General features: G+C 72.3%; 49 protein-coding genes (1 of these 49 only partly in view). 21 read left to right on the forward strand and 28 right to left on the reverse strand.

The window, feature by feature from the left end:
• Positions 1-1,192 carry the 3' portion of a Gfo/Idh/MocA family protein gene (locus AC07DF_RS09315; RefSeq protein WP_478968560.1) on the forward strand. The gene continues 146 nt to the left of window position 1, outside the view, so only the last 1,192 of its 1,338 coding nucleotides appear in the window; the start codon falls outside the window, past its left edge; its stop codon occupies positions 1,190-1,192.
• Between the two features lie 19 nt (positions 1,193-1,211).
• On the opposite strand, the gene AC07DF_RS09320 is transcribed toward AC07DF_RS09315, so the two are convergent.
• Together AC07DF_RS09320 and AC07DF_RS09325 are read right to left on the reverse strand one after the other, a co-directional pair.
• On the reverse strand, positions 1,212-1,625 hold the full coding sequence (locus AC07DF_RS09320; protein WP_478968562.1) for a Zn-ribbon domain-containing OB-fold protein: 414 nt from the start codon (positions 1,623-1,625) through the stop codon (positions 1,212-1,214).
• 137 nt (positions 1,626-1,762) lie between these two features.
• On the reverse strand, positions 1,763-2,488 hold the full coding sequence (locus AC07DF_RS09325) for a TetR family transcriptional regulator (RefSeq protein WP_478968564.1): 726 nt from the start codon (positions 2,486-2,488) through the stop codon (positions 1,763-1,765).
• A 159-nt stretch (positions 2,489-2,647) separates the two neighbouring features.
• Between AC07DF_RS09325 and AC07DF_RS09330 the strand changes: the two genes are divergently transcribed.
• Both AC07DF_RS09330 and AC07DF_RS09335 read left to right on the forward strand, forming a co-directional pair.
• Positions 2,648-3,349 (forward strand): peptidoglycan-binding domain-containing protein, encoded by a 702-nt coding sequence (locus AC07DF_RS09330; protein ID WP_478968566.1) that lies wholly within the window; start codon positions 2,648-2,650, stop codon positions 3,347-3,349.
• Positions 3,350-3,909: 560 nt separating this feature from the next.
• Positions 3,910-4,389, forward strand: a complete 480-nt coding sequence (locus tag AC07DF_RS09335; protein ID WP_478968568.1) for a flavin reductase family protein — start codon at positions 3,910-3,912, stop codon at positions 4,387-4,389.
• Between the two features lie 250 nt (positions 4,390-4,639).
• On the opposite strand, the gene AC07DF_RS09340 is transcribed toward AC07DF_RS09335, so the two are convergent.
• The 4 genes from AC07DF_RS09340 to AC07DF_RS09355 form a co-directional block, all read right to left on the reverse strand.
• Positions 4,640-7,030 (reverse strand): SpoIIE family protein phosphatase, encoded by a 2,391-nt coding sequence (locus AC07DF_RS09340; protein ID WP_478968570.1) that lies wholly within the window; start codon positions 7,028-7,030, stop codon positions 4,640-4,642.
• 105 nt (positions 7,031-7,135) lie between these two features.
• Positions 7,136-7,702 carry an antibiotic biosynthesis monooxygenase gene (locus tag AC07DF_RS09345; RefSeq protein WP_478968572.1) on the reverse strand — a complete coding sequence of 189 codons (567 nt, stop codon included), beginning with the start codon at positions 7,700-7,702 and terminating at the stop codon, positions 7,136-7,138.
• Between the two features lie 52 nt (positions 7,703-7,754).
• Positions 7,755-8,135 carry a hypothetical protein gene (locus AC07DF_RS09350; RefSeq protein ID WP_030847522.1) on the reverse strand — a complete coding sequence of 127 codons (381 nt, stop codon included), beginning with the start codon at positions 8,133-8,135 and terminating at the stop codon, positions 7,755-7,757.
• 283 nt (positions 8,136-8,418) lie between these two features.
• Entirely contained in the window at positions 8,419-9,336 is a 918-nt protein-coding gene (locus AC07DF_RS09355; protein ID WP_478968575.1) for a MurR/RpiR family transcriptional regulator, read from the reverse strand.
• Between the two features lie 157 nt (positions 9,337-9,493).
• On the opposite strand from AC07DF_RS09355, the gene AC07DF_RS09360 reads away from it, so the two are divergent.
• Together AC07DF_RS09360 and AC07DF_RS09365 are read left to right on the forward strand one after the other, a co-directional pair.
• Positions 9,494-9,655, forward strand: coding sequence for a hypothetical protein (locus AC07DF_RS09360; RefSeq protein WP_478968577.1), 162 nt, complete (start codon positions 9,494-9,496; stop codon positions 9,653-9,655).
• A gap of 59 nt (positions 9,656-9,714) precedes the next feature.
• The gene (locus AC07DF_RS09365; protein ID WP_478968579.1) at positions 9,715-10,116 is read left to right on the forward strand and encodes a DUF3662 domain-containing protein; all 402 of its coding nucleotides are present in this window, start codon (positions 9,715-9,717) and stop codon (positions 10,114-10,116) included.
• Between the two features lie 7 nt (positions 10,117-10,123).
• Here the strand turns inward: AC07DF_RS09365 and AC07DF_RS09370 are convergent, their stop codons facing one another.
• The 3 genes from AC07DF_RS09370 to AC07DF_RS09380 form a co-directional block, all read right to left on the reverse strand.
• Positions 10,124-11,689, reverse strand: a complete 1,566-nt coding sequence (locus tag AC07DF_RS09370) for an ArnT family glycosyltransferase (protein WP_478969474.1) — start codon at positions 11,687-11,689, stop codon at positions 10,124-10,126.
• A gap of 147 nt (positions 11,690-11,836) precedes the next feature.
• Positions 11,837-13,756, reverse strand: a complete 1,920-nt coding sequence (locus AC07DF_RS09375) for a phosphatase PAP2 family protein (protein WP_478968581.1) — start codon at positions 13,754-13,756, stop codon at positions 11,837-11,839.
• Between the two features lie 202 nt (positions 13,757-13,958).
• Positions 13,959-14,858, reverse strand: a complete 900-nt coding sequence (locus AC07DF_RS09380) for a BadF/BadG/BcrA/BcrD ATPase family protein (RefSeq protein ID WP_478968584.1) — start codon at positions 14,856-14,858, stop codon at positions 13,959-13,961.
• 265 nt (positions 14,859-15,123) lie between these two features.
• Between AC07DF_RS09380 and AC07DF_RS09385 the strand changes: the two genes are divergently transcribed.
• The 5 genes from AC07DF_RS09385 (at position 15,124) to AC07DF_RS09405 (ending at position 21,573) form a co-directional block, all read left to right on the forward strand.
• Entirely contained in the window at positions 15,124-16,245 is a 1,122-nt protein-coding gene (locus AC07DF_RS09385; RefSeq protein ID WP_478968585.1) for an ROK family protein, read from the forward strand.
• A 274-nt stretch (positions 16,246-16,519) separates the two neighbouring features.
• Positions 16,520-17,842, forward strand: coding sequence for an extracellular solute-binding protein (locus tag AC07DF_RS09390; RefSeq protein ID WP_478968586.1), 1,323 nt, complete (start codon positions 16,520-16,522; stop codon positions 17,840-17,842).
• A gap of 202 nt (positions 17,843-18,044) precedes the next feature.
• Positions 18,045-18,956, forward strand: a complete 912-nt coding sequence (locus tag AC07DF_RS09395) for a carbohydrate ABC transporter permease (RefSeq protein ID WP_478968588.1) — start codon at positions 18,045-18,047, stop codon at positions 18,954-18,956.
• Positions 18,953-19,852: a carbohydrate ABC transporter permease gene (locus AC07DF_RS09400; protein ID WP_478968591.1), complete on the forward strand. Its 900-nt coding sequence runs from the start codon at positions 18,953-18,955 to the stop codon at positions 19,850-19,852. The genes AC07DF_RS09395 and AC07DF_RS09400 overlap by 4 nt, the downstream gene beginning before the upstream one ends.
• 2 nt (positions 19,853-19,854) lie before the next feature.
• Positions 19,855-21,573: a hypothetical protein gene (locus AC07DF_RS09405; protein WP_478968594.1), complete on the forward strand. Its 1,719-nt coding sequence runs from the start codon at positions 19,855-19,857 to the stop codon at positions 21,571-21,573.
• Positions 21,574-21,597: 24 nt separating this feature from the next.
• Here the strand turns inward: AC07DF_RS09405 and AC07DF_RS09410 are convergent, their stop codons facing one another.
• Both AC07DF_RS09410 and AC07DF_RS09415 read right to left on the reverse strand, forming a co-directional pair.
• Entirely contained in the window at positions 21,598-22,203 is a 606-nt protein-coding gene (locus AC07DF_RS09410) for a hypothetical protein (RefSeq protein WP_478968596.1), read from the reverse strand.
• A 2-nt stretch (positions 22,204-22,205) separates the two neighbouring features.
• Positions 22,206-22,862, reverse strand: coding sequence for a nucleoside/nucleotide kinase family protein (locus AC07DF_RS09415; RefSeq protein WP_478968599.1), 657 nt, complete (start codon positions 22,860-22,862; stop codon positions 22,206-22,208).
• 95 nt (positions 22,863-22,957) lie between these two features.
• Here AC07DF_RS09415 and AC07DF_RS09420 point away from each other — a divergent pair, with 95 nt between their 5' ends.
• The 4 genes from AC07DF_RS09420 to AC07DF_RS09435 all read left to right on the forward strand — a co-directional run bounded on the left by AC07DF_RS09420 (position 22,958) and on the right by AC07DF_RS09435 (position 28,309).
• Positions 22,958-23,698 carry an HAD family hydrolase gene (locus tag AC07DF_RS09420; protein WP_478968601.1) on the forward strand — a complete coding sequence of 247 codons (741 nt, stop codon included), beginning with the start codon at positions 22,958-22,960 and terminating at the stop codon, positions 23,696-23,698.
• Positions 23,695-26,058 carry a glycoside hydrolase family 65 protein gene (locus tag AC07DF_RS09425; RefSeq protein ID WP_478968603.1) on the forward strand — a complete coding sequence of 788 codons (2,364 nt, stop codon included), beginning with the start codon at positions 23,695-23,697 and terminating at the stop codon, positions 26,056-26,058. The genes AC07DF_RS09420 and AC07DF_RS09425 overlap by 4 nt, the downstream gene beginning before the upstream one ends.
• Before the next feature lie 111 nt (positions 26,059-26,169).
• Positions 26,170-27,663 (forward strand): hypothetical protein, encoded by a 1,494-nt coding sequence (locus tag AC07DF_RS09430; RefSeq protein WP_478968607.1) that lies wholly within the window; start codon positions 26,170-26,172, stop codon positions 27,661-27,663.
• Positions 27,664-27,817: 154 nt separating this feature from the next.
• Positions 27,818-28,309 (forward strand): DUF5709 domain-containing protein, encoded by a 492-nt coding sequence (locus AC07DF_RS09435; RefSeq protein ID WP_478969476.1) that lies wholly within the window; start codon positions 27,818-27,820, stop codon positions 28,307-28,309.
• A 54-nt stretch (positions 28,310-28,363) separates the two neighbouring features.
• Here AC07DF_RS09435 and AC07DF_RS09440 read toward each other — a convergent pair whose 3' ends face one another.
• Positions 28,364-28,570: a hypothetical protein gene (locus tag AC07DF_RS09440; RefSeq protein ID WP_189727596.1), complete on the reverse strand. Its 207-nt coding sequence runs from the start codon at positions 28,568-28,570 to the stop codon at positions 28,364-28,366.
• Between the two features lie 218 nt (positions 28,571-28,788).
• Here AC07DF_RS09440 and AC07DF_RS09445 point away from each other — a divergent pair, with 218 nt between their 5' ends.
• Positions 28,789-29,025 (forward strand): chaplin, encoded by a 237-nt coding sequence (locus AC07DF_RS09445; RefSeq protein WP_382484577.1) that lies wholly within the window; start codon positions 28,789-28,791, stop codon positions 29,023-29,025.
• A gap of 63 nt (positions 29,026-29,088) precedes the next feature.
• On the opposite strand, the gene AC07DF_RS09450 is transcribed toward AC07DF_RS09445, so the two are convergent.
• Positions 29,089-30,192, reverse strand: a complete 1,104-nt coding sequence (locus AC07DF_RS09450; RefSeq protein WP_478968613.1) for a PP2C family protein-serine/threonine phosphatase — start codon at positions 30,190-30,192, stop codon at positions 29,089-29,091.
• Between the two features lie 314 nt (positions 30,193-30,506).
• On the opposite strand from AC07DF_RS09450, the gene AC07DF_RS09455 reads away from it, so the two are divergent.
• Entirely contained in the window at positions 30,507-31,394 is an 888-nt protein-coding gene (locus tag AC07DF_RS09455; protein WP_478968616.1) for a GNAT family N-acetyltransferase, read from the forward strand.
• 24 nt (positions 31,395-31,418) lie between these two features.
• Here AC07DF_RS09455 and AC07DF_RS09460 read toward each other — a convergent pair whose 3' ends face one another.
• Positions 31,419-32,303, reverse strand: coding sequence for a Gfo/Idh/MocA family protein (locus AC07DF_RS09460; protein ID WP_478968618.1), 885 nt, complete (start codon positions 32,301-32,303; stop codon positions 31,419-31,421).
• A 217-nt stretch (positions 32,304-32,520) separates the two neighbouring features.
• Here AC07DF_RS09460 and helR point away from each other — a divergent pair, with 217 nt between their 5' ends.
• Positions 32,521-34,707 carry an RNA polymerase recycling motor ATPase HelR gene (gene helR / locus AC07DF_RS09465; RefSeq protein ID WP_478968620.1) on the forward strand — a complete coding sequence of 729 codons (2,187 nt, stop codon included), beginning with the start codon at positions 32,521-32,523 and terminating at the stop codon, positions 34,705-34,707.
• Here helR and AC07DF_RS09470 read toward each other — a convergent pair.
• The 4 genes from AC07DF_RS09470 to AC07DF_RS09485 are packed head-to-tail and all read right to left on the reverse strand — an operon-like array spanning position 34,667 to position 38,976.
• Complete coding sequence (locus AC07DF_RS09470) at positions 34,667-35,536, reverse strand: sugar phosphate isomerase/epimerase family protein (RefSeq protein WP_478968622.1); 870 nt, start codon at positions 35,534-35,536, stop codon at positions 34,667-34,669. The genes helR and AC07DF_RS09470 overlap by 41 nt on opposite strands.
• Complete coding sequence (locus AC07DF_RS09475) at positions 35,533-36,555, reverse strand: Gfo/Idh/MocA family protein (RefSeq protein WP_478968625.1); 1,023 nt, start codon at positions 36,553-36,555, stop codon at positions 35,533-35,535. Before AC07DF_RS09475 ends, AC07DF_RS09470 begins: the two co-directional genes overlap by 4 nt.
• A gap of 21 nt (positions 36,556-36,576) precedes the next feature.
• A complete protein-coding gene (locus tag AC07DF_RS09480) occupies positions 36,577-38,016 on the reverse strand; it encodes a sugar porter family MFS transporter (RefSeq protein WP_478968627.1) in 1,440 nt (479 codons plus the stop codon).
• Between the two features lie 9 nt (positions 38,017-38,025).
• Positions 38,026-38,976 (reverse strand): TIM barrel protein, encoded by a 951-nt coding sequence (locus AC07DF_RS09485; RefSeq protein WP_478968631.1) that lies wholly within the window; start codon positions 38,974-38,976, stop codon positions 38,026-38,028.
• A gap of 227 nt (positions 38,977-39,203) precedes the next feature.
• Here AC07DF_RS09485 and AC07DF_RS09490 point away from each other — a divergent pair, with 227 nt between their 5' ends.
• Positions 39,204-40,199, forward strand: coding sequence for a LacI family DNA-binding transcriptional regulator (locus AC07DF_RS09490; protein ID WP_478969478.1), 996 nt, complete (start codon positions 39,204-39,206; stop codon positions 40,197-40,199).
• Positions 40,200-40,244: 45 nt separating this feature from the next.
• On the opposite strand, the gene AC07DF_RS09495 is transcribed toward AC07DF_RS09490, so the two are convergent.
• Complete coding sequence (locus tag AC07DF_RS09495; RefSeq protein ID WP_478968633.1) at positions 40,245-41,249, reverse strand: substrate-binding domain-containing protein; 1,005 nt, start codon at positions 41,247-41,249, stop codon at positions 40,245-40,247.
• 358 nt (positions 41,250-41,607) lie between these two features.
• Complete coding sequence (locus AC07DF_RS09500; protein ID WP_478968636.1) at positions 41,608-42,021, reverse strand: VOC family protein; 414 nt, start codon at positions 42,019-42,021, stop codon at positions 41,608-41,610.
• Positions 42,022-42,207: 186 nt separating this feature from the next.
• Between AC07DF_RS09500 and AC07DF_RS09505 the strand changes: the two genes are divergently transcribed.
• Positions 42,208-43,071, forward strand: coding sequence for an aldo/keto reductase (locus tag AC07DF_RS09505; protein ID WP_478968640.1), 864 nt, complete (start codon positions 42,208-42,210; stop codon positions 43,069-43,071).
• 6 nt (positions 43,072-43,077) lie between these two features.
• Here AC07DF_RS09505 and AC07DF_RS09510 read toward each other — a convergent pair whose 3' ends face one another.
• The gene (locus tag AC07DF_RS09510; RefSeq protein WP_358609388.1) at positions 43,078-43,308 is read right to left on the reverse strand and encodes a hypothetical protein; all 231 of its coding nucleotides are present in this window, start codon (positions 43,306-43,308) and stop codon (positions 43,078-43,080) included.
• A gap of 186 nt (positions 43,309-43,494) precedes the next feature.
• Here AC07DF_RS09510 and AC07DF_RS09515 point away from each other — a divergent pair, with 186 nt between their 5' ends.
• A complete protein-coding gene (locus AC07DF_RS09515) occupies positions 43,495-45,219 on the forward strand; it encodes a hypothetical protein (protein WP_478969480.1) in 1,725 nt (574 codons plus the stop codon).
• Positions 45,220-45,277: 58 nt separating this feature from the next.
• Here the strand turns inward: AC07DF_RS09515 and AC07DF_RS09520 are convergent, their stop codons facing one another.
• From AC07DF_RS09520 to AC07DF_RS09545, 6 genes are all read right to left on the reverse strand, one after another.
• On the reverse strand, positions 45,278-45,919 hold the full coding sequence (locus tag AC07DF_RS09520) for a cutinase family protein (protein ID WP_478968643.1): 642 nt from the start codon (positions 45,917-45,919) through the stop codon (positions 45,278-45,280).
• A 149-nt stretch (positions 45,920-46,068) separates the two neighbouring features.
• A complete protein-coding gene (locus AC07DF_RS09525) occupies positions 46,069-47,286 on the reverse strand; it encodes a PucR family transcriptional regulator (protein ID WP_478968645.1) in 1,218 nt (405 codons plus the stop codon).
• Positions 47,287-47,408: 122 nt separating this feature from the next.
• Positions 47,409-48,365 carry an alpha/beta hydrolase gene (locus AC07DF_RS09530; protein ID WP_478968648.1) on the reverse strand — a complete coding sequence of 319 codons (957 nt, stop codon included), beginning with the start codon at positions 48,363-48,365 and terminating at the stop codon, positions 47,409-47,411.
• Between the two features lie 21 nt (positions 48,366-48,386).
• A complete protein-coding gene (locus tag AC07DF_RS09535; RefSeq protein ID WP_478968650.1) occupies positions 48,387-52,358 on the reverse strand; it encodes an acyltransferase domain-containing protein in 3,972 nt (1,323 codons plus the stop codon).
• Positions 52,355-54,121 carry a fatty acyl-AMP ligase gene (locus AC07DF_RS09540; protein ID WP_478968652.1) on the reverse strand — a complete coding sequence of 589 codons (1,767 nt, stop codon included), beginning with the start codon at positions 54,119-54,121 and terminating at the stop codon, positions 52,355-52,357. The genes AC07DF_RS09535 and AC07DF_RS09540 overlap by 4 nt, the downstream gene beginning before the upstream one ends.
• A 51-nt stretch (positions 54,122-54,172) precedes the next feature.
• Complete coding sequence (locus AC07DF_RS09545; protein WP_478968654.1) at positions 54,173-55,711, reverse strand: acyl-CoA carboxylase subunit beta; 1,539 nt, start codon at positions 55,709-55,711, stop codon at positions 54,173-54,175.
• Positions 55,712-55,931: 220 nt separating this feature from the next.
• On the opposite strand from AC07DF_RS09545, the gene AC07DF_RS09550 reads away from it, so the two are divergent.
• Complete coding sequence (locus tag AC07DF_RS09550) at positions 55,932-56,183, forward strand: DUF5133 domain-containing protein (RefSeq protein ID WP_478968656.1); 252 nt, start codon at positions 55,932-55,934, stop codon at positions 56,181-56,183.
• 44 nt (positions 56,184-56,227) lie between these two features.
• On the opposite strand, the gene AC07DF_RS09555 is transcribed toward AC07DF_RS09550, so the two are convergent.
• On the reverse strand, positions 56,228-57,199 hold the full coding sequence (locus AC07DF_RS09555) for a GlxA family transcriptional regulator (RefSeq protein ID WP_478968658.1): 972 nt from the start codon (positions 57,197-57,199) through the stop codon (positions 56,228-56,230).
• Positions 57,200-57,212: the final 13 nt, after the last annotated feature.

Genomic DNA, 57,212 nt, shown 5'->3' on the forward strand with positions numbered 1-57,212 from the left:
CCTGCTGACCGAGGCCGGCGCACCCGCCGCCACCCTGTGGGAGCCCGACCGCTTCACCGCCCTGCTCGCCGAGGAGGACATCGACGAGGTCGTCGTCACCACCGTCGACGCCGCACACGACCACTACATCGTCCCGGCCCTGAAGGCGGGCTGCCGGGTCGTCACCGAGAAGCCGATGACCGTCGACGCCGAACGCTGCGCCCGCATCCTCGACGCCGTCCGCGCAACCGGCAACTCCCTGACCGTCGCGTTCAACTACCGCTTCAACCCGGTGCACGAGAAGGTGCGCGCACTGCTCGCCGAGGGCGCGATCGGCGAGGTGCTGTCGGTCCACTTCGAGTGGCTGCTCGACGTACGGCACGGCGCCGACTACTTCCGCCGCTGGCACCGCGAGAAACACCACAGCGGCGGCCTGATGGTGCACAAGTCCTCACACCACTTCGACCTGGTGAACTGGTGGCTCGCCGACGAGCCCCGGGAGGCCTTCGGCTACGGGCGGCTCGGCTTCTACGGCCGTACGGCGGGGGAGCGGCACGGGCTGCGCCGGGAGTACGACCGCGCCCACGGCGCCGAGCGGGCCGCCGACGACCCCTTCGCCCTGGACCTCGCCGCCAACGACACCCTGCGCGCCCTCTACCTGGACGCCGAGCGGGACGACGGATACCTGCGCGACCGGAACGTCTTCGACGGGCCGATCACCATCGAGGACGACATGTCCGTCCTCGTGCGCTACTCGCGCGGCGCGACGATGACGTACCACCTGACCGCCTACTCCCCGTGGGAGGGCTACCGGGTGATGTTCAACGGCAGCGCGGGCCGACTGGAACTGGAGGTCGAGGAGAGCCGCTGGCAGCCGGCCCTCACCCGGGTCACCTCGGCCGCCGGCGCCCTGCACGGGGACACGGCAGCCGAGCACGCGGGCGGTGCCCGCCTCACGCTGCGCCCGCTGTGGCAGCCCCCGGTGGACGTGCCGCTCGCGGTCGCCCGCGAGGCCCACGGCGGTGGCGATCCGCGCATGCTCGACGCGCTGTTCGGACCCGCCGACCCCACCCGCCCCGCGGACACCGCGGTGGCGGACCATCCCACGGCCACCGAACGCGACGGAGCGCTGGCGCTGGCGGTCGGTCTGGCGGCCAACCGGAGCTTCGAGACGGGACGGCCGGTGCGCACCGGCGAACTGTTCGCGGGCTGACGGGCCGCCTGAGAGGGAGTCAGCTCCAGGCCCGGTACGGTTCGTCCAGCAGCTGGAAGACCGGCTCGCCCCGTACCGGGTCCTTGGCGGTGGACAGCCGCACCCGGTCCCCGCTGTGGATGCCGATCGGCGGGCCCATCACCCGGCCGCGCACGACGAACCCCTCGGCCATCTCGATCATGGACACATTGCGCGCCGCGGGCGTGTTGCGGTGCACCACCGTGGAGTGGCGCACCGTGCCCGCGCCCTCACTGCGCTCCGTCCGCAGGTCGCTGCCCCGGCAGACCGGACACAGCAGCCGGTGGAACATGGCGGTGCCGCACCAGGTGCAGCGCTGGAAGAGGATGGCGTCCGTGTCCTGGCCCCTCGGATCGAGGAGGCCCGTCGAGGAGCCGGCTGTCTGCTGAGTCACGCTTCCTGAGTGGTGGTACACGCTGGTCAACTCCCTGCACTCGGGCGGAATCCCGGGTGCGCGGTCACCCGCGCACAGGTGTGCCCGGTTCACCGTGCCACCGTGCACGCAGCACAGCGTATGGCACTCAGTGCCACTCGTAAAGGCACTCCGTACCCTCAAATGTGTGGGCCTTCAGGCCGCCCCAGCGTCGACTCGATCTCCTGCACCACCCGCCACAGAGGTGCTCCGCGTCGCGAGACGACCACCACCACGTCCTCCGGCTGCGGTTCCGCGACCGGCGCCGGCGCGCCGCCGAACGCCAACTGCACGTACGCCAGCGCGTGGTCCACCGTGGCGCTCGCCTCGTCCTGTCCGTCCGAACGCAGCCAGGAGCGCAGGGCGTTGTTGTGTGCCGCGACCACCGCCGCGGCGATGACGTCGGCGTGCAGGGTCCCGTCCCGGCGGGCCGCGAAACGGCGGCGCAGGTACTCGGCGAGGGCGCGCTCGTAGCGCCACACCACCGACAGCTCGTAGGCGCGCAGCCCGGGGACCTGCTTGGTCAGGCGGTAGCGCTGCACGGAGAACGTCGGGTTCTCGGCGTACATCCGCAGCACGAGCCGGGCCGCGTCGCAGACCCGCCGCACGGGCTCCTCGTCGTCGGAGCCGTCCGCCAGGAAGGCCGTCATGTCGGCCAGGCACCGCTCGTGGTCCGGGAAGACCACGTCCTCCTTGGAGGGGAAATAGCGGAAGAACGAGCGCCGTCCGACGCCGGCGAGCGCCACGATGTCGTCGACGGTGGTCTGCTCATAACCCCGCTCGAGGAACAGCTGGAAGGCGGCCGCCACCAGGGCGTCCCGCATGGGCGGCTTTCCGTTCCCGAGGTCGGCTTTCTCGGAGCTCATGGGCTGGAACGTAGCACCCGAAAGGCCACGGATGGCACTCAGTGCAGTCGCGGGGAGGAACTGAGTGCTCTCTGAACTCCTGGCGCGGCAGCCGCGTATCTAGCGGCGGAACGATCCTCGAAGACGGGCGCCTCCGAGCCCGGACGGAAGGAGAGCAACGTGTCGACACCGTCCGAGCCCCGGCAGCCGTACGACGGCCCGGCCCTCGAACCCATCCGCGTCCTGCGGCCCCGCCGCACCGACGCGCTGGCGGAACTGATGCGGGAGTACCGAGAACAGACCGCCGCCGCCTCCGGCTCCGCACCGGGCGGTCCTGAGTCCGGCGGCTATGAATCCGTCGCTCTGCCGGGCCCGCCGCCAGGCTCCGAGGCCCTGACGCAGGAAATACCGCCGGTCGCTCGCGCCCGCCGTGACCGCCATGCCGTACGCTCCGGATCCGGACTGCGCCGCGCCGCCGTCGCGGTGGCGGTCGTCGCGGCGGCGGTGATCGGTTTCGGCGGTGCGCTGCTGCTCCGCGGCGGCGAGAAGACCGAGGACAGCGCGGCCCCCGCCCCCCGCCCGACCGCGTCCGCCCCCACACCGACACCCACCCCACCGGCCGCGGCTCCGGCCGACCCCGACGGCCCCGGCACCCTCCGCGAGGGAGCCACCGGCCCCGAGGTGACCGAACTCCAGGAACGCCTCCTGCTCATCCCGGACGTCTACCGCGACGGCTCCACCAGCGGCAGCTACGACCCCACCCTGACCGCGGCGGTCGCCCGCTTCCAACTCTGGTACGGCATCCGCGGCGACGAAACGGGCGTCTACGGCAACGACACCCGCACGGCACTGGAATCCCGCACAGCCCCGAACACGAGCTGACGGGCGTCGCCTCGCGGTTGGGCCGTGTGCTGGACGGGGCTGGGGGCCGGTCGGCCGCTTGCCTCGGCCGGGTGATCTGGCGACCCGTCGGTGCGCAGCCTGGCACCACTGGTTCATCGGGCCGCTCGCCGCTCGGTCGTGTGGCCAGGGTGCTGCCCGTGAGATGGTCCGCCGACGGCCGCTCGCCGGCCGGCGGCTTTCGCGTCGTCGTCCGCCCAGTGGCTCACCGGAGGGTTGGCCAGGTGCTGGATGGTGCCGCCGTTCGATGGTCCGCCTGGCGGTGGGGGCGCTCGCCGGTCTCCAGCGGCCCCGAGTGGCTGTGCTCACCGGACGGCACCTGCCCACCCGGTCGGCAGCATCGCCCGGCTGCCCCACAGCCGGCGGTGCGCCGGCCTCGCGGCGTCGGTCCGGAGGGCGTGGCCCGTCCGGCCGCGTCGGCCGTCAGATGGCATCGGTCCCTACGGCGGCACCGTGTCGCGAGATGGCACCCCCATCCCCGGCATGGTGAGGTGATGCCGAGGGGCGTCGGACGTGGTGGTGGAGGAGTGAGTGGTGTGGGCATGGACGCGTTCGTCGGGCGGCTGGATCCCGACATGTGCGTGGTCACGGCCGTGGCGGGGGGCGAACGGGCGGGCTGTCTGGTCGGGTTCGCCTCACAGTGCTCGATCCGGCCCCCGCGGTTCGTGGTGTGGCTCTCCGAGCTCAACCACACCTTCCGGGTGGCCCGGAACGCCGACGTGCTGGCCGTGCATCTGCTCGACCGTGAACAGCGCGGCCTCGCCGAGTTGTTCGGCGGGCGGACCGGTGACCGGACGGACAAGTTCGAGGGGCTGCCGTTGCGGGAGGGGTACGGCGGGGCGGCAGTACTGGAGGACGTCCCGGCCTGGTTCGTCGGCCGGATCGTGACGCGTGCCGGCGGCGGAGACCACATCGGCTTCGTTCTCGACCCGGTCGAGTGGGGCGGACGGGAGACGTACGACGGGCCCCTGCTGCGCCTGTCCGACGCCCACACCATCGCGCCCGGTCACCCGGTCGACTGATCCGGCGCCCCGTAAATCGAACGCCGGGCAACGGCTGAGAAAAGGAGCGGGACGGTGGCGCCGACGGGCCTCACCCTGGCCCGGGGCGATGAGTGAGCTGCCCCGTCCGCCGAGAACCGAAGGCCATGCCCATGAACGGCTCCCGCATACCGGGCCTGGTGCTGCCCACCGTATTCCTGCTGGCCCTCCTCGTCGGCCTGTGGTGGTACTGGCGGCACCGCGGTGACTCCTGACCCGGGACGCGTCCCGCCTACCGCTCCGGCACCCTCGGAACCCGGATGTCCACGACGCACACGTCGTCCCGCCGCTCGTCCGGAAGCATCCGCGCGAGCAGCGGCCCGAGCGACGCGGGCCCGTCGGTGTGCGGGGCCGCCACCGCCTCGGCGAGCCGCTCCAGCCCTCGGTCGATGCTCTCCGGAGGGTGCTCGACCAGGCCGTCGGTGAAGAGGATGAGCCGGTCGCCCGGTTCGAGGCGGCAGTCCGCCTCTTCGTAGACCGGCTTGGAGGATGCCCCTAGCAGCATGCCGCGGGGCCGGCGCAGATACCGCGCCTCGCCGTCCCGCAACAGCAGGGGCGGGGGATGTCCGGCCTGGGCCCAGACCAGGCGCCGCTGCCGGGGGTTGTAGCGGGCCAGCACCATCGTGGCCGTCGCATGGGAGTCGCGGGAGTGCAGCAGCAGCGTGTTCAGCCGGGCGAGCGCCCCGGTCAGCGACGAGCCGGTGATCACCATGCCCTTCGCGGTGAAGCGGAGCTGCGCCATCGTGGCGACGGCGCCGACGCCGTGCCCGGCGACATCGCCGACCACCAGCAGCGCGCCGTCGTCGGGCAGTTCCACGGCGCTGAACCAGTCGCCGCCGACGTGCACACCCGACTGGGCGGGCAGATAGGCGACCTCGACGCGCAGCCCCGCCAGTTGCACCGGCCGGTTGGCCATCGGCAGCAGCGCGTGCTGAAGCCGGGACGCCAAGGTCCGCTCGGCCCGCAGGACGTCGTTCTGCGTGAGGATCGCCTGCTCGCTCTCGACCAGGGCCAGCTCCGCCCGCCGCCGGGCGGTCAAGTCCTGCACGACGCCGTGCACTTCGACGGGTGTGCCGTGCATGTCGGCCACGGTCTCGGCCACCAGCCGCAGATGCCGGATGACGCCGGACGTCCTGATGCGGAACGGCAGGTCGAACGCCCGCCCGTCCTGGACGAGGGCGCGGACGGCACGGGTCAGCGCGGGCGCGTCCTCGGGCAGCGCGAGCTCCGGAAGACCGGCGAGACCCACCGGCCCCTCCGCGGGGTCCCGGCCGAAGATGGTGAACACCTGGGTCGACCAGGAGGCCTCCAGCGTGGCCAGGTTCCAGTTCGCCCAGCCGAGGTTGCCCAGCCGCTGGAGATCCGCCAGCCGCTGCTCCTGCCGGTCGGAGGAGCCGTGCCTGACCCAGCTGACGACCAGCGCGTCGCCCAGCAGCGCCACCCGCGCCGAGTAGGTGGAGAGCGCGGCGATGCCCGCCACGACCTCCTCGTGCGCGAACGGCTCGCTCTCGTACGGCTCCCCTGTGGTCAGCGTGTGCACGCAGCCCCACCACAGCGGCTCGCCCGCCAGGGCGGGCCGGAACTCCAGCAGCCGCCGCCCGGCCAGCTCCTCGCCGGGACGGCCCAGCAGGTCGCCCGCCTGAGCGGTCGCCGCCTCCACCCGGAAGTCCTCGGTCTCACCCGACGGGGCGCTCAGCGGGGTGAGCAGCATCGCCGCGAGCGGCAGCGCGTCGAACAGTTCCTGCACCGCGTCCGTGGCGGGGTCGGCGGTCCGCTCCGGCGGTGCGTCGAAGGCACGCATTCGGCCGGCGCACAGCCCGGTGACGCCCCGCAGCTGAGCGCGGTCGCGGGGCGTGAACGACCCGGCTCGGCCGCGCAGCACACCGAGGCAGACCTCGGCCGAGCCGGCCGTGAACACCGGCAGCCAGGCACGTGACCGCCACCGCTCGGGAGGCTCCCCGATCAGCAGGTACCGCCGGGCGTCCGAGGCGAAGTCCTCCAGCCAGCGCGGCTCGCCCGCCCGCAGCGCGTCCAGCGCCGCGATGCCGCTCAGCGGCGGCACCTGGTTCCACTGGGCGGCCAGCTGGTCCTCGATGCCGGCGTGCCCGATCAGCTCCAGACCGCCGTCGGGCCTGCGGGCGTAGAGCATGATCGCGTCCGCCCCCATGTCCGGCGCGAGATGCTCCAGCAGACACCGTGCCAGGTCGTGCGGTGTAGTCACCCGAACGAGGGCCTGGCCGATACGGGCCAGTGCGGCTGCGACGTCGTCCGGCGCGGCCGTCTCGGCCAGGGAACCGGGGCCGGGGGCGCCGGTGCCGACGGGAGCGGTGGGCGCACCCGGGGCGGGCGCGGCCGGCGCCAGACTCCCGAGCGTGATCCAGCACTCCTCCAGCAGGGTGTGACGTGCCGCCTTGGCCCGCTGGAGCAGCTGTTCGCCGGCGGCGTCCGCGGAACACCCGGTCAGGGCCATCTCAGCGCCCGTGGCCCGCTCCACGACAGCGGACATGGCCGCCTGGTCGCGCAGCCGGTCCAGCTCGGCGCGCTGCCGGGCGACGATCTTGGCCAGTTCGACCAGGTCCGGTGCGACACCGGGCTGCGCCGGCGTCACAGGCTCGCTCGTCACGCCTTGAGCATGGCACACCCGGGCCCGTTCGAAGACCCACTTGTGCGCACGGACCGCCCGCGGATCCGCGGCCTCCCGCACGTCGGGCCCGGCTCCCCGCGCTGGTCAGCGGCTGTCGCGCGGATACAGCCACAGCCGCAGCAGCCGGCTGAGCCGTGGCATCACCAGATAGGTCAGCACCGGCAGCAGCACCAGGGGGAACACGGCAGCCCGCAGCGGCAGCGGCCAGCCGGTGGTCTGCGGTGTCACCAGCCACTGGATGAGCAGGGTGAAGGGGTAGGCGCCGAGGAACGTCGTGAGGACCATCTTCCACCGGGGCGGGGCCTGCACGGTGGTGCCCGGCAGGCTGAACCACGTCTCCATCCCGGTGGTCGACTGGCGCTCGCTGCTGACCTCGGTGGCGATGTCCTCGATCTTCCGGTGCCAGTGCGCCCGCTCCTCGGACTCCAGCCAGGCGGCGAGCCGGTGCTGGTCGGACCAGCGCAGGACCGCGTGGAAGCGGTGGCCGTCCTCCGGCGTCAGCCAGGAGACGCCCTCGTTGCCCGGGAACTGCCTGGCGCAGCGGGAGATGCCCCGCGTCCACTCCTCGAACTCCCGCTCATGGCCGGGGCGCACCTGCCAGGTCAGGACCGTGGTCACCGGCTCCGCGCGCCGGACTTCGGTGGTGCTCATTCCCTCACGTGTGCCACGCACGGCTCGGGTCATGCCCCCGGGGGCCCCGGGATCACGGCTGGCGGTTGGCCTCCACCAGCGCCTGGGTGACCGCCCGGACGCTGCGCGCGATGTGCTGCAACTGCATGACCTCGGCCGCGTACAGCTTGATCGTGTGCTCGATGACGCCCTCGTGCAGGCCGAGCCCCGGCAGGTCGGCGCGAGCGGTCTGCAGGGCGGTGCGGGCCACCCGGATCTCCTGCTGGACCTGGATCTGGGCGTGCCGGGCGAGGAGGACGGGGTGGCGGATGAACACGGGGTAGCCGGCGTAGCGCGTGGGCACCAGCTCGCGCAGCCACTTGGCCGCCGAGCGCTCCCAGTCGTAGCTCCCGGGGGTCTTGACCTGGCAGGGCCAGTCCGGGCTGATGCGCGTGGTCGTCAGGGGCATGATCATCGCTTCCGGGTGTGCGGCGTCGTGAGGGTGGACGACGGGTCGGGGCGGCCCCGGCCTAGGGGATGGCCAGGGCCGCCACGGATACCCGGGACGCCGGAGTGGGTAGGCCTCGGCCTCCTCGGGTGCGGAACGGATCCGGCAGGCCGGGTCGCGATCCGTGAGCAGTATTTATATATGCCATCCGGTTTGCAAGGAGCATGAAAACATTCATGCGCGCTTTGTTGTGGATGATCCCTTTGTCTGGTCCAGTGCCTGGTCCGGGGCGGGTGCGGCCGGCTGTCCCTCAGTCCCGGAGGAAGAAATGGTGCTGGTCGGCGACCTGTTCGTACTCCTCAAGACGGGCCTGCGTCCGCTCCGGGTCCGCGTCCGTCATGGCCTGCAGCAGCGCCGAGCACATGACGCCCGGGGCCGCGTAGGAGTCGAAGACCAGGCGTGATCCGGTGCCGGTGGCGAAGGCGACGTCGGCCTCGTCCGCGAGCGGCCCGAGCGCCAGGTCGGTGATCAGGGCGACCTTGAGCCCGGCACCCCGTGCCACGCGCACGGCCGTCAGGGTCTCCTGCGCGTGCCGGGGCATGGAGAACGCCAGCACCCAGGTGCCGCCCGCCTCACGCGACTGCAGCAGCGCGTCGTAGGCCACGCTGCCGCCACGGGTCACGAGCCTGACGTCCGGGTGGATCCGCCGGGCGGCGTAGGCGAAGTACTCGGCGAGCGAGACGGAGATGCGCAGGCCGAGGACCGTCAGCGGGGCCGACGACGACAGCTTGCGGCCGATGTCGATCACCAGGTTCGGATCGGCGAGGTCCCGCCGCAGGTTCTCCAGGTTCTCGATCTCGGCGTCGACCGCCGCCTGCAGCTCGTTGCCCCGGATCTCCTCGGCCGGACCGCCCGCGAGGGTGCCGAGCGCGATCGACTGGAGCTTCTCCCGCAGCGCCGGGTACCCGCTGAAGCCGACCGCCGAGGCGAACCGCGTCACCGAGGGCTGGCTCACGCCGACCCGGTCGGCCAGATCCGTGATCGACAGGAACGCCGCCTCGGTGATGTGCTCGATCAGGTACTGGGCGATGCGCCGCTGGCCCGGGGACAGCCGGGGACGGTCGAAGAGCGTGCGCAACTGGGAGGACGGGGAGACCTCCGCTTCGGGTGCGGCCTTCCCCGAGGTGATCGCGGATGCCTGGGCGCGTGCCTGCTGCGGCGATGGCACCGGTGTGCCTCCTTCGTCTGCCACGAACGTTCAACATAGCTCACGCACCGAGGTGACCAGGGCTTCCTCGGACAGCACATGAGGTGCCCGGCGCGGGGATACCCGGACGCCGGGCGGGAACCCGCCGCCACAGATCATCCCGAGAGGAGCCACCGTCATGACCGTCCCCGAGGAGAACCGGCCGAAGACGGAAACCACGGACCAGATCCTGGAGCACCAGGACGATCCCCGGTCCCGACCGCCGGGCGCCACCGGCCGCACGCTCCGCGAGGCCCTGGAGGAGGCCGAGGTGCGGCCCGACGACTTCGACGAGCGGTAGCCGGCACCCAGCCCCCCCGACCCCGACCGACCCGACGACGTTCCGGCAGGTGACACCGTATGGGCGCGCTGAGTGCGCTGGAAGAAACCCTGGAAAACCGATTTGACGCCCTGTGGGCCCGGGTCCGCGACAAGGACCCGGTCGAGGTCGTCGACGCCCTGCGACGCGAGTGCGACGACAACGCCGTGGTGTGCCGGGAGGGCCGTGTCATGGTCCCCAACGCCTACGACGTGGAACTCGTCGACGACATCCACGACCGCCTGGGCAGCCACAGCACCCATGTGTGCCAGGCCCTCACCGACGCCCTGGCCCGCCACGCGGAACGCAAGGGCTACGAGTTCGCGGGCCCGCTCGCGGTCCACGTCGCCAGGTGCCCCGAGGTCCCCAACGGCCGCTACCACGTGGCGAGTCGAGTCATGGAGCACGTGAGCGTGGACGGCTTCTTCCACGCGACCCATTGAGAAGCGCTCAACGACGATAGATCGTGATCGAGTGCCCCACGTCGTCAACGGGGCGGCTGCTGCCGATCAACCCGGCCAGCCGCCCCGTCGCCTTCGCGGCAGCCGAGTCCGACACCACCAGCAGCCCCCGCACATCACCGTCGCGCACCGCACGCGGATCCCGGGCCTCGATGCCGTACGCGGCCGGCACCCCGCTGCCCTTGTACACCAGCCACACCCGCTCATCCGGATACCGCTCCCGCAACCGCTCGGCGAGCCGCCCGAGGTCCTGCCCCCAGTCCACGTTGGAGTCGTGCAACCGCTCCCGGGTCCGGCCCGGCCCCCCGAACGCCTCGTTGGAGTACGGCAGGTAATAGGGGTACGTACGCAGCGAACTCACGGCGACGAACACCACCAGCACCCCCACGACACCGGCGACCCACCGCCGCCGCAGCAGCGGAAGGCACCCCGCGGCCACCGCGAGAAACAGCGACAGGAACACGGCGTAGCGCGTACCGAAATCCCGTGCCCCCTGCGTGGCCGCGGCCAGCAGCACCACAGGCGCGGCGAGCACATACGGCGCGGCCGGCCGCAGCCGGCGTACCGCGACCACGACGGCGGACCCGGCGAGCCACAGCGCGAGCATCCCGAGCGGCGTCTTCACCAGCAGCGCGGCCGGCAGGTAGTACCAGAGCGAGCCCGAGTACAGCCGGCCGAACAGAAAGCCCTGCCACGGCCGGTTCTCCAGACCGAACTGGACCCGCATCCCGTCCCGGTACGCCTCGGGGAACGGCATCAGCTCGACCAGCAGCCCCCGCAGCCCCCGCACCTGCGGCACATGCTGCTCGGGAGCCCACCGCAGCCGCGGATCGACCATCACATACGCGGCCCACACGACCGCGACCGCGGCCAGAGCCACCACACCCGCGCCGGCCACCGCCCGGATCAGGACCCGGGCCCGGGTGCCCGCCGACGCGTGCCACACCGCTACGGCGCCCAGTGCCATGAGTACCGGTACGGCGGGAAGCGTGCTTATCCTCGTCGCCAGGGCCGCCCCCAGCGCCACCCCGGCGAGCGGCAGGTACAGCCGAGGCCTGCGGCGGGCCCGCCACAGCAGCCACACCGACGTGAGCACGAACCCGGCGGCCGGCACGTCGAGCGTGGCGAGTGAGCCGTGGGCGATGACGTCGGGGGAGAAGCAGTACAACGCGAGTGCGGTCAACGCCCCTGCCGTCCCGGCCAGTTCATGGGCGAAGACGAACACGACCAGACCGAAAAGCAGCGTCAGCGCGATCACGGGGAGGCGGGCCCACAGCATCAGCCGCCAGGGGTCGTTGCCCGACTCGTAGAGCAGGTGCCGTCCCAGCCTGCCCTGGTCCCCGGCGAAGGAGGGGTCGATGTGCGGCTCCGCGAGGGCCACCCCGGCGCCGATGAGCAGCTTGCCGAGCGGTGGATGCTCGGGGTTGTGGCGCAGCCGGTGCTCGTGCACGTACTCGGCGGCCGCGCCCACGTACACCGGTTCGTCGATGGTCGGGGTCTGCCGCACAGCGGTCGTGACCATCGCGAAGGCCATCTGCCCGAGCAGCGCGACCATCAGGAGCGGCACCCACCACCGGCGGTCGGGCCGTCGCACGGCCCCGGCCGGTGCCGGGGGAGGGAGCGGCACCGGCCGGGAAACGGCGGGAGCGATCCAGAGGTCCCTCATGGACCCACTCTGCATCAGCCCCCGCCGCGCACGGCGTCACCGCCGCACGAGTCGCACCGACAGGCCCTCCGACGTGTGCACGGGGACGGCCCGCAGCGTGTCGGAATCCAGCTCGACGCGGGCGAACCCGCCGCGCAGTGACGGAGCGGACAGGACCGGGACGGTCGTCCCCGCGACGGGCGGGCGCTCGGTGTCGAGCCGCAGCGACAGCACGCTGTCCCGGCCCAGCAGGACCCGCCGGCTCACCGTGAGCGCCGGGCCGTGGTTCTTGCGGAGCAGCAGCTCCAGCGTCGACTCGCCCTCCTGGACGTAGGAGCCGCGTACCCGCAGGACCTTGCCGGCGCGGAGCGTACCGCCCGTGACCCGGACGTCACCCTGCCCCAGGGCGTTGGGTGACGCGGCGACCAGCAGTCCGTCCTCGACGACGGTCCCGCCGTGGTAGCGGTTGTGGCCCGTGAGGGTGAGCGTGCCGGTGCCGCGCTTGGTCAGTCCGGCGTCGCCCTCGATGTCGTTGCGCCAGCTGTCCGCCGCGTGGAAACCACCGGCCGCCGCGTCCAGCGTCACCGATACGTCGTGGTCGAAGGCGCCGTACCCGTCCGCGGCGGCGAACAGGTTCAGCCGCCCCCACTGCTCGAAGCCGTCCAGCAGGACGTACCCGGAGGGCAGCGCGGTCGTCCGCAGCACCTCGCGCCGCTGGGCCGCGTCCAGGTAGGGCAGCCTCGTCTCCAGCAGGACCTCCGCGCCCTTGGGCACGGTGAGCGGCCGGTCCTGGCCCCGCCGGGGCAGGATGTACGTCAGCCGGGGCCGCACCGCACGGGCGTTGGCGTCCCGGTCGGCGTAGGGGTCGGTGCCGGTGTCCGCGGAGTGCGCGTACGCGTACAGGGTGTCGGCCGTCGTGCCGGTCTTCTCCGCGAAATAGGCCAGGGCCTGGGCGCGGGCCGCCGCCTTGAGCCCGGCGTTGGCCGGGTCCGCCAGAGTGGCGGCGGCCAGCGCGGTGGCCATGATCCGGCCGCCGAGCACGTCGACGGGGGAGTGCATGCCGGCCACGATCCGGGTGTGGGCGAGTTCCAGGGCGCGCGTCACCAGTTCCTGGAAACGTTCCGGAACCGCGTACGCGTAGGCCAGCGACGCCAGGTGCAGGGCGTTGGTGTGGCCGCTGGGGAAGCCACCGTCCTCGGCCGGCTTGTCGCCGCGCTGGCGCAGCAGCTGAGGGGCGACGACGACCTTCGACTCGTACACCGGGAAGCCGAACTCGTCCGTCCTGCCGGTGTCGACGACCTCGCTCTCCCCGTTCATCCGCCACGGCCGCGGGTACTGGTAGGCGAACTTGGCCGGGTTGCTGGAGGCCCAGTTGCCGCGCAGGGTGTCCACCAGCCGGGCCACCTGGCCGAGTTCGGAGTCGTACGAGCCCGCGCCCAGCGCGGAACCGGCCGGGGCGTCGGCGGGCACGGCATCGTTGATCTTGGCCGGCGGTGTGCCGTCCGGTGCGCTGGTGATCGACGTGACCGCCTTGGCCCCCGCCTTGTAGAGCGCGGCGAGCGGACCGAGGCCGTCGATCATCGAGTAGCTCTGGTGCTGGCGGTCGATGACGAAGGCTTCCCTCGCCTCCGCGTCGGTGCGCTCGGCGGTGATCCGCTCGCAGTAGCGCACGTTGGCGCGCAGTACCTCCGGCATGAGCGGGATGCCGGTGTTCCAGGAGCCGGTCTTCCACACCTGGGCGAAGCCCCCCAGAACCCGGACGACCGCGTTGGTCTCGGGGGTCTGGTTCGTCAGGACGTTGGACTTGTAGTCGTCGACGAACGCGACGGGCCCCGTGGCGGCCTTCGCGTCCGCGGCGGCCAGCCACGTGGCGAAGGTCGGCGCGGCGAGCAGCCCCGCGGAGGCCCCGAGGGAGGTCCTGAGGAAGCCTCGCCTGTCGACGGAGAGGGTGGCGGGACGCCCGGCTGATGACGGCATGGGTGGGCCTCTCTTGAGTTCTGCGACGAATGCTCCGGCCGTACGGCCGGGAAGGTGGTGCGGCGTGTGCGACTCAGGGTGCCTCTGTCGACTTCTGTGGCACCTGTTAGCTACGAGACGAAGATCTACGGCCGTGTTGTGACCCTTCGGAGAGGGAACGGCCACGGGCCGGTGTCCGGAAGGTGAACGGCGCCCGCCCGGCTCACAGAAGCGAACGGGCCAGCGCCACCGCGCCCTCGACGGGCGGCACGCGCAGCGGCTGCGGCCGGGCCCCGGGCAGGACTTCGGCGAGCGCGGAGGTGAACGCCGCGTACAGCGCGGGCTGGGCGAGAACCGTGCCCCCCGCCACCACCACGTCGTCCACCGCGACCCCGCGCCGGGCGAGCCGTACGACGAGCCCGGCGAGTGCCCGGCCGCCCTCGGCGATCACGGCCCGGGCGAGCGGGGAGCCCGCCTCGGCGGCGGCGAACACCACGGGGGAGTGCCGGCCCCACTCGGCGGAGACGTCCGTGGCGGCCTCCAGCGCCGCGCCGAGCGCGGGCACCTCGGCCACCTCGAACGCGGTGATCAGCCCGGTGGCCAGCGCGTCGGGCTCCGCGCCGCGGTCGTGCGCCGCCCAGACGGCCCGCGCGGCCTCGCGGACGAGTCCGGCCGCGCCGCCCTCGTCGCCGAGCACGGCGCCCCAGCCGCCGACCTGCACCGGATCGCCGTCGGGCAACCGCCCCACCGCGACCGAACCGGTACCGGCGACCAGGCCGACGCCCTTGTCCAGCCCGGCGGCGGGCACGAGCAGTTCGGCGTCGCCCACGACCAGACAGGGCACACCCAGCCGCTCCTGAAGCGCGGCCCGGATGCCCTCGCACTGGCGGGGTGTCTCACAGGCGTGACCGCCCACGGCGAGCGCGGACGGTCGTACGGAGGGCGGCAGGGCGTCGTCGACCAGAGCGGTCAGCCAGTCGGCGGCGGCCCCGGGGTCGTGCGGCCGCCAGCCCGTGCTGGCGCGGACGCGGTCGACGACGATCTCGCCGCCCGCGGGGGCACGCAGCTGGGTCTTGGTGCCGCCCACGTCGATACCGACCGCGAAAGGCGTGGAGTCCTGCACGGGTCCTCTTTCGGTGTTGCGCGGCCACGGCGAACGGCAGGCGAACCGAGCGTCGGGCCACGGCAGTTGAAGAGGTAGGGAAGCCCCGGGACGGGCTTCTGCGGAGCACGGCAGGCGAGTACCGTGAAGTTCGTTAGGAAGTTAACTAACGAAGTAGGGTGCGTCAAGAGGCACGGAATTCCCGATGCCGCGCCACCCTCGCGGCCGCCCGCTCGGCCGCAGCACGACCTGGGGAGACCATGCACCTGAGTGACCTGGGGAGACCATGCACCTGAGTGAGAGTGCCCGTGTGGTGTTCGACGTACTGGCCGGGGCGGGCACGGCCACCCGCCCCCAGCTGGCGGCCGGTGCGGGCCTTTCCAAGCCGACCGTCTCCACCGCCGTCGCCGAACTCGAGGCCGTCGAGCTCGCCGCCCACTCCGGGCGGGCCTCCGGCGGCACCGGCCGCAGCGCCGCGGTCTACCGGCTGGGCCCGGCCGCCGGCGCCGTGCTCGCGGTCGATCTCGGACCTGCCAAGACGCGGGTGCGCGGATGCGCCCTGGACGGCACGCTGCTCGCCGAGGGCACCGGGTCCCGCCCGGAGGCCGCCGACACCGTCCGCAAGGTCCGCGACGCGCTGCCCGTCGGCGCGCCGCTGAGGGCGGTCGTGGTCGCCGTGGGTGACGTCACCACCCGGGACGGAGAGGGCGCCGGGGAACGCCCCGCGACCGCCAAGGCCGGCCCGGTCTTCGACGCCATGGCGGTGGCGCTGCCCGAAGGCGTCCCGGTCCACCTGGAGAACAACGTCAACTGCGCCGCACTCGCCGAACTGCACGAGGGCGCCGCCGTCGGCCGCGACACCTTCGGCTATCTGCGCATCGGCGTCGGCATCGGTCTCGCCGTCGTCATCGGCGGCCGCGTGCTGCGCGGCGCGAACGGCGCCGCTGGTGAGGTGGCCAGACTGCCCTATCCCTGGGACGACCTGAGCGCCCCCCGCCACGAGGGCCTGGAGCAGCGGATGGGCTCGCGCACCCTGCTCCGCCGTGCCGCCGAGACCTGGCAGGACACCGACGGACCCCGCCCGCGCACCGCCGAGCGGCTCCTCACCCTCGCCGGGCAGGGGCACGCCACGGCCCGTGCCGTCCTCGACTCGCACGCCGCCGACGTGGGCAGGCTCGCCGCCGCCGTCGCCGCCGTCATGGACCCCGGGCTGATCGTGCTGGGCGGCGGTACCGGCGCGGATCCCCAGCTCCTGCCCGGTGTACGGGCCGAGCTGGCCCGGCTGAGCTGGCCCACCGAGGTGGTCAGCAGCGTCGTGGGGGACACCGGCACCGTCGCGGGCGCCAGCAGGCTCGCGGTCGCCCATGGAATCCAAACCGTGACCGGAGCTGTGCGGGCGAAGCATTGACGGCTGCGTCGTCGGTCTGCCAATGTCCGGACAAGCGCTTTCTGAGTCGGCCGGGACGCCGACTCCGGGTGAGCCTCCCGCACGTACGTGAAGTACGGCAGCCGCACGAGGGCGTGCTTGTGCGACGTCGGCCGTCATGGCCGGGGACCCCACCCGTCAGGGCGACGCGGCCGGGCGAGGCCGTGCCCCCGGAAAGCGAAATTTCCTGCAAAATGCACCCGTGCCGCCTCGGCTGGCGCCGTGCTTCTTCCGCTACGACGAAAAGGGATTGAAGATGACCAGTCTGGGTGTGCGGCGCTCGCGCCGGCTCGGCCGCGGTGGCATACGCCGCGTTGTTCCCCTCGCTGCCGTGGCGACGGCAGGTGCCCTGCTGCTCTCCGCCTGCGGGTCTGATTCCGGCTCGGGCGGGACCTCCAAGTCGCTGACGTTCTGGATCTCCACGGTTCCGGGGCAGGACGCGGGCTGGAAGAAGATGGTGGCGCAGTACAAGAAGGAAACCGGCGTCAAGGTCAAGCTCGTCAACATCCCCTACGACGGCTACGACGCGAAGCTCCGCAACGCCGCGCAGGCGAACTCCCTGCCCGACGTGGCGGCAGTGCCGAAGCTGGACCCGATCTGGGCGAACAAGCTGATCGACCTCGGCTCCATCGCCAACAACAAGAGCAACAAGATCAACAAGAACTTCATCGCCAAGGACTCGTCCGGGAAGGTGCTGTCCATCCCCTCGGACATCACCGCGTCCGGCATGTTCATCAACAAGTCGCTCTTCGAGAAGGCCGGGGTCTCCTACCCGACCTCGCCCGACAAGACCTGGACCTGGACCGAATTCATCAAGGCGGCGGACGAGGTCCGGGAGAAGACCGACGCCAAGTACTCCCTGACGTTCGACCCGTCTCCGTCCCGGCTCCGCGCCATGGTGTACGAGATGGGCGGGAAGTACGTCCACGCCGACGACTCCGGCAAGTTCTCGGTGGACGCGGCGACCAAGAAGGCCGTGAACACCTTCGTCGGATGGAACGACGACAAGACCATGCCGAAGTCGGTGTGGACCAGCGAGGCCGACCCGTCGGCCATGTTCCAGAGCGGTGACGTCGTCGCCTACTGGTCCGGCGTGTGGCAGGTCGCCGCCTACGCGGAGAGCATCACGAAGTTCGAGTGGGCGAGCGTCCCGACTCCCGCCGAGCCGGTGCAGGCCAGTGACGTCAACAGCGGCGGCATGACGGTCGGCTTCAACAACAACGCCGACGCGGCCGCCGCCGCGGAGAAGTTCCTGTCCTGGCTGTACGAGCCGGCCCACTACCAGGCGCTGTGCGAGGCCTCCGGGTTCCTGCCCGTCGAGACCGGTCTGAACCCGAAGTACCCCTTCAAGTCCGAGGCGGCGCAGGCGGCGTTCAAGCTGTACAACGAGTCGATCCCGCTCTACGACCCGATCTCCGGCTACTTCAACCGCGCGCAGACGCAGTGGGCGCTGAAGGGCAAGAGCATCACCGAGGACCCGACCCCGACGGAGCTCGGCAAGGCGATCAACGGCCAGCAGTCGGCCGACAAGGCCCTGGAGAACATCGTGGCCGGCTACAACCAGCAGGTCGGCGGCTGATCGTGGGCCGGCGGGCCGGGCGGCGGGGGCGACACACCGCCGCCCGGCCCAGGGCCTGTCTGACAAATCCACGCCTGCTCCGCGACGCCCGCCCTTCGGGCGGACGACGGGGATTTGTCAGACAGGCCCTCGGCCCCACGCGATGCCGTGCTCATGGCCTTGAGCGCACAGGAACCCATTCCCCCAGCACGGAGTCAGAAAGATGACCCAACTCGCCCCGGACGTGTCCGCGAGCCCGCCCAGGAGACGCAGTAAGTACACCCTTGCGCCGCTGGTCCTCATCGCGGCCAATGTCGTGCTCTTCGCGCTGTTCTTCGTCTGGCCGGCGGTGATCGGGCTCGTCTACTCCTTCACGAACTACACGGGCGTGGGGGCGTTCCAGTTCGTCGGACTGGACAACTACAGCAACCTGTTCGGGGACTCCACCTTCTTCGACGCGCTGACCCGGACGCTGCTGTACACCGTGCTCTTCGTTCCGCTGAACTTCGTGTTCTCGCTGCTCATCGCCAACGTGCTGGTGAGCAAGAACGCCAAGGGCGTATCGGTCGCCCGCGTCTTCTTCTTCATCCCGTGGCTGCTGTCGCCCATCGTCGTGGGTGTCCTGTGGCGGTGGCTGTTCGGTGAGAACTTCGGACTGGTCAACCACCTCATCGAGAAGTTCGGCGGAAGTGCCGTTCCGTGGCAGTCGAACGCGGACCTGTCGCTGCTGGTCGTGGTGGTGGCGGCATCCTGGGCCTGGACGGGCTTCTCGATGCTGCTGTTCATCGCGGCGATCAAGAACGTACCGCAGTCGTACTACGAGGCGGCCGCGCTCGACGGCGCCGGTCCCTGGCGCCAGTTCATCAGCATCACCCTGCCGAGCATCGCGCCCACTTCCTTCATCGTCATCCTGCTCAACACGATCCACGCGATGAAGGAATATCCGCTGTTCGCCTCCCTCAACAACGGCGGACCCGGAACGTCGAACAACCTGCTTGTCCAGTACATCTACCAGACCGGCTTCAAATCGGGCCAGATCGGCTACGCGAGCGCCGCGTCGTTCGTGCTCATGCTCATCCTGATGGCCGTCGCGATCATCCAGCTGGTCGTCAACCGGCGGGTGGAGAACCGATGACAACCACAGACATGCCGCGCAAGGTCGATGCCGATTCCGTACGGGCCGTCTCCAAGAAGCGTCCCCGCGGCGCGGCGAGCGGTGGGCTTCGGCGCGCTGTGCCCCCGACGACACTGCTGTGGGTCCTGGCGGCCATCTACGGATTTCCGGTGCTGTGGTTCGTCCTCAGCTCCTTCAAACCGGCGGGAGACTTGTTCTCCTCCCTGTCGCTGTTTCCGGACGACCCCACCCTGTCGGGCTACAAGGCAGCGTGGGACGGCGCCAACTTCTCCGGGTACTTCATCAACACGACCATCGTGTGTGTGATCGCGACGATCCTCACGGTGGGAGTCAGCTGCTGCACGGGGTACGCGCTGGCCAAGTACGACAACAAATGGCTCAAGGTCTTCTTCATCTGCATCCTGGCCACCACGATGCTGCCGTCCGAGGTCATGCTCGCCCCGCAGTTCCTGGTGGTCCGCGACCTCGGCCTGTACAACCAGCTCGCCGGCATCATCCTCCCGGCGGTGCTCACCGCGACCGGGTGCTTCATGTTCCGCCAGTTCTTCCTGACGGTCCCCGACGAGCTCATCGAAGCCGCCCGCATCGACGGGGCGCGTGAACTGTCGATCTTCCTGCGGATCATGGTGCCGATCTCCCGGCCCATCATGCTGACGCTCGCCATCCTGTCGTTCCAGTGGCGGTGGAACGACTACATCTGGCCGCTGCTGATGCTCAACGACCCCAACAAGTTCACCGTGCAGATCGGCATCCAGAGCCTCGTCGGGGCGCAGAACATCAACTGGTCGGTGGTGCTCGGCGGCTCGGTCATCTCCATGGTCCCGCTGATCGTCGTCTTCCTGGTGTTCCAGCGTTACGTGATGAACGCCAACATCAACGCCGGACTGAAGGACTGACCTTGCCCAGCCCGCTCGACCAGGAGTTCGTCCGCGCGGTGGCCCGCGCCGCCGACCGGTCGGTCGCCCCCCTGGCGGCCGGCCCCGACGAGGAACCCGCCGGTCTGCACCACCGCGCTCTGGCGCGCCGGGTGAAGACCCTCGTCGCGGCGTACCGGTCCCCGGACTCGGCACTGCACGGCGACAGTGGGGCCGTCGCCGCCGCGACGACCCACCTCCGCGCCCTGCGGGCCGCGCAGACACCCACCGGACTCTTCGCCGGCGGCGACAACGTGCAGTCACCGCCGGACTCCGGGTTCACCGTCAACGACGTGTGCGACGCGCACGTCCTCGCCGCCGGCGCCGGGCCGGAACTGCACGACGTGACGGCGGCGCTCGCCGAGATCGCCGGCGCCGCCAGTGGCAGTCTCCTGACCGGTGGGGTGCACACCCCGAACCACCGCTGGGAGCTGTCCGCGGCGCTGGCCCGGCTGCACCGGTCGTTCCCGGACGACCGGCTGCTCGCCCGCATCGAGGAGTGGCTCTCCGAAGGCGTCGACATCGACGCGGAGGGCCTGTACTCGGAACGCAGCGCCAACTATGCGGCCCACGTGTCCAACCCTTCGCTGCTGCTGCTGGCCGACGTACTCGGCCGCACCGACCTGCTGGACGCCGTCGAACGCAATCTCGCCACCACCCTGGACCTCATCAGGCCGGACGGCACGGTCGAGACCGTCCTCTCGCGACGGCAGGACCAGAAGCACCCGTTCCCGCTGGCGCCCTACCTGCCGCACTACCGGCTGCTCGCGATCCGCACCGGCCGGGGCGACTTCGCCCGGGCGGCACGGCTGGCGGCCGCCGGCGGCATCGACGACCCCGACCTGCTCGCCGAGACCCTCCTCACGCCGGACCTGCGCCGCGTCCTGCCGGCACCGGAGGCGGATACCCTTCCGCGCGACCGGTACATCACCACCGCCCGCCTCGCCGCACGCGCCTCGGCCACCGCGCACACGGTGGTGTACGGCGGCTCGGACGTGCCCGAGCACCGGCGCATCCGCTCGGGCCTCGCCTGCAATCCCACCTTCCTGCGCCTCTTCGCCGGCGACGCGGTCCTCGACGCGGTCCGTCTCTCGCGGGGATTCTTCGACCTGGGCCCGTTCCGCGCCGCCGGCATGGAGCGGCTAGCCGACGACCGGTACCGGCTCACCGAAACCCTCACGGCGTCCTACTACCAGCCGCTGCCGAAGGACGAGAGGCGGGACGACGGCGTCTACCGGCTGGTGGACGACGGACGCTTCTCGGCCTCGATGGCCTTCCCGGAGCGGCCGCGGGACGAGGTCTCACACACGACCCGCGTCGAGGTGGAGCTGAGGGACGACGGTGCCGACCTGCGGATCGACATCAGCGGACCACGGGTGCCCTGGGCCCTCGAACTGACCTTCCGGCCGGGTGGAGTGCCGGAGGGCGCCGTACCGGTCGGCGACGGGCGCTGGTGCCTGACGACCGGGCCGATGACCTACCGGGTCGGTGACGACGAGATCCGGATCGAGGCCGACGTCGAGGCGGGCGAACCGCCGGCCGGGCCGGACCGGAGCGACGTACTGCGGTACGACCCGGGGCAGGACTACACCGTGGTGGGCGGGACCGACGCGACGAGCGGGAACCGCGTCTACATCGGGGGGCTCGGCCCGCACACCCTGACCGTGGCGCTGCGCGCCCGCCGGTCCGTACCCGTCGTGTGACTCCTGCCCGGGGCGGCCCGGGGATCACAGGGGCAGGCCGACCAGTCCGTACCCGCGTCGTCCGGCCTCGGTCACCACCACACCCCACTCGCGCAGCAGCACCGAGAACTCGTCGAAGTCCTCGATCCACCGCCCGGGGCACGCGGCATGGGTACCGTACGGTTCGCGCAGGCCCTCCAGCAGGGGCTCGGCCCGTGCCCAGTGCCCGGCCAGCGTGGACACGGTCGCGGGCGGGCAGGCGAGCAGGGTCCGGGGGTGCCAGGGGTCGGGGTCCGCGGGGAACAGTCCGCAGACGGGGGCGTCCTCGGCGCCGGTGTCCCAGATCAGGTCCCGCAGGAAAGCGTCCAGGTGCTCACGCGGCTCCGGGCCGGCGTGCTCCCGTACGTCCTCCCACGCCTGCCCCGCCCAGAAGTGGGGCTTGTAGGAGCCGGGGGTGCTGTGGAACTCGTAGCGGCCGCACCAGGGGACGTTCGGCGCGGCGGGCCACACCCAGCCCCGCCGCGGCTCCGCGTACCGGTCGAGCTCGTCCTCGGGCAGCGCGGCATCCTCGAGCAGCGCGTACCGCTCCCCGAACGGCGTCCGCTCCAGACGCTCCCAGTCGACCGCCAGCACCGTGATGTCCAGGCCCATGGTCACGTCTCCACGCGCGGCAGCGCCGAATCCGGCACCACCAGATCGGCCCGGCCCCGGGTCGTGGCGACCAGCTCGGCGTTGGGCCGGTCCGAGCGCGACACCCACGCCACCGCCTCCTCGTGGGACTTTCCGAACCGCTCGTGCCGGGCGACGAGCCTGCGGACGCGCTCCCGCTCCGGGAGTTCGCAGAACCACACCTCGTCGAGCCGCTGCCGCACCCGGGCCCAGGCGCCGTCGTCCAGGAGCAGGTAGTTGCCCTCGGTGACGACGAGCCGGGCCGACGGCGGCACCGGGATCGCCCCCGCGAGCGGCTGCTCCAGGACGCGTTCGAAGCCCGGCGCGTACACGACGTCGTCGTGCCTCTCCTCGCGCAGCCGCCCCAGCAGCGCCGCGTACCCGGCCGCGTCGAACGTGTCGGGCGCGCCCTTGCGGTCCCTGCGGCCGAGCCGCTCCAGTTCCGCGTCGGCGAGGTGGAAGCCGTCCATGGGGACGTGCGCGACCCAGGGTTCGCCGGACCCGTTCAGTTCCCGCACCAGGTGCTCGGCGAGCGTCGACTTGCCCGCGCCGGGGCTGCCGGCGATGCCGAGGATCGCGCGCCCGCCGCCCCGGGGGAGAGCGCGGGCGCGGTGGACGAGGTCGTCGAAGGTGAGCGGCACACCGCAGAGTGTGTCACCCCGTGCCAGGGCCGTCCGGGGCGCGTGTGTGGCGTGCGCCACTCACTGGACGCCTCCGTGCGGGGAACCGGTCCTGTATGACGCAGCTCGGTCTCCCCGAAGACATCCACGCCTGCCTCTTCGATCTCGACGGCGTCGTCACCAAGACGGCCGTCGTACACGCCGCCGCCTGGAAGGAGATGTTCGACGCCTTCCTGCGCGAGCGCGACGGCGAGGACTTCCGGCCGTTCGACGCGGCGTCCGACTACGACGAGTACGTCGACGGCCGGCCACGCGCCGACGGCGTGCGCACCTTCCTCGCCTCCCGGGGCATCGACCTGCCCGACGGAGACCCTGACGACCCACCGGGCGCGCGGACCGTGCACGGGCTCGGCAACCGAAAGAACGACCTGGTCCTGGAGAAGATCCGCACCGACGGCGTCGAGGCCTACGACGGCACCCTGCGCTATCTGCAGGCCGTCCGCGCCCACGGCCTGAGCACCGCGATCGTCTCGTCCAGCGCCAACTGCCGGGACGTGCTGCGCGCGATCGGCGCCGAGCACTTCTTCGACGTACGGATCGACGGTGTGGTCGCCGCCCAGCGCGAGCTGCCCGGCAAACCGAGCCCCGACACGTTCCTGGCCGCCGCCGAGGACCTGGGCATCGAACCGGCCGCGTCCGCCGTCTTCGAGGACGCCCTGGCCGGCATGGACGCCGGCCGCGCGGGCCGCTTCGGGTACGTCGTCGGCGTCGACCGCGTCGGACAGACCGACGCGCTGTACGCGCACGGCGCCGACGTGGTGGTGAAGGACCTCGGCGAGCTGGGAGGCCGGGAGTGATCGAGCAGCGGGCGTACGCCGTCGAGCCGTGGACCGTGCGCGAGACGGAACTCAACCTCGGCCTCCTGGCCCAGAGCGAGTCCGTGTTCGCCCTGTCCAACGGGCACATCGGCTGGCGCGGCAACCTCGACGAGGGCGAACCGCACGGTCTGCCCGGCTCCTACCTCAACGGCGTCCACGAACTGCACCCGCTGCCCTACGCGGAGGCCGGCTATGGCTACCCGGAGTCCGGCCAGACGTCCATCAACGTCACCAACGGCAAGGTGCTGCGCCTGCTGGTCGACGACGAGCCGTTCGACCTGCGCTACGGCCGGCTCGTCACCCATGAGCGGACCCTGGACCTCAGGCGGGGGGTGCTGGAACGGGTCTGCGAGTGGACCTCCCCGGCCGGCTCGACCGTCCGCGTGCGCTCCACGCGGCTGGTGTCCCTGACCCAGCGGGCGATCGCCGCCGTGGCGTACGAGGTGGAGCCCGTCGACAGCCGGACCCGCGTCGTCGTCCAGTCGGAGCTGGTCGCCAACGAGAGTTTGCCCGAGCCGGACGGCGACCCGCGCGCCGCCAAGGCCCTGAAGTCGCCGCTCGAACCCGAGGAGGACCTCGCCTCGGGCAGCCGGCTGCGCCTGGTCCACCGCACCCGCCGCAGCGGCCTCCGGGTCGCCGTGGCCGCCGACCACGTCGTCACCGGCCCCGAACGGACCACGACGAGCAGCGAGAGCAACGTGGACGTGGCCCGGCTGACCGTCACCTCCGTGCTGGAGCCGGGGGAGCGGCTGCGCGTGGAGAAGCTGGTCGCGCACGGCTGGTCCGGTGTCCGCTCCCGGCCCGCGATGAGCGACCAGGTCGAGGCGGCGCTGGCGGCGGCCGCGCACAGCGGCTGGCGGGGGCTGCTGAAGGACCAGCGGTCCTACCTCGACGACTTCTGGGGCCGCGCCGATGTCGAGGTCGACGGCGACGAGGAGATCCAGCAGGCCGTCCGCTTCGCCCTGTTCCACGTCCTCCAGGCCGGCGCCCGCGCCGAGCAGCGCGCCATCCCCGCCAAGGGGCTCACGGGCTCCGGTTACGACGGCCACGCCTTCTGGGACACCGAGGCCTTCGTCCTGCCCCTGCTGACCTACACAGCGCCGCAGGCCGCCGCCGAGGAACTGCGCTGGCGTCTCGACACCCTGCCGGCCGCCCGGGAGCGCGCGGCCCAACTGGGCCTCAGCGGCGCCGCGTTCCCCTGGCGCACCATCGAGGGCTCGGAAGGCTCCGCCTACTGGCCGGCCGGCACGGCCGCCTTCCATGTGGGCGCCGACATCGCGGACGCCGTCGTGCGGTACGTGGCGGTCACCGGCGACGAGAGGTTCGAACGCGAGGTCGGCGTGGAGCTGCTGGTGGAGACCGCCCGCCTGTGGCGCTCCCTCGGCCACCACGACGACCGGGGCGCCTTCCACATCGACGGCGTCACCGGACCGGACGAGTACAGCGCGATCGCCGACGACAACACGTACACCAACCTCATGGCCCGCGCGAACCTGCTGGCCGCCGCCGACGCCTGCAAACGCCACCCCGACGAAGCGGCCCGGCTCGGCGCCGACGAGGAGGAGAGCGCCGCCTGGCGGGACGCCGCCGAGGCCATGCACGTCCCCTACAACGACGAACTCGGCGTGCACGAACAGCACGCCGGCTTCACCCGCTACCAGCGCTGGGACTTCGCGAGCACGGGCCCGGACCAGTATCCGCTGATGCTCCACTTCCCCTACTTCGACCTGTACCGCAAGCAGGTGATCAAGCAGGCGGACCTTGTGCTGGCGATGTACACCTGCGGCAGCTACTTCGAGGAGTCCTTCGACAGCCGCGCCGAGGAGCAGATCGCCCGCAACTTCGCCTACTACGAGCCGCTGACCGTGCGGGACTCCTCCCTGTCGGCGTGCGTCCAGGCCGTCATGGCCGCCCGGACGGGCCATCTGGACCTGGCCTACGCCTACACGGCCGAGGCCGCGCTGATGGACTTGGGGGACCTGGAGCACAACACCCGCGACGGACTGCACATCGCCTCGCTGGCCGGTACCTGGATGGCGCTGGTCGCCGGGTTCGGCGGCATGCGGTGCGCCGACGGGACCCTGCGGTTCGCGCCCCGGCTGCCCGAGAGGTTCAGCCGGCTGGCGTTCACGGTGGGGTTCCTCGGCCGGTGCCTGCGCGTGGAGCTGGCCGCCGACCGCGCCACCTACACCCTGAGCGCCGGCCCGCCCTTGACACTCCATCACCACGGCACCGAGCTGACGGTGAGTGAGGATGCCCCGGTGACCCGGACCGTGCCCCCGCTGACACAGCGTCCGGCCCCGAGCCAGCCGCCGCACCGGGCCCCGAACGCCCGCTGACGCTCACTTCGCGTCAGGCACTTGGCCGTATTCCGCCCTGCGTTCCTCCATGCCGCGGGTTAGTTTGTCCATGTTTGTCAAGTTTTAGGACAATGGGACAAGGGGCGGAACATGACCGACGGCTCCAACGCCATCCTGGTTCGCAGGCGAAGACGCGAACCGACGGCCGGGCCGGGCGCGCCCCGCGGAGTCCGGGGGAACCGGGCGCTCGCCGCGGTGGCGGCCGTCTTCACGCTGGCTCAACTCGCCCTGGTCCGGCCCGTGCTGGGTCTCGGCTGGGACGAGATCGTCTACGTCAGCCAGGTTACCTCCCACACCCCGGCGGCCTTCTTCAGCGCACCGCGATCCCGGGGCGTCTCGCTGCTCGTGGCGCCCGTGGCGTCCTGGTCGACGTCCGTCCCGCTGCTGCGCGTCTATCTCGCCCTGCTGTCCGGGCTCGGCCTCTACCTGGCCCTGCGCGCCTGGCGGGGCCTGTTCCCGACCCGTGTCCTGGTCGTCGGCGGCGCCCTCTTCGCCTCCTTGTGGGTGACCCTCTTCTACGGCCCCCAGGCCATGCCCAACTACTGGGTGGCGATCGGCGCCCTGATCTGCGCGGGCTGCTTCCTGCGGGCTCGGAAGGAACGTTCCGCCCGGGCGGTCCTGTGGGGGGTCGCCGCCGGCGCCGCGCTGATGGCGTGGATGCGGCCCACCGACGCGGTCTACGTGACCGTGCCGCTGCTCGTCCTCGCACTGGCGCGCCGCCACCGGCGCCTGCTCCTCGCCCTCCTGGCGGGCCTCGCCGCGGGCGCCGTCCCGTGGGTGATCGAGGCCTACGCCGGCTACGGCGGCCTGGGGGAGCGTCTGTCGGAGGCCTCGCGCATCCAGGGCGGACTGGGCTGGTACTTCGCCGTCGACGACCAGCTGCGCAGCCTCGGCGGCCGGGCCCTGTGCCGGCCGTGCACCGGCTCGATGCCCAACCCACTGGTCCTCATCTGGTGGTTCGTCCTGCCCGTACTGGCCGGCCTCGGACTGCTCGTCGCGGCCCGGGCCCGGCGCCTGGGGCGGACCCTCGTCCCGCTGACCTGCGCCGCCACGGCCGCCCTGCCGTACCTCTTCATGATCGGATACGCGGCGCCCCGCTTCCTCACACCCGCCTACGCCCTGCTCGCGATCCCGGTCGCCGACGCCCTGTGGCACCTGGTCAGGACCCCGGGCGGGACATGGCGGCCGGTGGCCGCCGCGCTGGTCGCGCTCGGGCTGGCCGGCCACCTGGCCGCGCAGATCGCCGTCCTGGAGGGCGCCGTGTCCCGCAACACCGAGAGCCGCCGCGACTGGGGCCGCACGGCCGACGCCCTGCACCGCCTCGGTGTCCGCCCGCCCTGCCTGCTCACCGGGCACGAGGCCATCCCGATCGGCTACTACACGGGCTGTTCCTCGGGAGCGACCGCCGGCAACAACGAGAACACCACCGCGGGAGCCATCCTGCGCACCGCGGACCGGCTCCCGGTCGCCCACATCGCACCGGCCGACGGCACCCCGCCCCGCTACGCCCGCGCCTGGCCCGTCCACCGGATCTCGGACCTGGACGTCCGGGTCGCACCGCGGCCGCGGCGGGAGGGCCCCTGACGGACTGAGCACGCGCCGGATCGACGGTGCGGCGGGACGCGGCGGCGGACGCCGAGGTTACGAGCCCGCCGATCGGGAACGCGGAACGGGCACCTGAGACCGACGAGTCGCCGCAGCGCGCGACAGGGAGGCAGAAGTGATGGGCACGGAACCGATGCGCCCCGAACCGATGGCGGACGACGCGTACCAGCCCACCGGGACCAACGAGGAGCAGGCGGACGCCGCACCGCTGGATCTGCAGGACGCCGTCGACGAACGGACCTACGACGACACCCTCGACGAGGGCTACTCCCCGCCGGAGAAACCGCTCGGCGTCAGCAAGAGCGGCACCACCGCCGCCGAGCAGCACAAGGGCGAGACCCTCGACGAGCGGCTGTCCCAGGAGGTCCCCGACGTGTCGGCCGAACCGGCCGGGGACGGAGTGGGCGACAGCCCCGACAGTGACGGCGAGCCGGTGGACCCTCAGGCTGGCACCGCCCGCGCCGGACGCCTGGTCGCCCCGGACGAGGGCGCCCACGCCGACACCACGAAGGAGACCGTCGCGACCGACATCGGCATCGACGGCGGCGCGGCCGGCGCGGAGGAGGCCGCCGTGCACGTGGTGGAGGACGACAGCACCCTGCCCGGGGACGACGACACGGCGTGAACCACCGGCGGCCGGGAGGCCGGCCCCCTCGGCGGACACCGAGGGGGCCGTCGGCTACGGCAGCAGCTTCTCGAGCGCGGCGGGCCCCTCGGCCGCCAGCTTGCGCCTGGCCCATTCGAGGTTGTGCGGGGTGAGGTCCTTGCCCGAGGCGAGGACCAGGTCCTCCGGCGACACGTCGGTGCCGGTGCGGGCGTGGAGCAGGCGGTCCGGGGTGGCGCGGTCCTCGGGCGGCCGGGACGCGTGGGGCTGTGACGTCGACATGTTCTCTGCTCCTAGGGTCCGGATCGCTGGTGCGGCCCCGGTGCTGAAAAACGGGTCCGCTATCACCATTCCCCGCGGGAGCGCGGCGTGCATCCGGAGGGCGCGGATCCGGCCCGGGAAAGCCCCTGCCCCCCGTTCGGACGCCCACCGATGTTGCCGTGCCGCACCCCGGGCGACGGTGGACACACGTGTCCCCTTCGACCGACAGGAGCTTTCCCATGCGCACACGTGTGACCGCCGCCTTCGGCCTGGCCTGCGCCGCCCTTCTGGCCTGTGCCGGTACCGCCAGCGCCGACGCGGAAGCCGAAGCCATCGCCGTCGGCAGCCCCGGCTTCCTTTCCGGCAACGTCGTACAGATCCCCATCGACATCGATGCCAACATCTGCGGCAACTCGGTCAACTTCATCGGCGCGTTCAACCCCGCTATCGGCAACAAGTGCTCGATCAAGGACTGATCCACCGGTCGTACAACCGCCGGCGGCGGTTCGCGAAGCGTCGCGGGCCGCCGCCGGCCGCCGTCAGGGCCCGCTCCGCGGACAGGGCGCGAGCACGAGCATCGTGACGTCGTCCCGTACGTCCGGGCAGTGCCGGACGAGGTCGGCCCACACCCGCTCGGCCAGGGCGGCGGGCTCCTCCTCGGCGAAGCCCGGCAGCCGCTCCGCCAGTGGGTAGAAGACCCCGTCGGAGTCCCTGGCCTCGGTGACCCCGTCGGACGCGAGGAACAGCCGGTCGCCGGCGCGCAGCCGCACCGAGACGACCCGGGGCGCAGTCGCCTCGGCGAGGCCGAGACCGAGCGGTGTGCACGGCTCGATGTCCAGCTCGACGGCACGCCCGTCGCGCAGCAGCAGCGGGCCGGACTGCCCGCACGCCACGATCCGCACCACACTCGCGTCGGCGGAGAAGCCGAGCAGCACCGCCGTCGCGAACAACTCGGCGTGCGGTTCGCCCGCCGAGTCCGTCACCAGCCTCCGGTCGAGCCGGGCCGCCACCGCCTCCGGATCCGGCTGGTCCAGCACCGCCTCCCGGAAGGCCCCCAGCAGCGACGCGACCGTGGCCACGGCCGAAAGACCGTGTCCCTGGACATCGCCCATGACCGCCCGTACGCCGTCAGGTCCCGCCCGTACGTCGAAGAAGTCGCCCCCGACCAGCGTCCCGCTCTGCGCGGCCCGGTACAGCCCCGCGCACCGCACCGGCCCGACCCGCTCCCGCAGCGGCGGTACGACGGCCTGCTGGGCGGCCTCGGCGACGGCCCGCTCGGTGACCAGCTGGGCGTCACGCCGGCTGCGGACGAACGACAGCAGCACGCTCAGCACCGCCACGAAGCACACGGTGAGTAAATCGGTGCTGCCGGGGTCGTTCAGGCTGAAGACCGGGATGGTCAGCACGACCACCACCAGTGCCCCCAGCACCGCCGTGGCCGCCGGTCCGTGCGCGAGCACGGCCAGTGGCGGAATGGCGCCCAGCAGGAATCCGATGTCGAGCGGCTCCGGGCTGATCAGCTCCGCCGCGCACACGCCCGCCAGCAGCGCGGACGGCAGGACCCGCGCCCAGCCCGGCGGGGGCGCGCCGCGCAGCCAGCCACGCCGGTCCCGGCGCCGCAGCCGGTCGCGCACACTGCTCACACCACCACGCTGCTACGCCCGACCGGGCGCCGCACGCCGGGCCCGCGCAGGCGTCCAGGGCCGGTCGGCAGGGCGTGAGCGTGGGCCGGGCGTAGTGATCGGTCAGGCCGGAGGGCTCCCTGAGCCGGGCCGGAATTCGATGGACGGTCCGTCGGTGCCCCCGTAGCCTGTGGGGCGCCACGCCCCGAGACCCGTGGAAGGAGGGCTGAACCGTGCAGTTCACACCGTTCCAGCGCTCCCTGCCCTCGTCCCCGGCGTGTCTCGACCGACCTGACCGGGAGCGCTCCTCACCGCATGCTTCCCGGAGGAAGTCCATGACCGACGTGGTCATCCGCGCGCTCGACGCGAGCGCCACCGATCTCTTCGACACCCTGCCCGACCCGCTGGGCGCCCGCGAGGGCCACCGCCTGACCCGGCACCGCCCCGACTGGAAGCGGGTGGCCCTGCGCGACGGCAGGGTCGTCGCCCGTGGTGCCTGGTGGGGCGGCCCCGACGACACCGAACCCCTCAGCCTCAACTGGTTCGACGTCGCGGAGGGCGAGGAGGAGGCAGGCGCCGCACTCCTGCGCTCCGCGCCCTGGCAGGTGGAACTCGAACTGAACCTGCCCGCCGGCTGGCGCGACGCCCCGGCCCTGCGCACCGCCGCCGAGACCCGCTTCGCCGCCGCGCGGAAGGCCGGTTACGACCTCCTGGTCGAACGCCTGCTGTACCGCTGGACCCCCGGGCACGGCCTGCCCGAACGGCCCGGGCGCCTGGTGTTCCGCCCCGAACCGGACGACGCCGTGTTCTTCGACGCGCTGCGCCGGATCCACTCCGTCACCCTGGACGCACACGCGCTGAAGGCGATCGAGGAGGGCGGACTCGACCGGGCGGCCCAGGAGGAACTCGACTTCTTCCACTGGTGCCCCTCGCCACGCGAGTGGTGGCAGATCGCGTACACACCCCGGGGCGAGCCGGCCGGCATCCACATCCCGGCCCACAACCCGACGGGCCCGTGCATCGGCTTCATCGGGGTCCTGCCCGAACAGCGCGGCCAGGGCTACGCCTACGACCTCCTGGCCGAGTGCACCCACTTCCTGGTCGAACAGGGCGCGGAGTTCGTCGCCGCCGCCACGGACCAGGGCAATTTCCCCATGGCCGCGAACTTCGCCAAGGCCGGTTTCCCGGTGGTCAGGGAACGGTTCAACTTCCACCCGGTGTAGGCGGTCGTACGGCGGCGCCGCGGACTAGCGTGCGCCGCCGTTCAGCAGGTCGTCGGCCGCCGTGAGGATCTCCGTGACACGGAGGCCGAACGCCGCGTCGCACGCGTGCGGGCGGCCGGTGCGGGCCGAGGTGAGCAAAGCGTCCACGGCCCGCATCAGGGCCGGCACCGCTCCGTCGGAACTCTCCGGCAGGACAGCGACCCCGGCCTCCCCCCTCAACTCCAGTGCGGCACCGGCCGCCGCGGGCGGCGCCGTCAGGCTCAGGGTGAGGGTGCTCGACGCGCCACCGGCGTGATCGAGGACGACATGCGCCGTGTCTCCGGGACCGTAGGCGGCGGCCGCCACGCGCCGCACGTCGCCCAGCACCGGCAGCAGCACGGACAGGGCGTGCGGCCCGACGTCCCACAGGGCGCCCTTCTCCCGCCGCCACGGTGTCGCGAAGGGGCTCTCGCTGGTGAACACGGCCCCGAGCCACTGCGCCCACCCCGTGAACCAGCCCGGCACTCCCGCCTGCTCGGTGATCCACGCCTCCGGCCCGGGCTGGAAGCGCGTCGTGAAGAACACGACCGAGGCGACCCCCGCCTCCTCGACGGCCTCGACCACGGCCCGCCCCTGCTCCACAGTCGGCGCGAGAGGCTTGTCGAGCAGCAGATGGCACCCCGCCCGGGCCGCACGCGCGGCCAGCCCGGCCTGCACCTGCGGAGGCAGCGCCACGGCGACGGCGTCCACGTCGGCGAACAGCTCGTCGGCGTCGTCGTACGCCCGCACACCGTGCCGCTCGGCCAGCTCCTTGGCGGCTTCGGGGCGGCGGCCCCACACCCCGGCGAAGTCCAGCTCCTCGTGCCCGCTCAGTGCGGGCGCGTGGGCCATCCGCGCCCACGGTCCGGTGCCCAGCAGTCCTGTCCGCATGCCGCCGCCTCTCCACGGGTGCCTGAACGAAGAGAGTGCCACACGGAGAGGACGGGCGGCCGGGAGGGCCGCACAGCGAGAAAGGCAACAAGAAAGGCAAGGAGTCGTCTCCTTGCCACTCTCAACTTATAGCGCACGGGGGGTCTTGCGGCAAGGCCCCCATGGTGCCGCAAACTGTCCGGCCTGAGCCCAGGACCTGCGGAAACGGGAGCATGACGTGACCCCCCTGACCACGAGCGCGTTCGATCTTCCGGACCGCCTCTCGCACAAGGCCGACCCCGTGCTGATCGCCGGGGACGAGCGGCACTTCGCCGCCGTCGCCGAGTGCTTGGAGCAGTCGATCGCCGAACTGACCGACCGGCTGGAGGCCGAGCGCAGGGCACCCGGCGGCAAGGGCAGGCAGGCGATGGACCGGGACGCGGAGATCCACCGGCTGACCACCCGCCTGCGCGCACTGCGCCGCTTCGGACTGGACGTGTGCCTCGGGCACATGGTCGGGGCCGACGACTCCGAGCCCGTGTACGTGGGACGACTCGGCCTCACGGACAGCGAGGGCCGCCGGCTCCTGGTCGACTGGCGTTCCCCCGCCGCCGAGCCGTTCTTCGGAGCCACCCACGCCGACCCGATGGGCCTGGCGAGCCGCCGCAGGTACCGCTGGACCGGCGGCCGGATCAGTGACTACTGGGACGAGGTGTTCACCGCGGACGGCATCTCCGGGCACGCCGCGCTCGACGACCAGTCCGCCTTCATCGCCAGCCTCGGCACCGACCGCTCACCCCGGATGCGGGACGTGCTCGGCACCATCCAGGCCGACCAGGACGCCATCATCCGCGCGGGCTCCCGCGGTGCCCTCGTCGTCGACGGCGGCCCGGGCACCGGCAAGACCGTCGTCGCCCTGCACCGCTCCGCCTACCTCCTCTACTCCGACCCCCGCCTCGGGCAGCACCGCCGGGGCGGTGTGCTCTTCGTCGGCCCGCACCGGCCCTATCTGTCCTACGTCTCCGACGTCCTGCCCGGCCTCGGCGAGGAGGGCGTGCAGACCTGCGTCCTGCGGGACCTCGTCGACGAGGGAGCCGAGGCGGGGACCGAGACCGACCCGGACGTGGCACGCCTGAAGTCGTCCGCGGACATGGTGAGGGCGATCGAGAAGGCCGTCACGTTCTACGAGGAGCCGCCCACCGAGGCGATGACGATCACGACCCACTGGTCCGACGTCCACCTCAAAGCCCGCGACTGGGCCGTGGCCTTCGCAGCGGCGGAACCCGGCACTCCGCACAACGAGGCGCGCGACCAGGTCTGGGAGGAACTGCTCACGATCCTCCAGGACAAGCACGACGGCGACGTGCCGGCGGACCTCCTGCACGGATCGCTGTCGCGGAACAGGGAACTGCGCACCGTCTTCGACCGCGCGTGGCCGCTGCTCGAAGCGGCCGACCTCGTGTCGGACCTGTGGTCGGTGCCCGCCTATCTGCGGATGTGCGCGCCCTGGCTCAGCCGGGACGAGGTCCGGACACTGCAGCGCGCGAACGCCCGGGCCTGGACCGTGTCCGACCTGCCGATCCTGGACGCCGCACGGCAACGGCTCGGCGACCCGGAGGCGTCCCGCCGCAAGCGCCAAAACGACGCCGTCGTGGCCACCGAACGCGAGCGCATGGGCAGGGTCATCGACGATCTGCTCGAGGCCCACAGCCATGACGACGGCGAAGGTGTGCTGGTCATGCTGCACGGACAGGACATGCGCAACTCCCTCGTGGACGAAACCGCCCTGGCCGCCGCCGACCCGGACCGGCTCGCCGGCCCCTTCGCGCACATCGTCGTGGACGAGGCACAGGAACTGACGGACGCGGAGTGGCAGATGCTGCTGCTGCGCTGCCCGTCCCGGAGCTTCACCATCGTCGGGGACCGCGCCCAGGCCCGCCACGGCTTCACGGAGTCGTGGCGGGAACGGCTCGAACGGGTCGGGTTCGACCGGATCGACCTCGCCTCGCTGAGCATCAACTACCGCACGCCGGAGGAGATCATGACGGAGGCCGAGCCGGTCATCCGGGCCGTGCTCCCGGACGCCAACGTGCCGGCCTCCATCCGCAGCGGCGGCGTCCCCGTCGTCCACGGAGCCGCCGCCGAGCTGAACTCGGTCCTCGACACCTGGCTGGCCGCCCATGACGACGGGATCGCCTGTGTCATCGGCGATCCCGCCTTCCGGCCCCCTTCGTCACGCGTCCGGTCGCTGACCCCGGAGCTGTCGAAGGGGCTGGAGTTCGACCTGGTCGTCCTCGTCGACCCGGAGGACTTCGGCACCGGCGTCGAGGGAGCGGTCGACCGCTATGTCGCGATGACCCGGGCGACCCGGCAGCTCGTCGTCCTCACGAGCCCGCGAGTTCCTTCCGGATCCGGTCCAGCATGAACGCCGACGATTCCCGGGCCCGCTCCTCCCAGGCGAAGACACAGGACGTGGCGACACCGTCGAAGCCCAGCTCGCGCAGAGTGCCGAAGAAGGTGTCCCAGTCGACCTCGCCCTGACCGATGTCGAGGTGCTGATGGATCCGGGCCGGCGTGCCCGGCGGGTTGAGGATGTACCGCAGACCGCTGGAGCCCTTGTGGTTGAAGGAGTCCGCGACATGCACGTGCTGGAGCCTGTCACCGGCGTAGCGCATCATCGCCGCGATGTCCGCCGTCGGGTCGGAGCCCGAGAGATGGAAGGTGTGCGGGGCGCAGTACAGGTAGTTCACCCACGGCTTGTTGATCGCGCGGACGAGATCGACGGCCGGGGTGTTCTCCTCGCAGAAGTCGTCCGGGTGGGCCTCCAGGTTCAGGGCGAGGCCCTCCCGCTCGAAGACCGGCAGCAGCTCCTCCAGCGAACGCCAGAAGGCGGACTCGCTCTCCGCGGCGCGTTCGGGCCGGCCGTTGAACTCCGAGTTCATCAGCGGGCATTCGAGATCCACGGTGATCTCGATCATCCGCTTCCAGTAGCGGACGGCCGTCTGCCGCTCGGTCTCGTCCGGTGAGGACCATTTGTACAGCGGCAGTACCGAGGACAGTTGCACGCCGTGCCTGCGCAGCGACTGCTTCAGCTCCGCCACCCGCGCGTCGTCCGCCCGCGGGTGCAGGAAGAACGGCATGAAGTCCTCGCGGGGCGACAACTCGATGTATTCGTAGCCGAGTTCGGCGACCGTGCGCACCATCTCGTTGATCGGCAGGGCACGGAACATGTACGGGTCGAGGGCGATCTTCACGCGGTGCCTCCGTAGAACGCGGGGCGGGGCTTCATGTCGACGGTGACGATCTCTCCGCCACCGGACTCCAGGGACCGGACGGTGGCGTCGGTGATGACGGTGGCGGCGTAACCGTCCCAAGCGGAGGGGCCGGTGGGCTCGGTACCGGCCGCCACGGCGGCGACCCACTCGCGGAACTCGGTGTCGAAGGCCTCAGCGAACCGGTCCTTCCAGTCCTGCAGCACGCCCGTGCCGTGCCGGGCCGCGGTGCGGATCCCGACGGCCGCCGGGTCCGGCAGCCGGACCAGGCCGTCCTCGCCCACGACCTCGCACTGGATGTCGTAGCCGTACTGGCAGTTGACGAAGACCTCCAGGTCGATACGGACGCCCTCGCTCGTCTCGAAGACCATGATCTGCGGGTCCTTGAGGTGCCCGAACCGCTTGCTCGTGGCGCGCGGGGTGACCACCTGCGCGGAGACGATCTCGTCGTCGAGCAGCCAGCGCAGCACGTCGATCTCGTGCACGGCCGTGTCCTGGGCGGCCATCGCGGAGTGGTACGACTCCGGGACGGTCGGGTTGCGGTGGGCGCAGTGCACGATCAGCGGGGCCCCGAGCGAACCGGTCGACAGGACCTCCTTCATCTGCCGGTACCCGGCGTCGAAGCGGCGCATGAAGCCGACCTGCACCAGCCTGCGGCCGTGCGCCCGCTCGGCCTCGACGATCCGCAGACAGTCCTCCGCGGTCGTGGCCAGCGGCTTCTCGCAGAACACCGGCTTGCCGGCCGCGATCGCGTTCAGGACGTGCTCGGCGTGGGTCGGCCCCCACGAGGTGACGAGAACGGCGTCCACATCGGGGGAGGCGACCAGATCAGCGCCGGTGGGCACCGCGGTGGCACCGAGCCGGGCCGCCACCTCGGCGGCACGCCCGGTGTCGACATCGGCCACCGCCGTGACGGCCGCCCCGGTGACGACCTCGGTGAGCCGCCGGGCGTGGTCCTGGCCGATCATTCCGGCGCCGATGACGCCTACACGTACGGTCATGAAGAACTCCTCGAAGGATGATCAGGAAAAGCGCGTCCGGAGCTCGGCCTCGAGCGACTCGAGAGTGCGGCCCTTGGTCTCGGGGACGTAGAGCTTCACGAAGGTGAGGGACAGCAGGCCCGCCACCACGAACAGGAAGAAGGTGTTGGAGATCCCGATCCCGGAGACCAGGGACGGGAAGACGAGGCCGATCACGAAGTTGGTCAGCCACAGCACCACGGCCGCGACACCCATGCCGAAGCCGCGCATCCGCATCGGGAAGATCTCCGACAGCATCAGCCAGGTCACCGGCGAGATCGCGCCCTGCTGGAAGGCGAGGAACGTGACCGTCATCGCGAGCACCGCGAACGCCCGCGGATCACCGGAGGGCAGCACCAGGGAGAACACGCCGATCAGCAACAGGGCCACGGTCGTGCCGAGCTGACCGGTCATCAGCATCGGCCGGCGATTGACCCGGCCGAGCAGCCAGATGCCGACGAAGGTGGCCAGCACCGAGATCACACCGTTGGCGATGTTCGCCGTCAGCGCGCTGTCCGCGGCGAAGCCGGCGTCGGTGAGGATCTGCGTGCCGTAGTACATGATCGTGTTGACGCCGGTGATCTGCTGCACGATCGCGATGCCGAACCCGACGAACATCAGCTTCCGCACCCACGGCGTGCTCTTGATGTCCTGCCAGCCGCCGAGCTTCTCCTGCTCGTCCTTGACGGCGAGCGCGGAGACCTCCTTCAGCTCGGCCTCGGCCCGGGCCTGCGACCGCACCTGCTTGAGGACTTCGAGGGCCTCGCCGAAACGGCTCTGGGAGGCCAGCCAGCGCGGGCTCTCCGGCATCACCAGCATGCCGAACCAGAGCACCACCGCCGGCAGCGTGGCGATGACCAGCATCCAGCGCCACACCCCGCCGGACTCGCCGCCGAGCCGCGCGATGATCGCGTTGGACGTGAAAGCCAGCAGCTGACCGGAGACGATCATCAGCTCGTTGCGGGTGACGAGAGCGCCGCGCCGCTCGGCGGGCGACACCTCCGCGAGATACACCGGCACCGTCACCGACGCGCCGCCGACCGCGAGACCGAGCACGAAGCGCGCCACGATCATCACCTCGGTCGTCGGGGCGAGCGTGCAGCCGAGCGCGCCGACGAAGAACAGCACGGCCAGCAGCAGGATGTTGCGCCGCCTTCCGCGCGCGTCCGACAACCGGCCGCCGGTTACCGCGCCCAGCGCGGCACCCAGCAGCAGCGAGCTGGTGACCATGCCCTCGGTGACCGGGGTCAGGCCGAGGTCGTCGGTCATATAGGGCAGGGCGCCGTTGATGACACCCGTGTCGTAGCCGAAGAGCAGACCACCGAACGTGGCGATGATGGTGATCATCCGCAGCCGCCGGGAGACCGCCGGCGGGGTCTCGTCCGCGACGCCGGTGGCCGGGGCCGGGTCGGAGGATGGTGTCGTGTCGTCCCTGACGTCCATGGCCGCTCCTTACCTGTCGATGGCGGGGCGGCGGGTACCCGAAAGACCGCAGCCGGCCAGGTGCTCACGGGTGCTGACCGCGATGGGCAGCGGCACCTCGGGAGCGCACGGGTACAGGTCCTGCTCGACGATCACGAACAACTCGGCGTCGAGCCCGGCCAGTTCAGCCACCACCTCGGCCGGGTTCGGCACCCCGGCCGGCGGCGACACGCACACCCCGCGCTGCACGGCCTCACCGAAGGACAGGTTCTCGGCCGCGACCTGCGCCAGGATCTCCGGATCCATCTGCTTGATGTGCACATAGCCGACCCGCTCACCGAACCGGCGGATCAGATCGAGGTTGTCCCCACCGCCGTACGCCACGTGCCCCGTGTCCAGACACAGGTTCGTGTACCGGCTGTCGGACTCGTTGAGCAGCCGCTCGATCTCCGCCTGCGTCTGGATGTGGCTGTCGGCGTGCGGATGGACGACCAGCCGTACGTCGTACTCCTCCAGCAGCAGCCTGCCCAGCCGGTCGGCGGCCCGGCCGAACCCGGCCCACTGCTGGGCGGTCAGCTCGGGCGGCTCGGTGAACGCGCCCGTCTTCTCGTCCCGGTACATGGGCGGGATGAAGACGAGATGATGTGCCCCCGCGGCAGCGGTCAGCGTGGCGACCCGCCGGACATGGGCGAGCATCTCGTCCCACGCCTCGGGCCGGTGCAGCGCGCCGAACGCGGTACCGCCGGAGACCTTCAGGCCCCGGGCGTCCAGTTCGGCCCTCAGCCGCTGCGGATCGGTGGGCAGATAGCCGTACGGGCCGAGCTCCAGCCACTCGTAGCCCGCCTGGACCAGCTCGTCGAGGAAGCGGGTGTACGGCACCTGGTGCTCGTCCTCGGGGAACCACACCCCCCAGGAGTCGGGGGCGGAGCCGAGGCACAGGTTGCCGACAGTGGTACGGAGGGGGACGGGCGCCGTTGCCATGGTCAGTGTCCTTGAGGGAGAGGGGGAGGGTGCCTGAGCGATGTGACGCGCGCTACTAGCGCGCTCTAGTCGAGTACGATGACCCCTGTCCAAATGTCATGTCAATAGGTTGTTGCTGGATGATTGCGGGGCCCCATGGCCGGATCCCCGCGCGGGGCACCCCGTAAGGTGGGCGCCGTCGGAGGGTGGGTTCACAGGTGGATGCATCGGGCAAACAGCGGCCCACGATGGCGGACGTCGCCGAGAAGGCGGGGGTCTCCCGCGCGCTCGTGTCGATCATCTTCCGCAACCAGGCGGGAGCCGGCCGGGAGACGCGGGAGCGGGTCCTGCGCGTGGCCGACGAGATCGGATACCGGCCCGACAGCGCGGCCCGGCTGCTGGCCCGTGGCCGCAGTCGCACGCTCGGCGTCATGTTCGCCGTGCACCAGACCTTCCACACGGATCTCATCACCGGCATCTATCCCGAGGCCGAGCGGCTCGGGTACGACGTCCTGCTCTCCGGGTCCACCCAGGGGCGCAGCGAGGCGAAGGCGGTCGAGGCGCTGCTCAGCCACCGCTGCGAGGCGGTGATCCTGCTCGGCCCGGACGCCCAGCCCGGCTACCTCGGCGAGCTCGGCCGGCGCACGGTCACGGTCTCGGTCAGCCGCCGCGTGCCCCAGGCGCAGGTCGACTTCGTGCACTCCGCCGAGGGCAAAGGCGTCCGGCAGGCCATGGACTATCTGGTGGAGCTGGGGCACCGCCGGATCGTGCACATCGACGGCGGACGCGGTCCCGGTTCGGCGGAGCGGCGGCGTGCCTACCGTGCCGCGATGCGCCGCCACGGGCTGGAGGCCGGGGCCCGGGTGATTCCCGGCCGTCACACGGAGGAGTCCGGTGTCGAGACCGGCCGTCTGCTGCTGGCCGAGCGTGACAGCGGACGGCCGTTGCCGACCGCGGTGCTCGCCGGCAACGACCGCTGTGCGATGGGTCTGCTGATGTCCCTCACCCGGGCGGGCATCGAGGTCCCGCGCGATCTGTCCGTCGTCGGCTACGACGACAGCCACCTCTCCCATCTGATGCCGATCGGCCTGACCACGGTCCGTCAGGACGCGGTCCTGATGGCCGAACACGCCGTCCGCTTCGCCGTCGAGCGGCTGGAGAACGAAGAACTGCCGCCGCGTGAAGCGGTGCTGGACCCGAAGCTGGTGGTACGGGGAACCAGCGGGCCGGCCCCGGCGGAGTAGGTACGCCGCCAAGGCCGCCCAGGGCCGCCCAAGGACCCGCCCGCTCTAGCGCGTCCCCTTCTTCGCGAACTCCGCGATGGTGTCGGCGTTGTCCTTCGTGATGAACGCGGGGCCGGTGAGTACGGGGGCCGTGCCGCCGCCGCTCAAGTTGCCGTTCGTCCTGTACAGCCACAGTGCGTCGACGGCGAGGTAGCCCTGGAGGTAGGGCTGCTGGTCGACGGCGAACTCGATGTCGCCGCCCTGGACGGCGGTGACAAGGTCCTTGTTGAGGTCGAAGGTGGCGACCTCGGCCTCGCTGCCCGCGTCCCGTACCGACTGCACGGCGGTCAGGGCGATCGGGGCGCCGAGCGTGACCACCTGGTCGATGGTGGAGTCCTTCTGGAGCTTGGCGGTCAGGGTCGACTTCACGGAGGGCATGTCGGTGCCGTTGACGTACAGGTTCTCCGTGGTGCCATTGAAGCCCTTCTTCAGGCCGGCGCAGCGTGCCTCCAGCGCGACCTGGCCCTGTTCCTGGATCACGCAGACGGCGTGCTTGGCGCCCAGCTGGTTGAGGCGCTCACCGAAGGCCTGGCCGGCGATGTTCTCGTCCTGGCCGAAGTACTCGAGCATGCCGAGTTCCTTCCAGTTGTCCAGGCCGGAGTTGAAGCCGACGACGGGGATGCCGGCCGCCTTGGCCTTGGCCACCGCGCCCTTCATGGCGTCCGGCTTGGCCGCGGTGAGCGCGATGCCGTCGACCTTCTGGTCGATGGCGTTCTGCACCAGGTTGGCCTGGTTGCCCGCGACGGGGTCGCTGGAGTAGACGAGCTTGATGTTGTCCTTCGCGGCAGCGGCCTGCGCGCCCTTGCGGATCAGGTCCCAGAAGGTGTCGCCGGGTGCCGCGTGAGTGACCATGGCGACGGTCATCCGCGGGGTGGTGGCCTTGCCGGCCGCGGCGTCGGTGCCCCCGGTCTCGGACTGCTTCCCGCCGGAGCCGCTGGAGCAGCCGGCGGCGAGCAGCGCGCCCACGAGGGCGGCGGCGGTCAGGGCTGCGGGTCTGTGGTGTCTGCGCATGTCGGGTGCACCTCACTGTGCGGGGAGAGGGTGCCGCGCCCGGTCCGGGGAGGCGGGGTGGTGCATGGGTGTCCTGGGCGGCGGCGGTATCGGGGGCCGCGGTGGTCCTGGGTGCGGACTCCTGCGTACTCGGTGGCTGGAGCGCGTTACTAGCGCGCTCTAGTGGCAGGTACTATGCGGCCGCCTTCGGGCGATGTCAACAGCTTTGTCAGGACGTACCAACAAAATGGGGGCGACGGGCATGGGGCGGGCCTGCGCGGGGCCCGGCACGGCGGAGCCGCCCGCGCGCGCCGGACTGGGGGCGGCGTGCGCGGGCGGCCCGGGGCGGACGGTCCTGGACCGTCCTGCTCGGTTCCGCTCAGCTCTCCGGGCTGCCGATGTTGACCATCCACGGGGTGCCGAAGCGGTCCGTGCACATGCCGAACTCGTCGCCCCACATCTGCTTCTCCAGCGGCACCGACACCGAGCCGCCCTCGGACAGCTTCTCCCAGTAGCCGCGCAGCTCCGCGTCGTCGTCACCGCTCAGGCTCACGGAGAAGGGGTTGCCCGGCGCGGACTCCATGCCCGGCGGGTTGTCGGCGCCCATCAGGGTGAAGCCGCTGGTGGTCTCCAGCATGCCGTGCATGATCTTGTCGGCGTTCGGGGCGTCCGCCTGGCCGAAGTCGCCGTAGCTGTTGAGGGTGAGGTTGCCGCCGAAGACCTCCTTGTAGAACTCCATCGCCTGCCGGGCTTCGCCGTTGAAGGTGAGGTACGGATTGAGGCGCGTGACCATGTGAACCTCCCGGAGGGGCAAAAGGGGCATTTGCGCGCAGCGTAGCGCCGGGCACCGACAATGGCTCGCCGAGCGCAGCGCGCAGGGGGCGGGGGAGCGGTGTGCGAGACGGGCCCCGGAGCCCGGAGTGGACGCCAACCGACTTGTTAACGTTGGCACTTGAGCAGACGGGGACGGAGACGGCTCATGACATCGACCACCTTCCGCATCGGCGGGGATCTGGACGTACGCCGGCTCGGCTTCGGAGCCATGCAGCTGCCGACCGAGCCCGGGCCCGACCGGGAGAACGCCCTCGCGGTCGCCCGGCGGGCCGTGGAGCTGGGCGTCACCCTGATCGACACGGCCCACCTGTACGGCGAGGGAGCCAACGAGGAGCTGCTCGCCGAGGCGCTGCACCCCTACCCGGAGGGGCTGCTGATCACCACGAAGGTCGGTGTCGCGCGTACCGGCCCGGGAGGCGAGTGGAAGTTCGACGGGCGGCCCGGGATCCTGCGCGACCAGGTCGAGCAGGCCCTGCGCCGGCTGCGGGTCGAGCGGATCGAACTGCTCCAGCTGCACCGCATCGACCCCGACACGCCGCTCGCCGACCAGCTCGGCACGCTGCGGGAGCTTCAGACCGAGGGCCTGGTCGGACGGATCGGGCTGTCGGAGATCACCGTCGACGAGCTGGCCGAGGCCCGGGAGATCGTCGACGTCGTGAGCGTGCAGAACCGCTACAACCTGCTCGACCGGGAGCACGAGCCCGTTCTCGCGGCGTGTGCGGCGGCCGGTATCGCCTTCCTGCCGTGGCGGCCCGTGGCGTGGGGGAAGGCCGGGGCCGAGGCCGAGATCGCCGCCGTGGCGGCCGAGCTCGGGGCGACGCCCACGCAGGTCGCGCTCGCCTGGCTCCTCGGCCGTGCGCCGGTCGTCCTGCCGATCCCCGGTACGGCCCGGATCGAGCACCTGGAGGAGAACCTCGCCGCGGCGGCCCTCGACCTGACACCTGCCCAGCGCGACCGCCTCGACGGGTTGGCCGAGGCCGGGTCGGACGAGGATCCGGGGCCGGCCTGAGCAGGCTCACGCCTCGTCGGACGCCCCGTTGTTCCAGTCGTACGGGCCGCCGCCCTGCCACTCGATCAGCTCGGTGTCGTCGACGGCCGTGTCGGCCGTGGGCAGGCCCTCGCGGTGCAGCAGGTCCAGTACGTCGAACAGGCTGTAGGCGACGCCCATGCGCTCGCCGTGGATGGTCACCAGTCGTCCGCCGTCCGTCGCGGGCGGCTGCACGACCACAGGGGGTTGACCGTCCATAGCCCCACCATGCTCCCGAAACGGCCGGTCCGCAGCTCGGTGGCGTCCAGAAGCGGTACGGACCCCTTCTCGCGCCGGGGGCCGGACGCGCTGTGCGCCGGTGACAAGCCGCCATCCGGAAGCTGAGTTCTCATCAGCACTCCCTGAGAGTGGCCGTGCCACCGCCCTAGCGTCCGTGGCATGGACATGAATCGTAGGAGCAGTCGGAGCAGAGGGAAGTGGCGCGGTGCCGCGCTCGCGGTACTGCTGACCGCCGGGACACTCACGGCCGCCGCCCCGGGTGCCCGGGCCGAGGGGGCGCGGACCGAGACGCCGGTCGCGTCGACGTCCCCCGTCACCGGGGTGACCGAGACGGTCGTACGGGTGAAGGTACCGCTGCCGGAATCGGCCGGGCCCCGTCCGGCCGCGTGCGACTGGCTGTCGTATCTGCGCTACCGCTCGGCCGGCGGGCCCGCCGAGTCGGCCGGCGCGGACCGGATCCTCATCGCCCAGCCCGGCATCCTGGAAGGAGCCGGAGCGTTCGACAGCGTCGCCCGCAACACCGTCACCAGGGCCGCCGAGCAAGGTGCGCACATCGAGTTCTGGGCCCTGGACCGGCGCTCCAACTGCCTGGAGGACCGCACCGGCATCGCCTCCGGCGACCAGCACAGCGCCGTCGACTACTACTACCGCGGCAAGCAGGTCGACGGCCGGACCTTCGACGGCTACGTCGGCAACGGGCAGCTGGGCTGGATGGCGAAGCTCGGGATCGAGCAGACCGTACGGGACCAGTACGACCTGCTCGCCGCCGAGTTGCCCGACCAGGGCCTGCGCAAGCGGAAGTTGCTGTGCGGCGGGCACTCGCTGGGCGGAATCATCACCGGGTACTTCGCCGTCGCCGACTTCGACGGAAACCGGGCCACCACGGCCGACGCCGGGTACAACCAGTGCGCCGGCTACTTCGCCCTCGACACGACCGTCTCCACCTCGCTCGCCGACCTCAGCGGCAGCCTGCCCGACGACATCGACCTGCCCGACATCGGCCTCGGTTACGGCGTGGTCCAGGCCGGTCTGGACAGCGGACTGCTGTCGCGCACACTGTCCGCGCCGGTGCTGCTCAACCCCGAGACCATGACCCTGCTCGGCATCGCGGGCCTCGGTGCCCTCAAGGATCTCGACGGTGAGGCGGACCTGCCCCGGTATCTGCCCTCCGACCTCAACATCGAGGCCACCAACCGCTTCCTGTTCGCCAAGGACACCGCCGCGTTCCTCAGCGGTACGCCGTCCGTGAAGGACTTCCGGCTCACCAACGGGGCGGTGCTCGGGGCGCTGCTGGACGACAACTCCGTACCGCTGGCGTTCCTGCAGACCAGCGTCGGCTTCTTCGACGGCGGGCCCATCGCCGACAAGAGCTTCCCCGTCGCCAACGGCGGTGCGCGGCAGCCCGGTCTGTACGGCACCGCCTACAAGGCCATCCCGGACCGGCCCCGGGGCCCGCTCTACACCTGGCGCAACTACGACCGCGTCGGCGACCCCGACGACCCCGGACACCGGTCGGCCGACGGCACCCCGTTCACCGGTGCGGGCGAGGAGGTCACCGACGTACGGCAACTGGCCCGCAGCCTCGCCGAGCAGCCGCTGGACTTCACCGAGCAGTACTTCCCGACCAAGCTGGTCACGGACATCCAGCTCGGCACCTCGCCGCAGGTGAAGAAGCTCCTCGTCCATCCGGGCGGGCTCACCGCCAACCCGGTGCTCACCGTCCTCGCCGGCGAGGGACTGCTGGCCGGCCGGGTGCCGCCCGAGCTGCGTCCCGTGGTCGCCGACGGCTACCAGCACCTCGACGTGCTGACCGCCGCGCCCACGCAGAACGACGGCGGGCCCGAGATCGTCTCCACCAGCCTCGCCGGGTTCGCCCGGTCACCCCGCTAGACACCGGAACGGGGCCCGGGAGGAGTTCCTCCCGGGCCCCTCGGTGCGCCGGTGAAGCTCAGAGCCTGCCCGCGGCGAACGTGGCGGCCGCGTCGGCGTCGTCGCGGTAGCTCAGATGCGCCCCGACGTCACCCCCGCCGTTCTCGCAGACGGGGTCGCCCTGGGCGCACAGGTCCAGGGTGCGGCTCTGGTAGGTGCCGGTGACGCTCTTGCCGAGGGCCCGGATCGGGTTGCCGAACAGCAGCACCGCGGAGACCTTCGGCTCGACCGCGGCGGGCAGCGTGGCCACGATGGGGCTGCCGACCACCGCGCCCGCGCTGCTGATGCCGATCGAGTTGTCGACGACGTTCGCGCCCTGCGAATAGCCGACGAGAACGAACTTCTGGTTCGGGCAGGCCGCGGCCTGGCTCTTCACATGGTTCACCAGATCCATATTTCCCTGCGCCGCGGACGTCGGCGAGAGGTCCGCGGGATAGTTCACCTTGTAGCTGGTCAGGCTTTTGCCCGCTACTTTCTTCTGCAGCGCGGAAAGCACCGGGTCGCCGACGATGAAGCCGAGCGTCCCGGGCTCGAAGGTGCCGCGTGCCGAGACGAGTTCCACGTCGGAGCAGGCCGCGGCCGAGGCCGGGGGAGCCGCGAGGGTGACGAGCCCGGACCCGCCGGCCAGCGAGAGCGCGGCGAGACACAAACGGATACGCATGGGGGATCCTCCGCGTGTGAGGCGCGTGCAGCGCCTGCGAAAAAGGACGGCCCGAACGTATTCGCTTTCCCCTGCCGGGAGTTATGGGCGGGATTATGGAATCCCCGCTGTTTTTTGTCGCCGATTGAGTACGCCGCTGAATGCGGGAGTCAGTTCTGCCGTGTGTGCAGGGATTCCGCGCGCAACGCGAGAATGAGGTCGAGGCGGATGCCCGGATCGTACAGGGCGTCCCCGAAGAGCTTCTCCAGCTGGCGCAGGCGGTAGCGGACCGTCTGCGGATGGATGTGCAGCCGTGCGGCGACGTCCGGCACGTTGCTGCCGCTGAGCAGCCAGGCCAGCAGGGTCTCGGCGAGCCGCTCGCGCTGCCCCGCCGAGACCGTGTCGAGCGGCGCGAGAACCCGCGCCTGGAGCCGTTCCAGCAGCGGCTCGTCGCCGTACAGCAGCAGCGTCGACAGATGGTCGGAGCAGTGCTCCACGCCCTGGCGGGGCAGGATGCCACGCCCCATCAGCCCGAGCGCCCTGGTGGCCAGGCGCAGCGACCGCGCGGCCTCCGTGACCGCCACCGTCGGGCCGATCGCGGCGGGCCGGCCGCGCAGGGCGAGCGTGAACGCCCGGCCGAAGCGGCCCGAGGCGTCCGGGTCGGGCACCAGCATGCGCGGCGGCCGGGACCCCATGTCCACCAGCGCGCCCGCCGCGGCCAGCGGCCGGTCCTCCTCCCGCCGGTCCGGCGCCGCCGCGAGCGCCACCACGGCGACCGTCCGGGGCACCGGCCAGCGCGCACCGTGGGCCAGATCCTGGACGGCCTCCAGCGCCACCGGGCCGTCCTCCAGCAGCAGATCGAGCAATCGCCTGCGGCGCCGCTCCAGCTCGTCGGTGCTGCGCAGCTGAGCCTCCGCGTAGCCGGCCGCGGCCGCCTGGGCGACCTCGTGCACGGTCCGGAACGCCAGTTCACCGAGCGCGGCGACGACAGCGGAGTCGAGGCCGAGCTGCTCCGCCGTAGAGCCCATCAGCCGCCAGGCGTGCAGCCCGCCCACCCGCAGCGCTGACTGCAAGGCGTCCAGGCTGCGGCCCTCCAGGGCCTCGCCGCGCCCGAGTTCGTAGTACGTCGCCGCGATCGCGCCTCCGTCGTCGCGCGGGTCGGCGATGTGGTCGACGAACAGGGTGAGCGCCTGCACCACCCCGGACCGCAGGTTCTTGCGGTACGTCCCGTCGGCGGGCCGCGCGTACTCGGGCACCTGACGGCAGACCTCCTCCTCCACCAGGTCGGCGACGGAGGCCAGTTGGGCGCGCAGCAGCTCCGCCAGCTCGGGCGGCACCGGCGGCGTACCGGGACGGTCCGGCACGCCGTGCGGGGTGGGCACGGCCATCACGGACACTCCTTTCGACCGGAAGCGGCTCACCCGCGGGCTGTTGCCGGTGGGACGAGTGGGAAGTCCAGTGTTGGACGGACGTCCCCTCCGCTCCGTTCCGTGCCCCGACGGCACCCCCGTCACGCCGGCACGCCCAGCGCAGGGGCGAGCATCGGCCACGAGGCGGTGAACTCCCGCTTCCAGTAAGGCCAGTCGTGTCCTCCTCCCGAGTAGAAGTGCGTGGTGGCCCGGATGCCCAGCAGGGCCAGCGCCCCGGCGAAGCCCTGGGCGGAGGGCCACAGGGCGCTCTCCAGCACCCCGGGCAGCGGATCGCCGCTGCCCGGGCCCACTCCGCTGCCCTGCGAGATGTACAGGGCGGTGCCGCGCAGCCCGGTGGCACGGGTCCGCGGGTTGAAGTCGCGCCAGGTCAGGGCGTTGAGCAGCGGATGACCCCACAGGGATCGGGCCGGCAGGTTCTCCCGGGCCACGATGGCGTCCATGAGGGCGGGAACACCGGGGGCGGTGGTGTCGAGGATGCCGCTGTAGGAGGCCGCGGCCTTGAACACGCCGGGATGGCGGGCCGCGTGGGCCATCGCGCCGTAGCCGCCGGTGGAGACCCCCGCGACCACCTGCACCCCGGAGGCCCGGTAGTCCCGGGCGAGCAGCGCCGGCACCTCCTCGACCTGGAAGGTCTCGTAGTCGGGGCCGCCGCGCCAGACCGTGGGGATGCCGGTGGGGCCGGCGTCCGGCATCGCCACGATCAGGGCGCGGCCCTCGGTGAAGGCCTCGATGTCCGTCTCGCGGGTCCAGGACGTGTAGTCGTCGTGGGCGCCGTGCAGCAGGTACAGCACCGGGTACTTCCGCTCCGGCCGCGTGCCGAAGTCCGACGGCAGGATCAGCCGGAGGGGCGCGCTGCGGCCGAGCGCGGCGGAGGGCACGGACACGTCGAGGGTGCGCGGCCCGAGCCGGGTGGCCGCCCCGGCACGGGCCGTGCCGCTCGCGGCCCCGAACAGGGCGGCGAGGCCGGCGGCGGCCGTCGCTCTGGCGACGGTGCGCCGGGACACTCCGGCGGCGGGCTTCGGCGACAGGTCGGACATGGCGGCTCCTCGGGTTCCGGTTCAGGGGGCCCGCTCGGCGAGCACCCGGCTCAGATGGACGGCGATCTCGTCGACGTGCGGCGGGTCGAGCAGCGACAGATGGTGACCGGACACCGGCACGACCTCCAGGCGCGGGCACACCTCGTCCCAGCCCAGCGCCTCGTCGTCCCGCTCGTACGCCGGGTCGCGCACCGTGTGCGGCGCGGGCTCGGCGGCCCGGTAGAGGACGACCGGCCCGTCATGGCCGCCGGGCCGGTGCGACTCCCCGATGCCCAGGTCCAGATAGGAGGCCCGCTGATGCTCCAGCGCCGCGGCCGGCACATCGGCGGCCTCGCGCAGCGCCCGCAGCACGGTGTCGATACGGGAGCTGTCGTCGTCCATGGCCACCAGGTCGTCGTACGGCAACTTAAGCCGCACGCCGTAGGTGTCGGCGACGTGGCGGGCGAAGCCCTCGAAATGTGCCCGGATCCGATCGGCCCGAGTCAGTCCCGGACGGGGGAGAGGGCGTACGGAGTCGATGAGCACGACCAGCCGCACCTCCCGCCCGGCGGAGGTCAGCTGCCGCGCGGTCTCCTGGGCGACGAAGCCGCCGAAGGACCAGCCGCCCAGCACGCAGGGCCCGTCGGGGTGAGCCGCGTCGATCGCCTCGGCGTAGCGGCGCGCCTTCTCCGGCACGGTCCGGGCCTCCTCGATCCGCTCCAGCCCGTACACCGGCTGGTCGTCCCCGAGCCGTTCGGCGAGCGCGCGGTAGACGGCGACCGGACCGCCGGCGGCGTGGACGAGGAACAGCGGGGGCAGCGAACCGGTGGCACGCAGCGGGCGCAGCGGGGTGTCCTCGCGGGGGAGGGCCTGCCGGATCCGGTCGGCGGCGTCCTCGACGGTGACGGCGGCGAACAGGTCGCGCAGGGGCAGCGCGACGCCGAAATCGCGCTCCACCGCGGTACGGACGCGGACGGCCATCAGCGAGTCCAGGCCCAGGTCGGCCAGGGCGGTGCCCCGGGTGACCCGGGCGGGCGGGTGGCCGGTGACGGCGGCGATGTGCTGGGTCAGCCGGGCCAGGACCGAAGAGGGCTCCGAGGGCGGCGCTTCGACGGGTGGTTCCTCCGTGACCGGCTCGGGGTGTGCCCGGCCGTCCGTCCACCAGTGCCGTACGTGCCGCCAGCGGGGAAGGGGCAGGTCGACGACCCGGCCGGGCGGCACGGGCAGCCGCTGTCCCGCGACGTACAGGGCACCGAGCTGTCCCGCGAACGCCTCGGAACCGTCGGCGTCCCGGCGCAGGGTGGCCAGGGCGAGGGCGCCGGGCACGGTGTCGGCGACGGCCCCCGTCAGAACCGGATGGGGCGAGATCTCGACGAACGCCGTGTGGCCGTCGGCCGCCGCCGAGGCGAGCGCCCGGTCCAGCCGCACGGGCCGCCGCAGGTTGGCCGCCCAGTGGTCCGCGTCGAACACGCGGTCGTCGCGCGGGTCGTCCAGGACGGTGGAGTAGACGGGGACCTCCGGCCGCCGCCCCCGGATGCCGGACAGCGCGTCGACGAGCTCCGGCAGCAGCGGGTCCACCTGGGGCGAGTGCCCGGCACCGACGACCCGCATGGCCCGCGCCGCCCGGCCCTGCCCCTCCAGCCGGCGCACGAGCCCGGCCACCGCCGCTTCCTCTCCGGTGACGACCTTCTGCCGGGGCGAGGAGTGCACGGCGACATGCACACCCGGGAAGTCCCGCTCCAGGGACTCCAGTTCGGTGTCGTCCAGGTCCACCACGGCCATCGCGCCGCCGCTCAGGCCGCTCAGCAGCCGGGCCCGTACGGCGATGACACGCGCCCCGTCCGCCACGTCCAGCGCGCCCGCGCACACGGCCGCCGCCACCTCGCCCATGGAGTGGCCGATCACCGCGGCGGGCTCCACCCCGTACGAACGCCACAGCTCGGCGAGCGCCAATTGCAGCCCGAACAAGACGGGTTGGGCGACCTCCAAGCGATCGAGACCGGCACCGGACGACAGGTGGTCGTAGAGGGACAGGCCGCACTCCGGGGCGAGGTGCGGGTCGAGTTTCTCGACGGCGGCGGCGAACGCGGGTTCCTCGGCCAGCAGCCGGCGCCCCATGCCGGGCCACTGGCTGCCGTAGCCGGAGAAGACCCACACCGTGCCGTTGCCGACGCGGTCGCGGTCACCGGTCACCAGCCGCGCGTCCGGACGCCCTGTCGCCAACGCCCCGAGACCATCGACGAGTTCGGCACGGTCCCGGGCGACCACGGCGGCACGTACGGGACCCCGGCCCGTGCGCCCCGCCAGGGTCCGGGCCACGTCGGCCGGGTGCGCGGCGCTGTCGCGCAGCCAGCCGGCCAGCCTGCCCGCCGTGTCGCCCAGGCGCTCGGCGTCGAGGTCGGAGAGCAGGTGCAGGCGGGCCGCCGGCTCCTCGGCCGGTCGGGCCGGGAGCAGGCCGGGCGGTCCTTCCTCCAGCACCACATGCGCGTTGGTGCCGCCGAAGCCGAACCCGGAGACCCCCGCGACAGCGGTGCCGCCGTAGCGCGGCCAGGGCTCCGGCTCGGTCACCACCCGCAGCCGTTCGTCGGCGAGGGAACTGCCCTCCGCACAGTGCAGCGAGGGCGGGATGCTGTCGTGATGCAGGGCCAGCACGGTCTTCACCAGGCCCGCGATGCCCGCGGCCGACTCCAGATGCCCGAGGTTGCCCTTCACGGAACCCAGCAGCAGCGGCTGGTCCGGGTCACGGTCCGGGCCGAGCACCGCACCGAGCGCGTCCGCCTCGATCGGGTCGCCCAACGGGGTGCCGGTGCCGTGCGCCTCGACATAGTCGACCTGGGCCGCGGGGAGCCCCGCCCGCGCGTACGCGCTCCGCAGCAGCGTCCGCTGCGCGGCCGGGTTGGGTGCCATGAGCCCGTTCGAGCGGCCGTCGGAGTTGACGGCGGTGGCCCGGATGACGGCCAGGACCCGGTCGCCGTCCCGCTCGGCGTCGGACAGCCGCTTGAGGATCACCGCGGCGCAGCCCTCGCCGCGCCCGATGCCGTCGGCCGCCGCCGAGAACGGCTTGCAGCGCCCGTCCGGCGCGAGGGCCCCCGCGCGCCGGAAGGCCACCGAGACGGCCGGTGACAGCAGCAGGTTGACCCCGGCGGCGATCGCCGTGTCGCTCTCGCCGGTGCGCAGGCTGACACAGGCGTGGTGCACGGCGACCAGCGACGACGAGCAGGCCGTGTCGACGGCCATGCTCGGCCCCCGGGCGTCCAGGACGTAGGAGAGCCGCCCGGCGGCGACGCTCAGGGCACCCCCGGCCGGCGCCCAGGGATCGACGGCGGCCGGGTCGGCGCCGGTGAGCTGCCCGTACTCGGGGGCGGAGACGCCGACGAACACGCCGGTGGCGGTGCCCGCCAGTGACCCGGCCGGTACGGCGGCGTGGTCGAGCGCCTCGTGCACGACCTCCAGCAGGATCCGCTGCTGCGGGTCCATCACCGCCGCCTCGCGCGGGGTGACGCGGAAGAAGTCCGCGTCGAACCCGGCGATGTCGTCGAGATAGCCGCCGTACGGGTGCGCGTCCGCGGGCGGGAAGGCGGTGAAGTCGCGCCAGCGGTCCTCCGGGACGCGCCGGATCGCGTCGACGCCCTCGCCGAGCAGGCGCCAGTAGTCGTCCGGGCCGTGCACCCCGCCGGGCAGCCGGCAGCCGATCCCGACGACCGCGACCGGCTCGGCCGTACCGCTCGGCAGTCCGGCTCGCGGCATTGGATCGGTCTCGGATCCCGATGCTCCCGCGCCGCACAGCCGCGCCACCAGCGCCTCTCCGGTCGGCGTCTCCCACAGCAGGGTCGTCGGCAGTTGCTGCCCCGTGGCCCGGGACAGTTCACCGGCCAGGGCGACCGCGTCCCGTGAGGACATGCCGAGGTCGGCCAGCGGCCGGTCCATCGGGACTGCCTCGGGGGACGTGCCGCACCAGGCCGCCATCCGCTCGGCGAAGAGCCGGCGCAGCGCGCCCTCGTCGACGGGCCTCATCCCGCGGCACCCGCCGTCGCCGCCCGGGCCCGGCCGCCGTACGCGCCCTCCAGGTACCGGGTCCGGGTCAGCGCCCGCGACACCTTCCCGCTGGACGTACGCGGCACCGTGCCCGGCGGCACCAGGACCACGTCGGCGAGCCGCAGCCCGTGCCGGGCGGAGACGGCACCGCGCACGGCACGCACCACGGCCGGTACGTCGAGCTCGGCGAGGCACGCGGTGCGCGCGTGCTCCGCCACGACCACCACTCCCTCACCGGCGCCGCCCGGCACGGCGAACGCCGCGAGCCGGTCCCGGCGCACCGCCGGGTCCGCGTCCTGGGCCGTCGCCTCGACGTCCTGCGGATAGTGGTTGCGGCCGTCCACGATGATCAGGTCCTTCAGCCGCCCCGTGACGACCAGCTGTCCCTCCAGCACCGTCCCCAGATCGCCCGTCCGCAGCCAGCCGCCCGGACCGGCCGCGGCGTCCGCGAACTCGGCGCCGAACACCTCCCGCGACCCCCGATTCCAGTAGCCGCGCCCCACGTTCGGCCCCTGCACCCAGATCTCGCCGACCTCACCCTCCGACAGCAGGGCCCGCGTGACCGGGTCGGCGACCCGGACCCGCTGGCCCGCCGGGGTGCCACAGCCTGCCAGCAGCACGGCCCGGGGATCGTCCGGCCGCGCGGGCAGGGCCTTCCCGGCCGCCAGGGCGTCACGGTCGAGCGCGAAGCGGGTGAGCGGCTGACCCGGCCGGGCCGCGCAGACGAACACGGTGGCCTCGGCCAGGCCGTACGACGGACAGTGCGTCTCCGGCGCCAGGCCCTGGGCGGCGAACGCCGCGTGGAAACGGTCGGCCGTGCCCGGGCGGACCGGCTCGCTGCCGTTGATCAGCGCGGTGACCCTGTCGAGCCGCAGCCCCTCCTTCTGCTCGTCGGTGACGGTCGCGACGCAGTAGTCGTAGGCGAAGTTGGGCGCGGCGCTCACGACGTTCGGGTGCGCGGCGAGCAGCCGCAGCCAGCGCACCGGCTCGTGCAGGAACGCGGCCGGGTCCATGAGGACCGACAGGAGCCCGCGTGTCACCGGGGCCGCGATGCTCAGCACCAGCCCCATGTCGTGGTAGAGCGGCAGCCAGCCCACGCAGGTCAGTGGGCCGGCGTCGGGGGGCCCGTAGGCGGTCAGCGCCTGGCGGGCGTTGGCGACGACGTTGCCATGGCTGATCTCCACGCCCGCCGGGGCGCGGGTCGAACCCGAGGTGTACTGGAGATAGGCCGTCGCCTCGGCGTCCGGCGGGGCGGGCCGCCAGTCGCGGGCGGCGTCGTCGGGCACCTGGTCCGCCAGGACGATCCGCGGTCCGTCGGAACCGAGGAAGTCCCGCACCTCGTCCTGGGCCCGGCTCGTGGTCACGACCACCGAGGGCCGGGCATCCGCCAGGACACCCGCCAACCGGTCCGCGTGCCCGGGCAGGTCCGGCGGATACAGCGGTACGGCGACCAGTCCCGCGGCCAGGGCCGCGAGGAAGGCGGTCACGTACTCCGTGCCCTGCGGGCACAGCAGCGCGACCCGGTCCCCGGGCCCGGCCCGCTCGGCGAGGCGCGCGGCCAGCGCCCGCACCCGCACCTCCAGGCGGCGCCAGGTCAGGGTGCGGTGGACGCCGCGCGAGTGCTGTGCCGGATGCTCGACGAAGGTGAACGCCCGGCGGTCCGGGGCGGTTTCGGCCCAGTGCCACACATGTTCCGGCAGCGTCGGGCACACGGGCGTGAGCAGGGGGCGGCGACTGTCCATCAGGCGGGGCTCCTCACGGCGCGGATCGGCCTACGAGTCGAAAAGGCGAGGTCAGAGCGGGATGTTGCCGTGCCGGCGTTCCGGCATCGGCGCGCGTTTGCCGCGCAGGGCGCGCAGCGCGCGGCAGACCTGCTCCCGGGTCTCGCGCGGCGCGATGACGGCGTCGACATAGCCGCGCTCGGCGGCGAGATACGGGGTGCCGTGGGTGCGCTCGTACGCGGCGAGAAGGCGGGCGCGCAGCGCCTCCGGGTCATCGGCCGCGGCGAGTTCGCGCCGGTGCAGCACGCCCACGGCCCCCTCGGCGCCCATGACGGCGATGCGCGCGGTGGGCCAGGCGAGGTTGACGTCGGCGCCCAGATGCTTGGAGCCCATCACCGCGTATCCGCCGCCGTAGGCCTTGCGCACCACCACCGTGACCTTGGGCACCGTCGCCTCGGCGTAGGCGTACAGCAGTTTCGCGCCGCGCCGGATGATCCCGGCCTGCTCCTGCCGTACCCCGGACAGATACCCGGGCACATCGGCGAAGGTCAGCAGCGGGATGCCGAACGCGTCGCAGAACCGCACGAACCGCGCCGCCTTCTCCGACGCGTCGATGTCGAGGACACCGGCGGCACGCAGCGGCTGGTTGGCGACGACGCCCACCGAACGGCCCTCGACCCGGGCCAGGGCACAGATGATGTTCGGCGCGAACAGCTCCTGCACCTGGAGCAGTTCACCGTCGTCGACGACCGCGTGCAGGATGTCGCGCATGTCGTAGGCCTCACCGAGCCGGTCCGGGACGACCTCGTCGAGCCGGGCCCCGGGCGGAGCGTGCCCGGGTGCGTACTCCGGGGGCCGCTCCAGGTTGTTGGCCGGGAGGTACGACAGCAGGTCGCGCACGGTGTCGAGGGCGTCCTCCTCGTCGGCGGCCAGGAAGTGGGCGTTGCCGTTGACGGTGTTGCTGGTGCGGGCGCCGCCCAGTTCTTCGGCGGTGGTGCGCTCGCCGGTGACCGTCTCGATGACGTCGGGGCCGGTGACGAACATGTGCGAGGCGCCGTCCACCATCACCGTGAAGTCGGTGATCGCCGGGGAGTAGGCGGCGCCGCCCGCGCACGGCCCCAGGACGACCGAGATCTGCGGGATCACCCCGGACGCCTTGACGTTGCGGCGCACCAGCTCGGCGTAGAGGGCGAGGGCGGCGACACCCTCCTGGATCCGGGCGCCGCCGGAGTCGTTCAGGCCGATCACCGGGCAGCCGGTCTTCAGGGCGAGGTCCATCAGGGCGACGGTCTTCTCCCCGAAGGCCTCGCCCATGCTGCCGCCGAACACCGTGGAGTCCTGGGCGAACACGCACACCGGGCGGCCGTCGACCGTGCCGTACCCGGTGACCACCCCGTCGCCGTAGGGGCGGCGGGCGTCCTGACCGGCGGGCCGGGCCCGCACGAACAGGCCCGTCTCGGTGAAGGAGTCCTTGTCCACGAGCCGTTCGATCCGCTCCCTGGCCGAGAACTCCCCGCGTCTGCGCGGCCCGCCCGGCGCCACCGCCCGGTCCCGGCGTGCTGCCAGGCCGGCGACGCGTCCCGCGGTGCTCCCGCTCACCTCTGTGCTCACAACCACCTCCGGAGGGGCTCTCGACTATGGCAGCGAGGCGGGAGGTGCCGGGCGAATCACCGTTCTGTGTGGGGGAGTTGAGTCCTTCGGCAGGGGGTTTCATCCCCCGGTGACAACAGACCGATCAATTCCAGTCATTTCCACCCTGCGTGAGTAAAACATGTGAATGTTTCCGCGTGGTTCGGGCATACGGAGCGAAAAACAGAGAGAGGGGCGCTACGTGCTCGTACCGGACCGGAAGGTCGTCAGGGAGTTGCTGACGCGGTACGCGTCGCTGAGGATCGCTCAAGCGGAGAGGCACGTGCCGACGGCGGCACGCGAGCTTGAGGACGTCAGCTACACGCTGTGCGTGATGATGGGGAGGTCCGTCATCCACGACGCCATCGCCAAGGCGGACGCCCTGCTGCTCACGAAGGGGCGGTCCGAGGCCGCGGAGGCGGACGGGGAGAGTGGCTTGACGCTGGTCGGCTGACATCGCGTGAGGCCCGGCACACGGCCGGGTACCGCCCCGGTGGCCTATGGACGGGCCGCCGGGGCGTTCGTCTTCCCGTGGAACGCCGTGCGGTACGCGTACGGCGTGGTGCCCACCACCTTGCGGAACCGCTCCCGGAACGCCGTCGGCGAGCCGAACCCGGCCTGGCGCGCGATCCGTTCGACCGAGTGATCCGTGTTCTCCAGCAGGTACTGGGCGCGCCGCACCCGCGCCCGCAGCAGCCACTGCAACGGCGTGGTGCCGGTCTGCTCGCGGAAGCGGCGGCTGAAGGTCCGTTCGCTCATCCCCGCGCGCGCCGCCAGTGTGCCCAATGTCACCTCGTGCGCGAGATGGTCCTCGATCCACTCCAGCAGCGGCTCGAACGCCGACCCCCGGGGCACCGGCGGGTGCTCGTGCACGATGAACTGGGCCTGCCCGCCCTCCCGTTCCAGCGGCATCACCGACATCCGGGCGATGTTCGCCGCCACGGCCGACCCCAGATCCCGCCGGATCATGTGCAGGCACAGATCCAGCGCCGCCGCCGCACCGGCCGAGGTGAGGATCTGCCCGTTGTCCACGTACAGCACGTCCGGCTCCACCTCGACCTCCGGGAACCGCCGGGCCAGTTCGCCGGCGGCCACCCAGTGCGTCGTGGCGCGCAGCCCGTCCAGCAGCCCGGCCTCGGCCAGCACGAAGGCGCCCACGCACACGGACGCGATCCGGGTACCGGACTCGGCCGCCCGCCGCAGCGCCGCCAGCACCCGGGCGGACGGCGGCGCGGCGTCGGGGGAGCAGCCCGGCACGATGACGGTGTCGGCCTCCGCCAGCGCCTCGAGCCCCTGGTCGATGCGCAGGGTGAAGCCGCCGTCGGCGCGCACCTCCGGTGTCTCGGCGCACAACCGGACCCGGTAGGCGGGACGCCCGTCCGGCATATGGGTCCAGGCGAACGTCTGCTGGGGCGCCGCCATGTCGAACGGCACCACTCGGTCGAGAACCAGGATCGCCACGGAGTGCATGCCCGTCACCCTA

It is taken from the genome of Streptomyces sp. NPDC044719 (genome assembly GCF_056433405.1).

Bases quoted from the DNA above. Each gene is read 5' to 3' on its own strand.
- AC07DF_RS09460 (WP_478968618.1), bottom strand. From the start codon at position 32,303: ATGCGGACAGGACTGCTGGGCACCGGACCGTGGGCGCGGATGGCCCAC.
- AC07DF_RS09345 (WP_478968572.1), bottom strand. From the start codon at position 7,702: ATGAGCACCACCGAAGTCCGGCGCGCGGAGCCGGTGACCACGGTCCTG.
- AC07DF_RS09535 (WP_478968650.1), bottom strand. From the start codon at position 52,358: ATGAGGCCCGTCGACGAGGGCGCGCTGCGCCGGCTCTTCGCCGAGCGG.
- AC07DF_RS09530 (WP_478968648.1), bottom strand. From the start codon at position 48,365: ATGTCCGACCTGTCGCCGAAGCCCGCCGCCGGAGTGTCCCGGCGCACC.
- AC07DF_RS09325 (WP_478968564.1), bottom strand. From the start codon at position 2,488: ATGAGCTCCGAGAAAGCCGACCTCGGGAACGGAAAGCCGCCCATGCGG.
- AC07DF_RS09365 (WP_478968579.1), top strand. From the start codon at position 9,715: ATGGGCGCGCTGAGTGCGCTGGAAGAAACCCTGGAAAACCGATTTGAC.
- AC07DF_RS09520 (WP_478968643.1), bottom strand. From the start codon at position 45,919: ATGCGTATCCGTTTGTGTCTCGCCGCGCTCTCGCTGGCCGGCGGGTCC.
- AC07DF_RS09430 (WP_478968607.1), top strand. From the start codon at position 26,170: ATGACCGACGGCTCCAACGCCATCCTGGTTCGCAGGCGAAGACGCGAA.
- AC07DF_RS09525 (WP_478968645.1), bottom strand. From the start codon at position 47,286: ATGGCCGTGCCCACCCCGCACGGCGTGCCGGACCGTCCCGGTACGCCG.
- AC07DF_RS09540 (WP_478968652.1), bottom strand. From the start codon at position 54,121: ATGGACAGTCGCCGCCCCCTGCTCACGCCCGTGTGCCCGACGCTGCCG.
- AC07DF_RS09370 (WP_478969474.1), bottom strand. From the start codon at position 11,689: ATGGTCGCGCTGCTCGGGCAGATGGCCTTCGCGATGGTCACGACCGCT.
- AC07DF_RS09475 (WP_478968625.1), bottom strand. From the start codon at position 36,555: ATGACCGTACGTGTAGGCGTCATCGGCGCCGGAATGATCGGCCAGGAC.
- AC07DF_RS09400 (WP_478968591.1), top strand. From the start codon at position 18,953: ATGACAACCACAGACATGCCGCGCAAGGTCGATGCCGATTCCGTACGG.
- AC07DF_RS09435 (WP_478969476.1), top strand. From the start codon at position 27,818: ATGCGCCCCGAACCGATGGCGGACGACGCGTACCAGCCCACCGGGACC.
- AC07DF_RS09490 (WP_478969478.1), top strand. From the start codon at position 39,204: ATGGCGGACGTCGCCGAGAAGGCGGGGGTCTCCCGCGCGCTCGTGTCG.
- AC07DF_RS09495 (WP_478968633.1), bottom strand. From the start codon at position 41,249: ATGCGCAGACACCACAGACCCGCAGCCCTGACCGCCGCCGCCCTCGTG.
- AC07DF_RS09555 (WP_478968658.1), bottom strand. From the start codon at position 57,199: ATGCACTCCGTGGCGATCCTGGTTCTCGACCGAGTGGTGCCGTTCGAC.
- AC07DF_RS09350 (WP_030847522.1), bottom strand. From the start codon at position 8,135: ATGATCATGCCCCTGACGACCACGCGCATCAGCCCGGACTGGCCCTGC.
- AC07DF_RS09455 (WP_478968616.1), top strand. From the start codon at position 30,507: ATGACCGACGTGGTCATCCGCGCGCTCGACGCGAGCGCCACCGATCTC.
- AC07DF_RS09335 (WP_478968568.1), top strand. From the start codon at position 3,910: ATGGACGCGTTCGTCGGGCGGCTGGATCCCGACATGTGCGTGGTCACG.
- AC07DF_RS09500 (WP_478968636.1), bottom strand. From the start codon at position 42,021: ATGGTCACGCGCCTCAATCCGTACCTCACCTTCAACGGCGAAGCCCGG.
- AC07DF_RS09485 (WP_478968631.1), bottom strand. From the start codon at position 38,976: ATGGCAACGGCGCCCGTCCCCCTCCGTACCACTGTCGGCAACCTGTGC.
- AC07DF_RS09390 (WP_478968586.1), top strand. From the start codon at position 16,520: ATGACCAGTCTGGGTGTGCGGCGCTCGCGCCGGCTCGGCCGCGGTGGC.
- AC07DF_RS09395 (WP_478968588.1), top strand. From the start codon at position 18,045: ATGACCCAACTCGCCCCGGACGTGTCCGCGAGCCCGCCCAGGAGACGC.
- AC07DF_RS09385 (WP_478968585.1), top strand. From the start codon at position 15,124: ATGCACCTGAGTGAGAGTGCCCGTGTGGTGTTCGACGTACTGGCCGGG.
- AC07DF_RS09515 (WP_478969480.1), top strand. From the start codon at position 43,495: ATGAATCGTAGGAGCAGTCGGAGCAGAGGGAAGTGGCGCGGTGCCGCG.
- AC07DF_RS09410 (WP_478968596.1), bottom strand. From the start codon at position 22,203: ATGGGCCTGGACATCACGGTGCTGGCGGTCGACTGGGAGCGTCTGGAG.
- AC07DF_RS09375 (WP_478968581.1), bottom strand. From the start codon at position 13,756: ATGCCGTCATCAGCCGGGCGTCCCGCCACCCTCTCCGTCGACAGGCGA.
- AC07DF_RS09510 (WP_358609388.1), bottom strand. From the start codon at position 43,308: ATGGACGGTCAACCCCCTGTGGTCGTGCAGCCGCCCGCGACGGACGGC.
- AC07DF_RS09445 (WP_382484577.1), top strand. From the start codon at position 28,789: ATGCGCACACGTGTGACCGCCGCCTTCGGCCTGGCCTGCGCCGCCCTT.
- AC07DF_RS09360 (WP_478968577.1), top strand. From the start codon at position 9,494: ATGACCGTCCCCGAGGAGAACCGGCCGAAGACGGAAACCACGGACCAG.
- AC07DF_RS09420 (WP_478968601.1), top strand. From the start codon at position 22,958: ATGACGCAGCTCGGTCTCCCCGAAGACATCCACGCCTGCCTCTTCGAT.
- AC07DF_RS09505 (WP_478968640.1), top strand. From the start codon at position 42,208: ATGACATCGACCACCTTCCGCATCGGCGGGGATCTGGACGTACGCCGG.
- AC07DF_RS09440 (WP_189727596.1), bottom strand. From the start codon at position 28,570: ATGTCGACGTCACAGCCCCACGCGTCCCGGCCGCCCGAGGACCGCGCC.
- AC07DF_RS09480 (WP_478968627.1), bottom strand. From the start codon at position 38,016: ATGGACGTCAGGGACGACACGACACCATCCTCCGACCCGGCCCCGGCC.